Origin of the sequence: Plantibacter sp. Leaf1 (assembly GCF_001421315.1) — a bacterium.
Classification (GTDB): Bacteria; Actinomycetota; Actinomycetes; order Actinomycetales; family Microbacteriaceae; genus Plantibacter.
Genome location: NZ_LMJX01000003.1, coordinates 214832 through 272502, shown reverse-complemented (window position 1 = coordinate 272502; position 57671 = coordinate 214832). Strand labels below are relative to the sequence as shown.

The 57671-nt window shown below is 70.6% G+C and carries 47 protein-coding genes (2 of these 47 running past the window's edge); 19 read left to right on the top strand and 28 right to left on the bottom strand.

The window, feature by feature from the left end; translation table 11 throughout:
* Together ASE44_RS15140 and purE are read right to left on the bottom strand one after the other, a co-directional pair.
* Positions 1-316, bottom strand: the 5' portion of a protein-coding gene (locus ASE44_RS15140) for an LCP family protein (protein ID WP_056781639.1). Its footprint begins 1058 nt before the window's first position; the window shows 316 of its 1374 coding nt (coding positions 1-316); its start codon is at positions 314-316; the stop codon falls past the left edge of the window.
* A complete protein-coding gene (gene purE / locus ASE44_RS15135; protein WP_056012830.1) occupies positions 313-834 on the bottom strand; it encodes a 5-(carboxyamino)imidazole ribonucleotide mutase in 522 nt (173 codons plus the stop codon). The genes ASE44_RS15140 and purE overlap by 4 nt, the downstream gene beginning before the upstream one ends.
* A 149-nt stretch (positions 835-983) precedes the next feature.
* Here purE and ASE44_RS15130 point away from each other — a divergent pair, with 149 nt between their 5' ends.
* Both ASE44_RS15130 and ASE44_RS15125 read left to right on the top strand, forming a co-directional pair.
* On the top strand, positions 984-2087 hold the full coding sequence (locus tag ASE44_RS15130; protein WP_056781637.1) for a VIT1/CCC1 family protein: 1104 nt from the start codon (positions 984-986) through the stop codon (positions 2085-2087).
* Between the two features lie 178 nt (positions 2088-2265).
* Complete coding sequence (locus ASE44_RS15125) at positions 2266-4362, top strand: acyltransferase family protein (RefSeq protein ID WP_056781635.1); 2097 nt, start codon at positions 2266-2268, stop codon at positions 4360-4362.
* A gap of 44 nt (positions 4363-4406) precedes the next feature.
* On the opposite strand, the gene ASE44_RS15120 is transcribed toward ASE44_RS15125, so the two are convergent.
* The 5 genes from ASE44_RS15120 to mvk are packed head-to-tail and all read right to left on the bottom strand — an operon-like array spanning position 4407 to position 9903.
* On the bottom strand, positions 4407-5597 hold the full coding sequence (locus tag ASE44_RS15120; RefSeq protein ID WP_056781634.1) for a hydroxymethylglutaryl-CoA synthase: 1191 nt from the start codon (positions 5595-5597) through the stop codon (positions 4407-4409).
* A gap of 58 nt (positions 5598-5655) precedes the next feature.
* The gene (locus ASE44_RS15115; protein ID WP_056781632.1) at positions 5656-6723 is read right to left on the bottom strand and encodes a hydroxymethylglutaryl-CoA reductase; all 1068 of its coding nucleotides are present in this window, start codon (positions 6721-6723) and stop codon (positions 5656-5658) included.
* Positions 6720-7937 carry a phosphomevalonate kinase gene (locus tag ASE44_RS15110; protein ID WP_082456127.1) on the bottom strand — a complete coding sequence of 406 codons (1218 nt, stop codon included), beginning with the start codon at positions 7935-7937 and terminating at the stop codon, positions 6720-6722. The genes ASE44_RS15115 and ASE44_RS15110 overlap by 4 nt, the downstream gene beginning before the upstream one ends.
* A complete protein-coding gene (mvaD, locus tag ASE44_RS15105; protein WP_056012843.1) occupies positions 7934-8968 on the bottom strand; it encodes a diphosphomevalonate decarboxylase in 1035 nt (344 codons plus the stop codon). The genes ASE44_RS15110 and mvaD overlap by 4 nt, the downstream gene beginning before the upstream one ends.
* Positions 8965-9903: a mevalonate kinase gene (mvk, locus tag ASE44_RS15100; RefSeq protein WP_056781630.1), complete on the bottom strand. Its 939-nt coding sequence runs from the start codon at positions 9901-9903 to the stop codon at positions 8965-8967. Before mvk ends, mvaD begins: the two co-directional genes overlap by 4 nt.
* A 390-nt stretch (positions 9904-10293) precedes the next feature.
* On the opposite strand from mvk, the gene ASE44_RS15095 reads away from it, so the two are divergent.
* Entirely contained in the window at positions 10294-15870 is a 5577-nt protein-coding gene (locus tag ASE44_RS15095) for a glutamate synthase-related protein (RefSeq protein ID WP_235522661.1), read from the top strand.
* Positions 15871-15893: 23 nt separating this feature from the next.
* Entirely contained in the window at positions 15894-17729 is a 1836-nt protein-coding gene (locus ASE44_RS15090; RefSeq protein WP_082456125.1) for a sulfite reductase subunit alpha, read from the top strand.
* 40 nt (positions 17730-17769) lie between these two features.
* Here ASE44_RS15090 and ASE44_RS15085 read toward each other — a convergent pair whose 3' ends face one another.
* Together ASE44_RS15085 and ASE44_RS15080 are read right to left on the bottom strand one after the other, a co-directional pair.
* On the bottom strand, positions 17770-18915 hold the full coding sequence (locus ASE44_RS15085; RefSeq protein ID WP_056012849.1) for a 5-(carboxyamino)imidazole ribonucleotide synthase: 1146 nt from the start codon (positions 18913-18915) through the stop codon (positions 17770-17772).
* Positions 18916-19043: 128 nt separating this feature from the next.
* Positions 19044-19610: a PH domain-containing protein gene (locus ASE44_RS15080; RefSeq protein ID WP_162235762.1), complete on the bottom strand. Its 567-nt coding sequence runs from the start codon at positions 19608-19610 to the stop codon at positions 19044-19046.
* Positions 19611-19709: 99 nt separating this feature from the next.
* Here ASE44_RS15080 and ASE44_RS15075 point away from each other — a divergent pair, with 99 nt between their 5' ends.
* Positions 19710-20522, top strand: coding sequence for an EI24 domain-containing protein (locus ASE44_RS15075; RefSeq protein ID WP_056012853.1), 813 nt, complete (start codon positions 19710-19712; stop codon positions 20520-20522).
* Here the strand turns inward: ASE44_RS15075 and ASE44_RS15070 are convergent.
* Complete coding sequence (locus ASE44_RS15070) at positions 20506-21294, bottom strand: biotin--[acetyl-CoA-carboxylase] ligase (RefSeq protein ID WP_056781628.1); 789 nt, start codon at positions 21292-21294, stop codon at positions 20506-20508. The genes ASE44_RS15075 and ASE44_RS15070 overlap by 17 nt on opposite strands.
* Positions 21295-21434: 140 nt before the next feature.
* Here ASE44_RS15070 and ASE44_RS15065 point away from each other — a divergent pair, with 140 nt between their 5' ends.
* On the top strand, positions 21435-23036 hold the full coding sequence (locus tag ASE44_RS15065) for an acyl-CoA carboxylase subunit beta (RefSeq protein ID WP_056012855.1): 1602 nt from the start codon (positions 21435-21437) through the stop codon (positions 23034-23036).
* On the top strand, positions 23033-23284 hold the full coding sequence (locus ASE44_RS15060; protein WP_056781627.1) for an acyl-CoA carboxylase subunit epsilon: 252 nt from the start codon (positions 23033-23035) through the stop codon (positions 23282-23284). The genes ASE44_RS15065 and ASE44_RS15060 overlap by 4 nt, the downstream gene beginning before the upstream one ends.
* 345 nt (positions 23285-23629) lie before the next feature.
* On the opposite strand, the gene ASE44_RS15055 is transcribed toward ASE44_RS15060, so the two are convergent.
* The 4 genes from ASE44_RS15055 to ASE44_RS15040 all read right to left on the bottom strand — a co-directional run bounded on the left by ASE44_RS15055 (position 23630) and on the right by ASE44_RS15040 (position 27966).
* Complete coding sequence (locus tag ASE44_RS15055) at positions 23630-24691, bottom strand: hypothetical protein (protein ID WP_056012859.1); 1062 nt, start codon at positions 24689-24691, stop codon at positions 23630-23632.
* Entirely contained in the window at positions 24688-25938 is a 1251-nt protein-coding gene (locus ASE44_RS15050; protein ID WP_157580016.1) for a sensor histidine kinase, read from the bottom strand. The genes ASE44_RS15055 and ASE44_RS15050 overlap by 4 nt, the downstream gene beginning before the upstream one ends.
* Positions 25928-26584 carry a response regulator transcription factor gene (locus tag ASE44_RS15045; RefSeq protein ID WP_056012862.1) on the bottom strand — a complete coding sequence of 219 codons (657 nt, stop codon included), beginning with the start codon at positions 26582-26584 and terminating at the stop codon, positions 25928-25930. The genes ASE44_RS15050 and ASE44_RS15045 overlap by 11 nt, the downstream gene beginning before the upstream one ends.
* Positions 26585-26661: 77 nt before the next feature.
* Entirely contained in the window at positions 26662-27966 is a 1305-nt protein-coding gene (locus ASE44_RS15040) for a class I SAM-dependent RNA methyltransferase (protein WP_056781626.1), read from the bottom strand.
* 61 nt (positions 27967-28027) lie between these two features.
* Here ASE44_RS15040 and ASE44_RS15035 point away from each other — a divergent pair, with 61 nt between their 5' ends.
* From ASE44_RS15035 to ASE44_RS19005, 3 genes are all read left to right on the top strand, one after another.
* The gene (locus ASE44_RS15035) at positions 28028-28678 is read left to right on the top strand and encodes a nucleoside triphosphate pyrophosphatase (protein WP_056781624.1); all 651 of its coding nucleotides are present in this window, start codon (positions 28028-28030) and stop codon (positions 28676-28678) included.
* Between the two features lie 96 nt (positions 28679-28774).
* Complete coding sequence (locus ASE44_RS15030; RefSeq protein WP_056012871.1) at positions 28775-30535, top strand: biotin carboxylase N-terminal domain-containing protein; 1761 nt, start codon at positions 28775-28777, stop codon at positions 30533-30535.
* Positions 30536-30589: 54 nt separating this feature from the next.
* Positions 30590-32227, top strand: coding sequence for a LuxR C-terminal-related transcriptional regulator (locus ASE44_RS19005; protein ID WP_056781623.1), 1638 nt, complete (start codon positions 30590-30592; stop codon positions 32225-32227).
* Between the two features lie 23 nt (positions 32228-32250).
* Here ASE44_RS19005 and ASE44_RS15020 read toward each other — a convergent pair whose 3' ends face one another.
* Positions 32251-33687 (bottom strand): NAD(P)H-quinone dehydrogenase, encoded by a 1437-nt coding sequence (locus ASE44_RS15020; RefSeq protein ID WP_056781622.1) that lies wholly within the window; start codon positions 33685-33687, stop codon positions 32251-32253.
* Positions 33688-33815: 128 nt separating this feature from the next.
* Here ASE44_RS15020 and ASE44_RS15015 point away from each other — a divergent pair, with 128 nt between their 5' ends.
* Both ASE44_RS15015 and ASE44_RS15010 read left to right on the top strand, forming a co-directional pair.
* Positions 33816-34649, top strand: coding sequence for a purine-nucleoside phosphorylase (locus ASE44_RS15015; RefSeq protein ID WP_056781620.1), 834 nt, complete (start codon positions 33816-33818; stop codon positions 34647-34649).
* Entirely contained in the window at positions 34646-36346 is a 1701-nt protein-coding gene (locus ASE44_RS15010) for a phospho-sugar mutase (RefSeq protein ID WP_056012883.1), read from the top strand. Before ASE44_RS15015 ends, ASE44_RS15010 begins: the two co-directional genes overlap by 4 nt.
* A 74-nt stretch (positions 36347-36420) precedes the next feature.
* Here the strand turns inward: ASE44_RS15010 and ASE44_RS15005 are convergent, their stop codons facing one another.
* From ASE44_RS15005 to ASE44_RS14960, 10 genes are all read right to left on the bottom strand, one after another.
* Positions 36421-36693: a PTS sugar transporter subunit IIB gene (locus ASE44_RS15005; RefSeq protein ID WP_056012886.1), complete on the bottom strand. Its 273-nt coding sequence runs from the start codon at positions 36691-36693 to the stop codon at positions 36421-36423.
* Positions 36690-37157 (bottom strand): PTS sugar transporter subunit IIA, encoded by a 468-nt coding sequence (locus ASE44_RS15000; protein WP_056781619.1) that lies wholly within the window; start codon positions 37155-37157, stop codon positions 36690-36692. The genes ASE44_RS15005 and ASE44_RS15000 overlap by 4 nt, the downstream gene beginning before the upstream one ends.
* Positions 37158-37277: 120 nt before the next feature.
* A complete protein-coding gene (locus ASE44_RS14995) occupies positions 37278-38408 on the bottom strand; it encodes an adenosine deaminase (protein WP_056782009.1) in 1131 nt (376 codons plus the stop codon).
* A 112-nt stretch (positions 38409-38520) separates the two neighbouring features.
* Positions 38521-39813, bottom strand: coding sequence for a thymidine phosphorylase (locus tag ASE44_RS14990; RefSeq protein ID WP_056012892.1), 1293 nt, complete (start codon positions 39811-39813; stop codon positions 38521-38523).
* Positions 39810-40229 (bottom strand): cytidine deaminase, encoded by a 420-nt coding sequence (locus ASE44_RS14985; RefSeq protein WP_056012895.1) that lies wholly within the window; start codon positions 40227-40229, stop codon positions 39810-39812. Before ASE44_RS14985 ends, ASE44_RS14990 begins: the two co-directional genes overlap by 4 nt.
* 2 nt (positions 40230-40231) lie before the next feature.
* On the bottom strand, positions 40232-41533 hold the full coding sequence (locus tag ASE44_RS14980) for an ABC transporter permease (protein ID WP_056012898.1): 1302 nt from the start codon (positions 41531-41533) through the stop codon (positions 40232-40234).
* A complete protein-coding gene (locus ASE44_RS14975) occupies positions 41530-42816 on the bottom strand; it encodes an ABC transporter permease (RefSeq protein ID WP_082456121.1) in 1287 nt (428 codons plus the stop codon). The genes ASE44_RS14980 and ASE44_RS14975 overlap by 4 nt, the downstream gene beginning before the upstream one ends.
* Complete coding sequence (locus tag ASE44_RS14970; RefSeq protein WP_056012902.1) at positions 42813-44327, bottom strand: ABC transporter ATP-binding protein; 1515 nt, start codon at positions 44325-44327, stop codon at positions 42813-42815. The genes ASE44_RS14975 and ASE44_RS14970 overlap by 4 nt, the downstream gene beginning before the upstream one ends.
* A 138-nt stretch (positions 44328-44465) precedes the next feature.
* Positions 44466-45572 (bottom strand): BMP family protein, encoded by a 1107-nt coding sequence (locus ASE44_RS14965; protein WP_056012905.1) that lies wholly within the window; start codon positions 45570-45572, stop codon positions 44466-44468.
* Positions 45573-45868: 296 nt separating this feature from the next.
* Complete coding sequence (locus tag ASE44_RS14960; protein ID WP_082456120.1) at positions 45869-47572, bottom strand: ABC-F family ATP-binding cassette domain-containing protein; 1704 nt, start codon at positions 47570-47572, stop codon at positions 45869-45871.
* A gap of 263 nt (positions 47573-47835) precedes the next feature.
* Between ASE44_RS14960 and ASE44_RS14955 the strand changes: the two genes are divergently transcribed.
* Positions 47836-48825: a hypothetical protein gene (locus ASE44_RS14955; RefSeq protein WP_157580015.1), complete on the top strand. Its 990-nt coding sequence runs from the start codon at positions 47836-47838 to the stop codon at positions 48823-48825.
* 4 nt (positions 48826-48829) lie between these two features.
* Here the strand turns inward: ASE44_RS14955 and ASE44_RS14950 are convergent, their stop codons facing one another.
* The gene (locus ASE44_RS14950) at positions 48830-49318 is read right to left on the bottom strand and encodes a hypothetical protein (protein ID WP_056781616.1); all 489 of its coding nucleotides are present in this window, start codon (positions 49316-49318) and stop codon (positions 48830-48832) included.
* 13 nt (positions 49319-49331) lie between these two features.
* Positions 49332-50447 (bottom strand): mannose-1-phosphate guanylyltransferase, encoded by a 1116-nt coding sequence (locus tag ASE44_RS14945; RefSeq protein ID WP_056012915.1) that lies wholly within the window; start codon positions 50445-50447, stop codon positions 49332-49334.
* Between the two features lie 107 nt (positions 50448-50554).
* Between ASE44_RS14945 and corA the strand changes: the two genes are divergently transcribed.
* From corA to ASE44_RS14920, 5 genes are all read left to right on the top strand, one after another.
* Positions 50555-51679, top strand: a complete 1125-nt coding sequence (corA, locus tag ASE44_RS14940; protein WP_056012918.1) for a magnesium/cobalt transporter CorA — start codon at positions 50555-50557, stop codon at positions 51677-51679.
* A 195-nt stretch (positions 51680-51874) separates the two neighbouring features.
* On the top strand, positions 51875-52303 hold the full coding sequence (gene sdhC, locus ASE44_RS14935) for a succinate dehydrogenase, cytochrome b556 subunit (protein ID WP_255353633.1): 429 nt from the start codon (positions 51875-51877) through the stop codon (positions 52301-52303).
* Positions 52303-52749 (top strand): succinate dehydrogenase hydrophobic membrane anchor subunit, encoded by a 447-nt coding sequence (locus ASE44_RS14930; RefSeq protein WP_056012923.1) that lies wholly within the window; start codon positions 52303-52305, stop codon positions 52747-52749. The genes sdhC and ASE44_RS14930 overlap by 1 nt, the downstream gene beginning before the upstream one ends.
* Positions 52750-52775: 26 nt before the next feature.
* Positions 52776-54578 carry a succinate dehydrogenase flavoprotein subunit gene (sdhA, locus tag ASE44_RS14925; RefSeq protein WP_056012926.1) on the top strand — a complete coding sequence of 601 codons (1803 nt, stop codon included), beginning with the start codon at positions 52776-52778 and terminating at the stop codon, positions 54576-54578.
* A gap of 2 nt (positions 54579-54580) precedes the next feature.
* Positions 54581-55348, top strand: coding sequence for a succinate dehydrogenase iron-sulfur subunit (locus ASE44_RS14920; RefSeq protein WP_056012929.1), 768 nt, complete (start codon positions 54581-54583; stop codon positions 55346-55348).
* 82 nt (positions 55349-55430) lie between these two features.
* Here the strand turns inward: ASE44_RS14920 and ptsP are convergent, their stop codons facing one another.
* A complete protein-coding gene (gene ptsP / locus ASE44_RS14915) occupies positions 55431-57089 on the bottom strand; it encodes a phosphoenolpyruvate--protein phosphotransferase (RefSeq protein ID WP_056781614.1) in 1659 nt (552 codons plus the stop codon).
* Between the two features lie 111 nt (positions 57090-57200).
* On the opposite strand from ptsP, the gene ASE44_RS14910 reads away from it, so the two are divergent.
* Positions 57201-57671 carry the beginning of a YihY/virulence factor BrkB family protein gene (locus tag ASE44_RS14910; protein ID WP_056781612.1) on the top strand. 813 nt of this gene lie beyond the right edge of the window, so only the first 471 of its 1284 coding nucleotides appear in the window; it begins with the start codon at positions 57201-57203; the stop codon falls past the right edge of the window.

Genomic DNA, 57671 nt, shown 5'->3' with positions numbered 1-57671 from the left:
TGAGCACCACCCAGAGGATCGCGTAGGCGACGAGCAGGACTTGCGCGACGGTGAGGGCGATCGGATTCGTCGCGAGGGTGAAGAGCACCTCGCGGGCGAGGAACATGAGGGCCAATCCGACGACGGCGAGGACCCAGAGGAACAGGGTGAAGCCGAGGCCGAAGCGGCCGAGCTTCCGGTTGCCGGCGAGGACCTGCGCGGACCCCGGGATGAGCAGGTTGAGGAGGACGAGCCACCAGGCGCGCTTCGTCATCACCTCGCGCGAACGGGTGTCGGGATACCGCATCGGTTTCGCGGCGGTGGCTGCACTCGTCATAGCTGGGCTTTGAGGTTCCGGTTCTTCTCCTCGACGGAGTCGGCGAGGGATGCCGCATAGGCGACGAGCGCCTCGTGCAACGTGTCGTCGGCCGTGGCGAGGATCTTGACGGCGATGAGCGCCGCGTTCTTGGCGCCACCGATGGAGACGGTCGCGACGGGGACGCCGGCCGGCATCTGCACGATCGAGAGGAGCGAGTCGAGTCCGTCGAGGCGCGACAGCGGGACGGGGACACCCACGACCGGCAGGGTGGTGACGGAGGCGAGCATGCCCGGCAGGTGGGCGGCGCCGCCGGCACCGGCGATGACGACCTTGAGGCCACGGCCGTGAGCCGCCTTGCCGTAGGCGATCATCTTCTCCGGGGTGCGGTGCGCCGAGAGCACCTCGACCTCGAAGGGCACGCCGAACTCGCGCAGCAGCTGGGCCGCGTCGCTCATGACGTTCCAGTCGGAGTCCGAGCCCATGACCACTCCGACGAGCGGAGGGGCGTCAGGGGACGGGGTGGAGTTCTCGGGCATGAGCACCATCGTAGATCGCAGTGCCTGGACATCGCCTCAGGACGCACCGCAGGCGTCGGACAAGCTGCGGCCGTCCCGACCCCAGTGTGGGGAGGGTCCCCCTCGCTCGACACGGACACGGCCGGGCCGGCGTCTGGGAGAATCGGCGGATGAGCGAGTCGACCACCGACGGATCACCAGCACGCCAGGATCCGCCCAGCCCCCGGGAGCGCCGTCGTTGGCGCGGCTACCTCGCCGACGAACGCGCGGAGGCCGCCGTCTACCGGGACCTCGCCAGTCGGCGGAGCGGTGAGGAACGCGACATCCTGCTCGCCCTCGCCGACGCCGAGAAACGGCACGAGTCGCACTGGATCGGCTTGCTCGGTGACGACGTCGGCAAGCCGCAACGCGGCGACCTGCGGACGCGGACCCTCGGATGGCTGGCGAGGCGCTTCGGCTCGGTCTTCGTCCTCGCCCTCGTCCAGCGCGCCGAGGCCCGCTCCCCGTACGCGACGGAACGCGCGGCCACCGAACGCATGGCCGCCGACGAGCAGATCCACGAAGAGGTCGTCCGGGGCCTCGCCGCCCGCGGACGGAACCGGCTCTCGGGCACCTTCCGGGCAGCCGTGTTCGGCGCGAACGACGGGCTCGTCTCGAACCTGGCACTCGTCATCGGGATGAGCGCGACCGGCGTCGGCAACGGGGTCGTCCTCGCGGCGGGGCTCGCCGGGCTCCTGGCGGGCGCACTGTCGATGGGCGCCGGCGAGTACGTCTCGGTGCGGTCGCAGCGGGAACTCCTCGAGGCGTCGAGCCCCAATCCCGCCGCCGACGACGCCCTCCCCCACCTCGACGTCGACGCGAACGAGCTCGCCCTCGTCTACCGTGCACGCGGGATGGAGGTCCGGGAGGCCGAGGCCCACGCCGCCGACGTGCTCAGCAGGGTCGGCGCCGGCACCTACCAGCGCGAGGCGCAGACCGTGCTCGACCACGAGGCCATCGGCACCGGTCTCGGTGCGGCACTCTCGAGTTTCTGCTTCTTCGCATCGGGTGCGGTCATCCCGGTCCTGCCCTACCTGTTCGGGCTGCAGGGGCTCGCCGCACTCCTGGTCGCGGCGGTCCTCGTCGGTGTCGCCCTCCTCGGGACGGGAGCCGTCGTGGGACTGCTGTCCGGAGGGCCGCCGCTCCGCCGAGCGCTGCGACAGCTCGCGATCGGCTACGGGGCCGCGGCCGCGACGTACCTCCTCGGTCTGCTGTTCGGCGCCAACGTCAGCTGATCCGGAGGGCGTCCGTGCGGCGCAAAGCCGGGCGGGTGCATCCGAGACCGAACCGGTCACCTCCCGTCCACAGGCACGTCACCCGGGCTGACTAGCCTGGGCGCGTCGTCCGCCGCACCGGCGCACGAGGCCCGCTCCGGCGGAGCGCCGACGCCGACCAGGACGGGTGGGACCGCGGGTGACGCGACTGCAGGACCACCTCGGCACGCCTCCCCTGCTCGGCACGGTGCCGCGGGCCCAGCCCGACATCCAACTCCTCCGCGCGATCGCGGTGGTCTCGGTCGTGGTCTTCCATCTCGGAGCCTCCCTGCTCCCCGGCGGCTACGTCGGGGTCGACGTGTTCTTCGTCGTCAGCGGGTACCTGATCACCGGCCACCTCGTCCGGCAGGCGTCGGAGACCGGACGGATCGACCTGCCGGCGTTCTGGGCCCGGCGTCTCCGTCGACTCCTCCCGGCCGCCCTCCTGGTGCTCGCGGTGACGAGCGTCCTCATCTGGCGGTCGGCTCCCCCGAGCGCCTGGACGCAGTTCTTCACCGAGGTGGTGGCGAGTGCGACGTCCTGGGAGAACTGGTTCCTCGCGGGGAGCGCCGTCGACTACCTCGCGCAGGGGAACGCCGCGTCGCCGGTCCAGCACTACTGGTCGCTCGCCGTCGAGGAGCAGTTCTACCTCCTCTGGCCGCTCGTGGTCGTGCTGTGTCTCGTCCTCGTGCGTCGGGTGTCCCGCTGGGAACTCCGCCGTACCCTCGGCACGGCCCTCGGCGTCATCGGCGCGGCGTCGCTGACCTGCTCGATCCTGCTGACCGCCCACGACCCGGCACCGGCGTACTTCGTCACCCCGACCAGGGCCTGGGAGTTCGCCGCCGGCGGTCTGCTCGCGCTCCTCGGGCCGGCGGTGGTCGTGCACCGGAGCCGATGGCGGACCCTCGCGGGGGTCGTCGGCATCGGGCTCCTGGCGACGAGCCTGCTCACCTTCACGGAGCAGACCCCGTTCCCCGGGATCGCCGCAGCCCTCCCCGTGGCCGGCACCCTCCTGGTGATCGTCGGCGGGTCGTCGCTGCATCGGTGGTCGGTGACGACGGTGGCCCGGACGCGGGTGTCGTCGTTCCTCGGCGACGTCTCGTACGCGACGTACCTCTGGCACTGGCCGCTCATCGTCTTCGCCCCGATGGTGCTCGGGGTGTCCGTCGACCTCGGCACGCCGCTCGGGTGGGCGGTGGCGGCGTCGCTCCTGGCGCTGACCGTGGTGCTCGCGGTGCTCACGAAGCGGTTCGTCGAAGACCCGGTCCGACGCGCGAGCCCCCTCGTCGACGCCCGCCCGCGTCGAACCGCCGTCCTGGCCGCCGTGGCGACCGCCGTCGTCCTGTGCATCCCGATCAGCGGGCTGCAGACCGTCGCCGCACAGGAGCGCGCGCTCGCGAGCACGGTCGACGCCTACGTCTCCGGTGGTGAACCGTGTTTCGGTGCCGACGCGGCCGTCTCGGGCTGCAGCAATCCGGTGCTCGCGGACGAACTCCTCCCGCCGCTGTCGGTCCGCACGGAGGACACCGGCGACACCTTCCGGTGTTCGGCAGCCGCCGACGCCCCGGACTTCCCCGGCTGCACCTTCGGTTCAGACCGACCCGACGCCACCCGCGTCGCGCTCACCGGGAACTCGCACGCGACGATGCTCATCCCCGGGCTGGTCGACCAGCTCGAGGCACGGAACTGGCGGCTCGACGTCTACGTCGGCAAGGGATGCGAGTGGCGGACGCCGGGGCCCGACGACTCGGAGGCCTGCGCGTCCAGACGCACGCTCATGCAGCGGGCGTTCACGGGCGCGCGGCCGTACGACATCATCCTCGTCACCTCGAAGAGTCCCGACGAGACCTCCGTCGCCCAGCAGGCCTCGATCCGCAGCGCGACCCTCGCCGCCTGGACGCCGGTACTCGACCTCGGCACGTCGATCGTGGTGCTGCGGGACAACCCGCGCGTTCCGACGGCGGCCGCTGCGTGCGTCGACCGCTCGAGCGCCGCCGACCTCGTCGCCGGCGCGTGTGCGTTCCCCGTGACCGACGCCTACCCGACCTTCGACCTGAACACCGCCACGGCTGCGATGACCGACGGCGCCGTCCCCGTCGTGGACCTCGGCGAGCTGTACTGCTCGGACGGGACCTGTCCGCTCGCCGTGGGGAACGTCCTCGTCTACCGGGATCAGCACCACATCACGGCCACCTGGTCGCGGACCCTCGGCCCGTTCCTCGTCGACCGGATGCTGGACGTCACCGCCCACGGTTGACGGCGCCGGGTCGACGTGATCCGCCGACCCGGAACCCGGCGGGATCAGACGGCGGTGGCCTCGTACTGCCGACGGTCGGCGACGACACCGGCGAAACGGAACGGGCCCGAGGTCTCGCGCGGGCGCTCCGAGTCGTGGACGTCGGCGGACGCCGCGTCGCCGAGCAGCTGCAGGTACCGGGCGTCGTCGACGACCGTACGAGCGTCGAGGCTCGCCCGGTTCGCGTCGCTGCGGAGCGCCGAGCGGTAGCCGGGACGGACGATGCCGCTGAAGCACTCGGCGACCGCACCCGAGCCGTAGCTCAGGAAGCCGATGCGCTGACCGGTGAGGTCGAGGTCGCCGTCGAGCAGGGCGAGCAGCGCCAGGTACACCGAGGCGGTGTAGCTGTTGCCGATGCGACGGTTGTACCCCGTCGTCGGCTCGATCTGCGCGTCGAGCTCCTCCTGGCTGCGCTCGGCCCCGACCGCCTTCGCGAGGTGACGGTGCGCCTTGATCGCCATCTTCGTGAAGGGCTGGTGGTAGCAGAAGTGGTCGACCTCGCTGAAGTCCGCTCCCCCGCGCGAGCGGTAGTCGGCCCAGGCGCCCTCGATCGCGTCCTGGTACGCGGAGATCGACAGCTTGCCGTCGACGATCGCCGTCGCGCTGTGGTTCGGCCGCCAGAAGTCCATGACGTCCTGCGTGTACACGCCGGTCGCGGTCTCGAGCTCGAGGATCGCGGGGTCGGCGGCGACGAGCATGGCGACCGCGCCGGCGCCCTGCGTCGGTTCGGCGTTGGAGTGCAGTTCGTAGCGCGCGACGTCGCTCGCGATCACGAGCACGGTCTCCTCGGGGTTCCGCGCGACGAGCGCTGCAGCGAACTGGAGGGCTGCGGTCGCCGAGTAGCAGGCCTGCTTGAGTTCGACGACGCGGACCGCCTGCGGCAGTCCGAGGAGGCGGTGCACGTAGACACCGGCGGCCTTCGACTGGTCGATCCCCGACTCGGTGGCGAAGAGGACCGTACGCAGACGGTCGCTCCCGTGCCGCTCGATGATCTGCGCGGCCGCGGCGGCGGCCATGGTGACGATGTCCTCGTCGGCCGCCGGCACACTCATCTCGCTCTGGCCGAGGCCGACGTAGTACTTCGCCGGCTCGACGCCGAAGCGTCCGGCGAGCTCGGCCAGGTCGATGCGGTTCGCACCGGTGGCGAAGGCGATGTCGTCGATGCCGACGACGGGGGTGGTGGTCTGGGTGTTCACGTGCGGGGTGCTCCGTTCGAGCGTCGACGATGCACCGGTGCCCCGGTGCGGTGGAGGGTCAGGCAGGCGTTCCGGCGGCGGTCTGCGCGCTGCGTTCGAGTTTGAGGTGGGCGGCCATGAGCTCGCCCGGGTTGGTCTGCGCTGCGAGCAGGGACAGCTCACCGCACCACACGGCGGCGGCGCACAGGACGGCGAGGCGCCGTGCGTTGGCGCCCGGCTCGCGGTCCTCGCGGCAGCCGAGGCGGGCGAGGTTCTCCTCGACGAACCCGAGGCCCTTGCCGTTGCCGACGGTTCCGACGATGAGGTTCGGGAGCGTGCAGGAGAAGTAGAGGTCACCGTCGTGGACCTCGGCGTGCGTGACGCCCTGCGAGCCCTCGACGATGTTCGCCGCGTCCTGACCGGTGGCCAGGTAGAACGCCAGCAGCATGTTCGCGTAGTGGGCGTTCGCGCTGCGGAGCCCGCCGGCCAGGATCGTCCCGACGAGGTTCTTCCGCACGTTGAGCTGGACGATCTGTTCCGGCGTGGTGTGCAGGAACCGCTCGACGATCGCGCGAGGGATGGTCATCTCGGTGACCACGTTCTTGCCGCGGCCCAGGATGCCGTTGACCGCCGTCGCCTTCTTGTCCGAGCAGAAGTTGCCGGAGATCGACCCGTACCGCAGCTGCGGCCACCGCTCCATGATGTACGGCATGAGCTTGTCGGCCGCGAGGGTCACCATGTTGTGCCCGGATGCGTCGCCCGTGCGGAACTCGAGGCGGAGGAAGAGGAGGTTGCCGGCGATCTGCGAGTTGACCTCGATGAGCTCGGCGAAGTGGCTCGACTGCGCGACCACGGCCTGGAGCTCGGGCAGACTGCGCTCGATCTCGCGCAACGCCTGCAGAGCGTCTCCGGCGGAGTCGACCTCGAAGAGGACGGAACGGCTCATGCGCTCGTCGATGAGGGTGGCCCGGATCCCGCCGGGGACCATGGAGGAGATGCGCGCGCCGCGACGGACCGAGGGCCAGAGCGGGCTCTCGTACGTGGCGAGCGGCACCTCCTGCTCACCCTCCATGACGTTGCCGCTGAGGTGGAGCGGGCCGACCCACTTGAGGGGGACGGGTGCGACGCCGTCGGGTTCGTTGCTCATGCGTGGTGTTCCGTTCCGCCCCGCGGGACGTCGTGCTGCTCGGCGAAGGCGCGAGCGTAGGTGGATCTGATGGATTCGACCGCGCGGTCGTCGGTGCGGCTGATCTCCGACGGCCCCCAGGGACTGTGGGCGGCGTCGATCAGGCCGGTCGGCGGATGCACGGTGAGCGGGAGCCGTTCGATGCCGTGGGCCGACCAGTCGTCCTCGAGGGCGGTCGTGCACACGGACTGACCGATGAACGCGATGCCGCAGTCGCCGCCGCCCGCGCCGGACGACTTCGCCGCCCCGCCGAGTCGTTCGGCGGCGTCGCAGAGCTCGGCGAGCGCGGCCGTCTCGATGTCGACCCCGGCGTCGCGGCCGAGACCGGCGAGCGTCGCGCGTGCCGAGCGGACGGCGCCGAGCACGAGCGCCGGGTCCTCGTCGTTCAAGCCGATGGTCAACGCGTCGACGGCGGCTCGACTGGCCGAGAGGAACGCGGTGTAGTGGGCGCTCTCCGCCCACTTGCGCGACTGCAGTTCGTCGACGAGCCGCGTGGTGGAGGCGGGCTCGCCCGTCCAGCCGACGAGCAGACGGAGGGAGGTGGGCGGTGAGAGGCGTTCGAGCCCGAGCTCAGCCCACGGGTCGCGCAGCGCGGCGAGCACCCCGGACCGGTGGCGCAGTTCGCGCAGGCGCGCGCGGTCGGGAGAGGTGTACCGGAGCCAGCCACCGAACATGCTGGCCGCGAGGTCGCCCCCGGACGCCGCAGGAGCCACGTCGATCGTCGCGAGGATCGCGAGCTTGAGCATCTGCGTGCGGGTGAGGTCGAGCTGGTAGAACTCGTCGAGCGCACGGATCGTCGCGGTCGTGACGGCGGCGCTCGAGCCGAGACCGAACTTCCGGCCGCTCGCGTCGTCGAGTTCGCTCGTGATGGACAGTGCGGAGAACCGCTGCGCGACACCGAGTTCGGCGACCAGGGTCTCCATGGTGCTGACGGCGGAGAGGACGTGGTCGAGCGGGCGCTCCTCGTGCTCCACGACGACACCGTTGCGGTTCCGTCGCCAGATGATCGGTGCGCGACCGTACTGGTCGGAGAAGATGCGTCCCTCGTGCTCGCTCGCCTCGAGGCGCACGGTGACACACCGGTCGACGGCGACGAGGATGGAGGGGTGTCCCGGCTCCACGACGGCGTACTCACCGGCGACGAACAACTTGCCGGGCGCCTTGATCTCGATCATCGCGCTCCTTCCGTGGTCTGCTCGCCCGCCGATCCGTCGGGCTCCGAGGTGATGAGCCTCGCGCCCCGTCCGGCTCTGGCGGGGATGACGCCGATGTCCGGCTGCGCCTCGAGGATCCGAGACGCGAGCGCGTCGACCGTGTCGGCCCGGCAGAGGATCTTCACGTTCGGGCCGGCGTCCATCGTCGCATAGCATTCGAGGCCGTCGCCTCTGAGGTTTGCGACGAGGTCGAGCAGTTCCACGCTCGCCGGGCCCCAGTACCGCACCGGCGGCTCGGCACCGAGCATCGTGGCGTGCATCCGCATGGCGTTCCGCTCGGCGATCGTGCCGACGGCGGTGAAGTCGGCGCGGGCGATCGCGGCCAGCATCTCCTCGAGTTCGATCGGCGTCCGTTCGACCCATGCCGGGTAGTACGGCGAGGTGTCGACCGTGCGCCGCATGCCGTCGCGGCTCGACACCGACTTCGCCCGGGCGTCGAGGACGGTGAGGACCATGCCCAGTTCGAGCCCAGGAGGAGCCGGGACCGCCTCGGCGAAGGAACTCTCGTCGTCGTGCCCGGCGTGCCAGACGGCGAGCCCGTCGAAGATCGACCGGGAGGCGGAGCCCGAACCGCGACGGGCCAGGCGCGAGAGGCTGCGGCGGTCGAGCTCGAGTCCGAACGCGGCCGACGCGGCGAGCGCCAGGGCGGCGAACCCGGAGGCGGAGGAGGCGAGCCCGGCACCGGTGGGGATCTCGTTGTGGGAGTCCACGACGACCCGGTCGTCGCGACCGGCGATCGTCCGGACGAGGTCGATGAAGCGGGTGACGCGCGCGCGAGCGGTGCCGTCGAGCGGCTGACCACCGAGGGACACGACGTCGTCGGGTCCGTCGCTCAGCCGCACCGTCGTCGTGGTGGGCGCTGCGTCCAGCGTGAGGGACAGGCTGCCGGTCCACGGGAGGATGAGGGCTTCGTCGCGCTTGCCCCAGTACTTGACGAGCGCGATGTTGGGGTTGGCGAGCGCCGTCGCCTGGTGCTGTGGGGTCGTGGTCACGCGTAGTCCTCCGCGTCGATCGTCCAGGTGCCGAGTGCTCCGGCCTCCAGGAGGGCTTGCGAGATGTGCTCCGCCGACGCGGCGTCGCGGGCGAGGGCGATGATGCAGCCGCCCTGGCCACCGCCCGTGAGCTTGGCTCCCAGGGCACCAGCCGCTCGGGCGACCTCGATGAGGGCGGTGATGGCGGGGTGGCCCGCACCGAGCTCGTCGAGGACGAGCTGCGCGGCGGTCATGCGCGTACCGAGGTCGTCACGGCGGTCGGCCGCGAGGTCCGCGACGCCGGCCAGGGTCCCGTGCTCGAGCTCCGCGAGCAGCGTCCGTCCACGCTCCGGGTTCCGCTCGATGAAGGCCCGCACGTCGGCGACCGCCTTGCGGGTCGATCCGCGTGCACCGGTGTCGGCGACGACGAACCCACCACCGAAGCGGATGGGTGGGTGGTCGACGCGACCCGCCGTGAAGAGGATGGGCGCGGAGGCGCTCGTGGCCCGAGCATCGAGACCGCTCGGGGTGCCGTGGGCGACGCGCTCGCCGCGCTGCACGAGCTCGAACCGGTCGGCGTCGTCGAGGGCCACACCGTACAGATCGGCGACGGCGTCGACGATCGCGTTCGCGGCCGCAGCGCTCGAGCCGAGTCCTCGTCCGATCGGCAACGTCCCCCGGACGACGACCTCGACGCCGTCGGCCTCGGCACCGACGTGGCGGAGGGTCTCGAGGACGGTGGTCCCGAGCGGATCCGCGGGGTCCAGCGGGCCGAGCGAGATCTCCGTGTCGAGGACCGACGCGCCGGCGACGTGCCGGGCGGACGCTTCGACGCGGAGCGACGGGACCGGGAGGGCGACGGCGGGCGATCCGTAGACGACGGCGTGCTCGCCCAGCAGGATCGCCTTGGCGTGCGCGAAGCCGCGACCGGTCGCAGCCGTGTGCTCTGTCGTCATCTCACCATTCTGGTCCGAAAAACATGCAGCTGGCTGCACATCGGTGGTCCGGTCGCGATCCGGGCCAAGACGGGCCTCGGCCCGTCGCCGTCCGGCGGCGCATCCGGGCGCTCCACGATCCTCGGGCGGCGGGAGCCACCGGAGCCCTCACGGCTCGTCCCATCCGCACTGGAAGCACCCAGCCTACGCCGATCGACCGGGTTCGGCCGATTACGGTTGAGTGGGCGTGACGGCACGGTTACTATCGGTACACCTCCATTCATGCAGACGACGGCCGCCGCACCCAGCGCCCGCGTCGACACGGACCCACCCTCCAGCGACGTAGACCCGGTCCCGTCATCTCACCGTCTCCGGGCCGTCCAGCGCCCGCATTCCGAGGGGTACCCCGTCGTGATCTCTTCCTCCGTCCCACCGCGCCCGCGCGCGTCCGCAGCAGCACCCCGTCCCGACCTCGTCGATCGCGAGACCGACAAGAGCGATTGCGGCGTCGGGTTCATCACCCGGAAGGACGGCGTGCAGAGCCACGACGTCATCGCCCTGGGCGACACGGCCCTCTGCGCCATCCCGCACCGCGGCGGCATGTCCTCCGAGGGCGTCGGTGACGGCGCCGGGGTCCAGGTCGACCTCTCGGTCGACTTCTTCAGCGCGCTCGTCGGCGAGCAGCTCGTCGCCGGCCGGTTCGGCGTGGCGAACGTCTTCCTGCCGGTCGACCACGGCCGCACCGCGGACGCCGAGGCCCTCATCGAGCGGGCTCTCGGCGAGGCGGGCTTCACCGTGCTGCTGGCCCGCGCCGTCCCGACGGTCGACGCCGTCCTCCGCCCGAAGGCCGTGCCGTACCAGCTCCCGATCCGCCAGTGGGTCTTCGCGTCCACCGACGACGCGACCGTCGAGGAGCTCGACCGACGCGCCCATTCGGCCCTGCTCGCGATCGAGGCGGTCGCGTACACCGACCTCACCCTCGACGGCCTGTACCCGCTGTCGCTCAGCACGCGCACCCAGGTGCTGAAGGGACGACTGAACGCCGGCGAGGTCATCCCCTACTTCGCCGACCTCGCCGACCCGCTGCACCGCGTCCGCACCCTGGCCTTCCACACGCGCTTCTCCACCAACACCGCACCGCACCCGTCCATGGCACAGCCGTTCCGTCTCATGGCGCACAACGGCGAACTCAACACCGATCGGAAGAACCGACTGTCCGAGACGGCGCTCGCGGCGTCGCGCGGGCGGAGGATCATCCGGGCCAGGGGGCAGTCGGACAGCTCACGGCTCGACCAGACGCTCCACAGCCGGGTCGTCGAGGACGGACTGGAACTCCTCGAGGCGGTCGTGTCCGTCATGCCGCCGGCGTGGGAGAACGACCGCACGCTGAGCCGCGAGGTGCGGGCGATGCTCGAGTACTTCTCCCTCGTGGAGGAGAAGAACGACGGCCCGGCGGCGCTCATCTTCAACGACGGGACGACCGTCGGCGCCCGCCTCGACCGCCTCGGACTGCGCCCCCTGCGCAGCGTCGAGACGGAGGAGTACCTCTGCGTCACCTCGGAGGCCGGACAGCTCCCGTTCCCGGACGACGAGGTCGTCCACCGCGGACGCATCGAAGCCGGCGGGATGCTCGCCTACGACCACCGCACCGGCACGCGCTTCCGCACGGGCGAGGCGCTCGAGCTACTCGCCGCACGCAAGGACTACCCGGCGATGCTCGCCGCGGCCGCCGTCGAGCTCGACGCGCTCGAGGACCACGGCCAGACCAGCGCCGCAGCAGCGGTGGACGAGGCGTTCCCGTACCGCGGCGGATTCGGCCAGGTGCAGCGCTACGTCGCCTACTCGCTCAATCAGGAGAGCTTCAAGTTCATGACGGACCCGATGCTGGCGTCCGGCAAGGAGCGGATCTCCGCCATGGGGTACGGCAACGCCATCAACGCGCTGTCCGACCAGGAGGGCGGTCTGGCGAAGTACTTCTCGCAGCGGTTCGCCCAGGTGACCAACCCGCCGCTCGACAGCATCCGTGAGGCCGACGGCATGACCCTCCGGGTGGCGCTCGGTGCGAAGCCCGGGAGCGGGACCGTCGGCACGAAGCAGCTCATCCTCCGCTCGCCCATCATCAGCGAGGACGAGCTCCGACGGCTCGGGACGCAGCAGGAGTCCCCCGTCGCCTGGTTCGACATCCTCTACCGCCCCGAGGCCGACGCGCAGGCGAACGCCGACGCGCTCGAGGACGCCGTCGAGCGGGTGGCCACCGAGGTCGCCGCCTTCGCGGCGGTCAACGGCGGCATCGCCGTCCTCAGCGACCGCGGCGTCGACACCGAGGCGGCCGCCCTTCCGCTGATCCTCGTCGTCGCGGCCGTCAACCAACGCCTGATCGACGACGGGCTCCGGCTCCGGGTCTCCCTCGTCGTGGACAGCGGCCAGCTGCCGTCATCGCACCACGTCGCGTCGGCACTCGGCTTCGGCGCGTCCGCGGTGCACCCGCTCGCGGTCCGGCTGCGAGCCGAGCAGAAGCACCCCGACGAGGCCGACGCCGCGTTCCACCGCTTCGCCGCCGCGGCCGAGAAGTCGCTGTTGAAGACGATGGGCCGAGTGGGCCTGTGCACCGTCGAGAGCTACATCGGCGGAGAGTTCTTCGAGCCGAACTACCTCGACACGAGTGACCCGGTGCTCGCCCGCGCCTTCCCGCACCTGCGCGCCCCGGTCGGTGGCGTCGGCTTCGCCGGCATCGCCCGGACGGCGAGCGCCTGGCACCGGCGCGCCCTGACCACCACGGCCGAGGCCGACGTGCCGCTCCTCGGTCTGTTCAAGGAGCGCGCGGAAGGGGCCGGTCACTCCTACGGGACGACGGCCGTCCGCGGCTTCGTCGACCTCACCGAGGAGGCGGTGCAGCTCCCCCGCGTCGACACCGCGGCCGTCGACCGGGAGGGCGGCACGCTCGGGGACGACCCGCTGCGCCTCCACACCATCGGCGACCTCGAGGACGCCTTCGGGATCGACGACGACGCCTACCAGCACACCTCCTTCGACGCGCTGGACGACGACGAGATCGACGCGTTCACCATCACCCCCGGGTACCGCGCCTTCGTCCAGTCGATGACGACCGAGCGGCGGCGTCGCCCGGCGGCGCTCCGCGACGTGCTCGTCCTCCCGGAGGACATCACCCGCCTCACCACCCCGGAGGAGTTCGCTCGCGAGCTCGACCGGCTCGGCCCGGTGGGCAACTCCTCGATCGTCGTGCGCGGTCTGCGGGCGACGCGGACCGACCAGGGACGGCACCGCCTGCAGCTCACCGGCCCGCTGGCGGGCGACCTCGCCCGCGTCTCGGCGCTCGGCGAGTACTACGTCCGCCGGTTCGGCTCCGAAGTCACGGGCCACTGGATCTCGGGCGGCGACCTCATCGTCGAAGCGGTCGGCTCGGCCGACGACTACTTCTCCATGCTCGTCGAGGGCGAGGAGAGCATCTCCACGGACCTCGTGCAGCCCGCCAGCGAGATCACCCGCGCGCTCGCCTCCGGGGCGATGAGTCACGGTGCCCTCGTGGCGACCGCCCACGAAGCCGTCGCGCACGGCACCAACATGGTCGGCGGGATGTCGAACAGCGGCGAGGGCGGCGAGCACCTCTCGCGCTACGGCACGATCCGCGGCTCGCGCATCAAGCAGTTCGCCTCCGGCCGGTTCGGGGTCTGGGCCGGCTACCTCGCCGACCCGATGCTGCAGGAGTTGGAGATCAAGATCGGACAGGGCGCGAAGCCCGGCGAGGGCGGCCAGCTCCCGGCCCCGAAGGTGACGGTCGACATCGCCGCCGCCCGCGGTGGCACCCCGGGCATCGAGCTCGTCTCCCCGCCGCCGCACCACGACACCTACTCGATCGAGGACCTCGCCCAGCTCATCCACGACTGCAAGGCGGCCAGGGTCCGCGTCGTCGTCAAGCTCGTCTCCTCCGAAGGGATCGGCACGATCGCCGTCGGCGTCGCCAAGGCCGGTGCGGACGTCATCAACGTCGCCGGCAACACCGGCGGCACGGGTGCGGCAGCGGTCACGAGCCTGAAGTACGCCGGCCGCAGCGCCGAGATCGGCATCGCCGAGGTGCACCAGGCCCTCAGCGCGAACGGCCTGCGCTCGAAGGTCACCCTGCGCTGCTCCGGGGCGCACCAGACCGGTCGCGACGTCGTCATCTCGGCGCTCCTCGGCGGCGACAGCTTCGAGTTCGGGACCACCGCGCTCATGATGCTGAAGTGCGTCATGGCGAAGAACTGCAACGTGAAGTGCCCGGCCGGTCTCACGACGAACCCGGAGACCTTCGACGGCGACCCCCGCGCGCTCGCGCAGTACCTCCTGAACATCGCGCACGACGTCCGTGAGCGGCTCGCGATCCTCGGGCTCCGCTCGCTGCGCGAGGCGCGCGGCCGCACCGACCTCCTCCACCTCGTCGACCACCCGGCCGCCGTCGCCGACCTCGACCTGCGCGCCATGCTCGCGGTCGTCCCCGAGGTCGTCGTCACCGACCCGGTGTACCTCGAGAAGGACTTCACCCTCGACGACGCGCTCATCGAGCGGGTGCGGGCCGGGCTCTTCGACGAACGTCGGACCACGATCGACCTCGGCGCGACCGACGGCGACGGCGGGATCCGGCTCGGCAACCGCTGGCGCTCCGTCGGCGGGCAGCTCGCGATCGACCTCGAACGTCTGCTGAACCACGAGCTCGACGACGCGCAGGCGGCGGCGACCCCCTCGGTCGTCACCGACGATCGCGGCCACCGGTCGCTGGGCGCCGACACCGTCACGATCCGGACCGAGCACTCGGCCGGGCAGTCCTACGCGGCGTTCTGCGTCGACGGCCTGCACTGGCGGCACACCGGCACCTGCAACGACGGCGTCGGCAAGAGCGCCTCGGGCGGCACCATCGCGATCCTCTCCCCCGGCGGCGGCAGCACGGAGCCCGGCGGCAACGTCCTCATCGGCAACTTCGCGCTCTTCGGGGCCACCGGTGGGCGCACCTTCGTCCAGGGCGAGGCAGGCGACCGGTTCGCCGTCCGCAACTCCGGGGCGACCGCGGTCGTCGAGGGCGTCGGTGACTACGCCTGCGAGTACATGACCAACGGCGCCGTGCTGAACCTCGGCGGTTTCGGCATCGGCTTCGGCAACGGCATGAGTGGCGGTTTCGTCTACCAGTACGACCCGCGCGGCGAACTGCCCAGCAAGGTCAGCGCCGACTCGCTCCTCCTCGGATCGATCACCGAGGGCGAGCAGGCGGCCTTCCACGAGGCGGCCGTGCTCCTCCTGCTCGACTGGCACGTCGAGGCGACCGGCTCACCGCTGGCGTCCCGGCTGCTCGCCGACTGGGCGACGGCCAGGCACCACTTCGTGTTCGGCATGCCCCGCGCGCTGCTCCTGTACCAGGACAGCGACGCCATCCTCGCGGCGAAGAGCCGGAAGGAGCTCCTCGACGAGCTCGGTGCCGCGCTCGCGGCGCAACAGCTCCGCACCTTCAAGCTCGACTACCGCGACCGCCGACCGGTCCGCGGCGGTCGCGCACCGGGTCTGGGCGAGCCCGCGGCGGACCCGCAGGACGTGTACGCGCTCCTCACCAGCTACACCGTGCTCAAGCTCGCGCAGGAGGTCGCCCTCACCCGGACCCCCGGCGTCGACGACCCCGCCCACCCGACCGTGCAGGCGGCCGTCCGCACGCTCATCCTGACCGAGGACTTCTTCGTCATGCAGCGCGTGCAGCGGGCGGCCCGCGAGCTGCTCGAACGCTACGACGACGCAGCCCTCGCCGCGATGATCGCCGCGAAACGCCTGCACGACTACACGGAGGCGCTGCGCCTGCGGAACGTCCGGTCGATCGACCACCCGGGGACCACCGGGTGGATCATGCACCAGCACGCGAAGAACCGGGCCCGATCCGGTGCGACCGGTGGCACCGAAGCACTCCTTGCATCGGCCGCTCTGGCCGAGCTGACACTGGCGGGCCGCCGATGAGCGCGCCCGGTCTGGAAGGGACCATGAGCGAGACGCAGACCCCGTCCGCCGTCGGGCCCCGCCCGGTGCTCTTCGAGGCGCTCGCGGCGCTCGGCAGCAGCACCGACGATCCCTTCATCCCCGAGGACGCACCGTTCAGCCCGGAGCAGCGGGTGTGGCTCGCCGGGTTCCTGGCCGGTGTCCGAGCGAGCACCGTCGACGGTTCCGAAGCCGCCGCACGCACACCGCAGCTGGCCCTGCACGTCCTCGTCGGTACCCAGACGGGCACCGCGGAGGCGATCGCGGAGGACCTCGGTCGTGCGGCGTCCGGCTACGGGGTGGCGACGACGACCACCGGTCTCGACGACGTCGAGGTCGACCGGCTCCCGTCGATGGGTCACCTCGTCGTCATCACCTCGACGTACGGCGAGGGCGAGATGCCGGACAACGCCGAACTGTTCTGGGAGGCGCTCCAGGCGAGCACCGCTCCCCGACTCGACGGCCTGAAGTTCTCGGTCCTCGCCCTCGGCGACTCCGGGTACGACGGCTTCTGCCAGGCCGGGAAGCTCATCGACACGCGCCTCGAGCAGCTCGGTGCGGAGCGTGTCCTCGCCCGCGTGGACTGCGACGTCGACTACGAGGAGCCCGCCGCGGCGTGGACGACCCAGGCCCTGTCGCTCTTCGGCGCCCTCGCGCCGACGACCGCCGACGGTACCCCGGCTCCGGCCGTGCCAGCCGCCGTCCCCGCGAAGAAGCCCGGTCGCACGCGGTCGCCCTGGACCCGGAAGACGCCCTTCGGCGCGACGCTCGCGGTCAACCGTGTGCTCTCCGGCGCGGCCTCCTCCAAGGAGATCCGGCACTACGAGTTCGACCTCGCCGACAGCGGTATCGAATACGCCGCCGGTGACGCCCTCGGCGTCATGCCGAGCAACGACCCGGCCCTCGTCGACGCGATCATCGCCGAACTCGATGCGGATCCCGACGACGCCGTGGACGGCTCGACGCTCGCGGAACGACTCACCAACGGCTTCGAGATCCGCACCCCGTCGAAGGACCTCGTCGCGGAGCTCGCCGAGCGCTCGCCGGACTCCGAGCTCGCCGGGATCCTGGCGCTCGCCCAGGCCGAGACGCTCGATTCGTGGTTGCGCGACCGCGACATCCTCGACCTCCTGCGGTCGACCTCCGTCCGGTTCGACGCCGCCACCCTCGTCGACGTCCTGCGCCCGCTGCAGCACCGTGCGTACTCGATCTCGTCCAGCCCGCTCGCGGCCGACGGACGCGTGCACCTCACGGTCGCGAGCGTCCGCTACGCGGTGGGCGACCGCGTGCACGGCGGTGTGGCCTCGACGCACCTCGCCGACCGTGTCGCCGAGGGCGGGACGAGTGGCATCTTCGTCTCGGCGAACGCGGCCTTCCGCGTCCCGTCCGACGACGACGCCCCGCTCATCATGGTCGGTCCCGGCACGGGCATCGCCCCGTTCCGCTCGTTCCTGCAGGAGCGCCGTGAACGCGGCGCGACCGGTCGGAACTGGTTGTTCTTCGGCGACCAGCACCGGGCGCACGACTTCATCTACGAGGACGAGCTCGGTGAGCTGCTGACCGGAGGGGTCCTCGACCGCCTCGACCTCGCCTTCTCCCGCGATCAGCGCGAGAAGGTGTACGTCCAGACGCGGATGCGTGAGAACGGCAAGGAGCTGTACGCCTGGCTCGAGGAGGGCGGCCACTTCGCGGTCTGCGGTGACGCCTCACGGATGGCGAAGGACGTCGACCAGGCGCTGCACGACCTCATCGCCGAGCACGGCGGCCGGTCCACGGAGGCCGCCGCGGAGTACGTGCACACGCTGAAGCGCGAGAAGCGGTACATCCGCGACGTCTACTAGGAGCCGCGCTCCGGTCCCTGAGCTCGTCGGAGGACGCCGATCAGGCGTTCTCGGCGCCGAGCAGGGCGGCCGCGGCGCGTGCCTCGTACACGACGTCGTCGAGTTCGTCGCCTGCGACGTTCACGTGGCCGACCTTCCGGCCGGGCCGCGGATCCTTGCCGTAGGTGTGGACCTTCGCGACCGGGTGCGCGCCGAGGACCTGCGGGTACCGGTCGTCGAGGGTGCCCTCGGTCGGTCCACCGAGCACGTTCACCATGACGGTCCAGTCGCGGTGGCACCCCGTCGATCCGAGCGGCAGGTCGAGGACGGCGCGGAGGTGCTGCTCGAACTGGCTCGTGACGCTGCCGTCCTGCGTCCAGTGCCCGCTGTTGTGCGGACGCATGGCGAGCTCGTTGATGAGCAGGCGGTCGTCGTCGGTCTCGAACAACTCGACGGCGAGGACGCCAGTGACCCCGAGCGCGGTCGCCACGGTGACGGCGATCTCCTCGGCGGTGTCCGCGAGGCGTCCGGCGGATCCCGGCGCCGGAGCGATGACCTCGCTGCACACGCCGCCGAGCTGCACCGTCTCGACCACGCGCCAGGGCACCACCTCGCCCGAGGGCCGGCGGGCGACGAGCTGGGCGAGTTCGCGTCGGAAGGACACCAGCTCCTCGACGAGGAGTGCGCCGCCGTTGGCGTCCTCCGACAGCGCCGTGAACCAGTCGTCGACCTCGTTCGGGCCGTGGACGACCCGGACACCCTTGCCGTCGTAGCCGCCGCGCGGGGTCTTCACGACGCCCTTGCCGCCGTGCTCGGCGAGGAAGGCGGCGAGCTCCTCCTGGTCGTGGACCCGCGCCCAGTCCGGGACCGGGAGCCCGAGCTCGGTGAGCCGCTCGCGCATGAGCAGCTTGTCCTGGGCGACGGCGAGCGCGTCCGGCCCGGGGTGCACCTGGACCCCGGCATCGACGAGGGCGCGGAGGACGTGCTGCGGGACGTGCTCGTGGTCGAAGGTGATCACGTCGACCGTCTCGGCGAAGGCGAGGACGGTGTCGGCGTCGCGGTAGTCGCCCACCTGCACCGTCGCCAACCGGGCGGACATGCCCTCCTGCTCGGCGAGCACGCGGATGTCGAGTCCGAGGTTGATCGCCGCCGGCACCATCATCCTGGCCAGCTGACCGCCACCGATCACTCCGACGCGAATGCTCATGGGTTCACTCCAGCTCTCCGGCGACCGGCCGGCGGGTCTCGTAACGGCAGGCGGGACGGGCGGATCCGGAGGCGGATCGGCTGAGCCCCGACTCCAACATCGTACCGGCCGGGTCGGACCCGGGCAGGTCAGCGGCGGACGGGCGGCTGGGTCGGCGATTGTCCGGACGATTGGGCGGCCGGATAGGGGGCGGCGATGCTCTGGTTCTCCGCGACGAGCTCGTGGAGGGCGTTCTGGACGAGGACGGCACCCGGAACGTCCCGCAGGACGACCGGCAGCTCGCCACCGGAGGTGACGCGCACGTTGCCGCTGCCGAACGCACTCTGCACCCAGCTCTTGTGCACCGTGATCCCGTACCCACGTGCGTGGTAGAGCTCCTGGCGGGACCGGACGAAGAACCCCCGGCGGACGATGAGCCGCCGGGTGGTGATGACGTAGCGGACGGACAGCCAGGCGACGAACGGCAGCACGCAGGCGAACAGCACGATCACCCCGCCGCCGATGAGCACAGCCCAGTTCTGCCACTCGAGGTCGAACGAGCCGAAGACGTACGCTCCGACACCGCTCACCGCGATGAGGAGGAGGGCGGGGAGCAGGAGCCGCCGGGCATGCGGACGCAGTCGTGCGACCACACGTTCGGTCGCCGCCGCGGGAGGGGCCGGCCGGCCCGGCCCCGTCATACCGGGATCAGCCATGCTCCCATTCTTAGCAGTCGTCGGAACCCGCCGCCTGCTCCCACCCCGCCCGTCGGCAATCCCGATCGGCGGGTGTCGGCCTCCGACTAGCATGAAGGCGTGAAACCGGCCGACAGCACCGCACCCACGGGCCGGCCTCCCGGCGTCTTCGCATCGTTCTTCGAGGGGGTCGGCGTCCTCCTCGGCGGCTTCCGACTGTGGGGCACCTCGCCGAAACGGATGCTGCTCGGCATGGTCCCAGCGGCGATCGTGGGCGTCGTCTTCGTCGCGCTACTCGTCGTCCTCGGCCTCAACGCGGCGGCGATCGTCGACTGGGCGACACCGTTCGCGGACACGTGGGACGAGCCGTACCGCTCGTCCGTCCGGGTCGCCGCCGCGGTCGCGTTGATCGCCGTCGCCGTCGTGGTCATGCTGTACGCCTACGCCGCCGTGACCCTGCTCGTCGGCGACCCGTTCTACGAGCGGATCTGGGCCGACGTCGAACGCTCACTCGGCGACGCTCCAGCGGAGTCCGGCGAGTCGGCCTGGCGCGGGCTCCTGACCGGCATCGGGCGCTCCCTCGGCCTGTTGCTGCTCACCATCCCGACGGCGGCCGTCCTCTTCCTGCTGGGGTTCATCCCGATCATCGGTCAGACGGTGGTCCCGGTGGCGGGTGTCGTCGTGAGCGGCTGGTTCCTCACCCTCGAGCTGACCGGCTACGCCTTCGACGCGAGAGGGTTGTCGGTGCGCGAGCGGCGGCGCGCGCTCGCCAAGCGACGGTCCCGCACCCTGGGGTTCGGGACCGCCGTCGCAGTGCTCTTCCTCGTCCCCGTCCTGTCCGTCCTGGTGATGCCGGCGGCCGTGTCGGGTGCAACGGTGCTCGCCCGTCGAGCGCTCGCCGAGGCGGACGGCCCGCTCAGCGCACGTGCGTGACGTCGCCGGCGGCCACGGCCACCGGGGCGCCACCGTCGCTCGGGCGGACGACGAGCCGCCCATCGGGGTCGATGCGCTCGGCGGTACCGGTCAACGTCCCGCCGCCCGGCAACTCGACGCGGACCGAACTGTCGAGTGTCACGCAGTGTTCCGTGACCGTCGTGCGGAGACCGCTGGCCTCGGCGTCGCCTGACGCCTCGAGGTACGCGTCGTACAGCCGCCCGAACGCGCGGAGGTACCCGGCGAGGACCGTGTCGGGATCCGGGTCGGCGAGCCCCTCGAGCAGGAGCGAGGTGGACCGGTCCGTCGGCAGTTCGCCCGCTCGCTGCCGCAGGTTGATCCCGGTGCCGACGATGGCACCGTCGCCGGTCGGCAGCAGTTCGGAGAGGATACCGGACACCTTCCGACCACCGACGAGGACGTCGTTCGGCCATTTCACCCCGGCGGGCACCCCGAGATCCTGGAGCGACGACGCCAGGGCGGCTCCGGCGAGCAGCGGCAGCCATCCGTAGGCCTCGAGCCCGAGGGGTCGGCCGGACGGCGTGACCGGCCGGAGCAGGATGGACACGGCGAGCGAGGCTCCAGGAGGCGTCGTCCACACCCGACCGAGGCGGCCCCGCCCGTTGCGCTGGTCGTCGGTGACGACGACCGAACGGTCCGGCCAGCCGCCGCCGTCCTCGCGGGCCCTGATCGCGAGTTCGTCGTTGGTCGAGCCCGCGTGCTCGAGGATCTCGAGGCGCGGGACGAGGGCGGCGGTGCTGGGCAGTTCCATGCCGACCACCCTACTGAGGAGCGCCGTCCGAGCCCCCGACGCACGCACCTTCGCTTGGCCGATGTCGACAACGGATCTCGATGGTGCTTGTACGCGATCGTCAACGGGTTCGCCGGGGGGCCACCGGGTAAGGTGAAAGCGTGACCGACGAAACCGCCTCCGGCCCTGACCTGTACACGACGGCCGGGAAGCTCGCCGACCTCAAGAACCGCTATCACGAAGCCGTGACGGCGAGCGGCGAAGCCGCCATCGAGAAGCAGCACAAGAAGGGCAAGCTCACCGCGCGGGAGCGCATCGAGCAGCTCCTCGACCACGGCAGCTTCGTCGAACTCGACGAGTTCGTGCGGCACCGCACCACGGCCTTCGGCATGGACCGCTCGCGGCCGTACGGCGACGCCGTCGTCACGGGCACCGGCACCATCCACGGTCGACAGGTCGCCGTGTACTCGCAGGACTTCACCATCTTCGGCGGTTCGCTCGGCGAGGTCGCCGGCGACAAGATCATCAAGATCATGGACCTCGCCCTGAAGACCGGCGTCCCGATCATCGGCATGCTCGACTCGGGCGGCGCCCGCATCCAGGAGGGTGTCGTCGCCCTCGGCAAGTACGGCGAGATCTTCCGCCGCAACACGCAGGCGTCCGGGGTCATCCCGCAGATCTCCATCATCATGGGTCCGGCCGCCGGTGGCGCCGTCTACTCCCCCGCCCTCACCGACTTCGTCATCATGGTCGACAAGACCAGCCAGATGTTCGTGACCGGCCCCGACGTCATCAAGACGGTCACGGGCGAGGACGTCGGCATGGAGGAGCTGGGCGGCGGGTACACCCACAACACCCGCTCCGGTGTCGCGCACTATCTCGCGAGCGACGAGCCGGACGCCCTGGACTACGCCAGGACCCTCGTCGGGTTCCTGCCCGACAACAACCTCGCCGAAGCCACCGTCTTCGACGTCGAGGTGGAGCTCGAGACCACCGACGAGGACCGCCGACTCAACACCCTCATCCCCGACTCCCCGAACCAGCCGTACGACGTCAAGACGGTCATCGAGCACGTGGTCGACGACGGCGACTTCCTGGAGGTCCAGCCGCTCTTCGCCCCGAACATCGTGATCGGCTTCGCCCGCGTCGAGGGCCGCTCCGTCGGCGTCATCGCGAACCAGCCGTCCCAGATGGCCGGCACCCTGAACATCGAGGCCGGCGAGAAGGCCAGCCGCTTCGTCCGCTTCTGCGACGCGTTCAGCATCCCGATCCTGACCCTCGTCGACGTCCCCGGCTACCTGCCCGGCACCGATCAGGAGTGGACGGGTGTCATCCGGCGCGGCGCGAAGCTGCTGTACGCCTACGCCGAGGCCACCGTGCCGCTCGTGACCGTCATCCTGCGGAAGGCCTACGGCGGCGCCTACATCGTCATGGGCTCCAAGCAGCTCGGTGCCGACATCAACCTCGCCTGGCCCACCGCCGAGATCGCTGTCATGGGTGGTCAGGGCGCCGTCAACATCCTCTACCGCGGCGAGATCAAGCGGGCAGAAGAGGCCGGCGAAGACGTCGCCGCGGTGCGCACCCGCCTGGCGAACGAGTACACCTACAACGTCGCGAGCCCGTTCCTCGCCGCCGAGCGCGGCGAGCTGGACGGCGTGATCGAGCCCGCGGCCACCCGCGTCTCGGTCATCAAGGCGTTGCGAGCGCTCCGGACGAAGCGCGCGAGCCTGCCCGCCAAGAAGCACGGGAACATCCCGCTGTGAGCGACACCGCTCGGCCGGACACGACGGAACCCTCGGCGATCGACCTCCGGATCGTGCGGGGCGCCCCGAACGACGAGGAGATCGCGGCCCTGACCGCCGTCTTGAGCGTCGCGATCGCCGAGCAGGCGATGCGCGACGCCGACACCGCGCCGCCGCCGCGCATCCCGTCGACCTGGGAACGGACGCGGCGCCAGCTGCGCACCGGGATCACCCCGGGTCCCGGTCACTGGCGCGCGTTCACGGGCTGAGCGCCCGCGACGACCTCCACGGAGCGCTCGTCCTCCCGGTCCACCGTGGAGGACGGGTATGTCCTCCATAGTGCCGACTGTCGGGGGTACCCCTGATGGGGGAAGATCATTCTCGAGAGTTGAGTCTCATCGAGACCACTTCACCAGCTTCTGCTCCATCTAGGGTAAGCGGGCAGAAGTTCGGGGGCGGGTCAGAGCGGTATTCGGGTTACCGCTCTGACCCACGAACTCCAAGGAGGGCCAGCATCGGGTGCTGGCCCTCCTTCTCGTTCACGTGCGTGTGCTGAACGGACGCCCATACCGATCGACTGCAGCTCGCGATGGTCCGAGCTTCGCGCTCGAGGATCACTCCGCTTCGGCGGCCGCCTGGCGTCCGAGGTCGGCGCGCGATCCGTCCCGCGGGATCTCGAGCCAGACGTCGAGGTCCTCGTCATCGTCGTCGGGGCCCGGCGCGACGCCGGGAACCGGGGGCACGGCACGCAGCCCGACGACCGTCACCGCGACGCGATCGTCGTCCGGCACGCTCCGCACGATGAGGCGCGTCGCGGCCGAAGCCGCGAGCGTCTCGGCGATCTGCGCATGGATCGCGTCGAGGACCTCGGCGTCCAGCTCCTCGAGACCGCCCTCGTCGAGCATGTTCACGACCGCGCCCCGACGACGAGCGGCGAGGACCTCGGCGCGCACCGCGTCGCTCAGGAGGTGGCGGCCCCGGATCTCGTCGCGGAGGCTCGCCTCCAGCGTCCGGCACTCGGTCCGGTCTGCGACCGAGAGTCTGCCACCGTTCGCGATGATCGTGCGCAGCATCGGTGTGGCGAGCCGACCCGTCTGGCTGAGGCGTCGCCGTCGCTCGTGGACGTGGGCGTACTGCGCGGCCTGCCAGTCCGAAGTCGCGTGCTCCGCCTGGGTGAGTCGCTCGGCGTCGTGCTGGGCGCCGGCGATCGACCGGGTGAGCACGCTCGCGAGGACGACCCAGATGAGGCTCCCCGTCACGCCCATGCCGAGCGCCAGGCCGGGGCCGGCCCAGACCAGGGACTGCACGGTGAGGAAGATGATCCCGAGGTAGGCGATCAACTCGCGTTGCCGGACCACCGTGATCGTCATCAGGGTCCCGATCGAGGCCACATGCCAGGTGGCGTAGCCGTTGTTCCGGGTGGGGTCCAGCTGGCTCGTCACGAGGAGGGGGACGATGATGGCGGTCGCGAGGTTGAGGCTGGCGAGCCACGAGGGCATCCGGGTCGATCCCATCGGCCAGAGGCTCAGGACGCTCGCGACGGCGTAGACGAGCATCGCGATGAGCACCGGCACGGCTTCACGCGGCGTCTCGAGGGTCAAGGCGGCACGGAGCAGGTGGTAGGCCGAGAACAGGGCGGCGAGGATGACGAGCGCGTACCGCGGGGCCGGGGTCATGAGGCGTCCTCCGGAGACCATTCGATCCGGATGACGGCTCCCTCACCGGGCCGGGAGAGCACGGTCGAGCGGCCTCCGACACCGGCCATGCGCTCGACGATCGACACCTTGAGGCCGAGCCGTTCCTCGGCGACCGCGTCGGGGCAGAATCCGACCCCGTCGTCGCTGACGGTCACGCAGACCCCGCCCGACACCGTCCCCTCGATCGCCAGGCTCCGCGCGACGCCCTGGCCGGCATGCTCGACGCTGTTGACCATCGCCTGCACCGTCGCCCAGTACACGGCGTTCGCGACCGTCACGGGGAGCACCCGGCCGGACGCCCCCTCGGTCGTGACCGTGAACGGTTCGCCGAGCATCGACGCCGCACCGCGCAGGCGCTCGACGAGTTCCGCGAGGCCCGTGACCTCGTCCTCGTTGGTCATCGGCGCGCCGACCCCCTCGAGTTGCTCGATGGCGACCCTGGCCATCATCACCGCGAGCGCCTCGGACTTGGGGGTCATCGCGCGGTCGGCCGCGAGCAGCGACGCGAGGACGCTGTCGTGCACGATCGAATCGACCTCGACCCGCTCCACCTCCGTGGCGTGCTGTTTGACGGCGGCGTCGTACGTCGACAGCGCGGCGGCCCTGGCCACGTCGACCCGGCCCGCCAACACCCGGAAGAGGCCCACCAGGACGACGATGAGCCCGCCGATGATCGTGGCGTACGAGGCGTCGAGCGTCCCGATCTCCCAGGACGCCGGCGCGAAGTCGGCATCGATGATGCGGTTCACGCCGTACATGAACGAGGTGACCAGGAGGTACACGATCGCTCCGCGCAGTTTGAGCGGGACGCAGGCGAAGGCCACCGCGATCGTGCAGAGGTACCAGATCCACGGTTCCTGGTTGATGTCGGCCGGCGCCGGTGCGTTCACCGCGGGCCAGATGAGCAGCGCGACGAAGAACACCGCCGCGAAGACGCCGGATGCGAGCCGATGGTGCCACAGGAAGAAGCAGCAGCCGATGGCCACCCCCATGGACCCGAAGACGGCCACGACGTAGAGGACGCCGATCCAGCCGTCGATCTGGACACCCTGGCCGAGGGTGGTGAACGCGGTCTGCAGGCCGAAGACGAGCCCGATGATCGCGACCGATCGGCCGAGGAGGCGCTCGAAGTTGGCGGTGTTCAGCATCCGGCGCTGAGCCTGGGCATCCTTGGTGTCCGCGGGGATCGCGGGATGCCTGGTCGGTGCCCGGAAGCTAGGAGACATCCGTCCCGCCTTGATCGAGGCCGGGGAGGATCCCGTCCTCGACCGCGCGGCGGAGCAGGTCGACCTTCGTCGGTGCCGGACGGCCCACCTCGACGTACTTCACGCGGATGCGGTCGATGTGCTCACGGGCCGTCGAGTAGGCGATCCCGAGCTGCATGGCGACGGTCTTCAGCGGCAGGCCGGAGGCGTAGAGGTGCAGCACGTCGCGCTCGCGCCGACCGAGTTGTGCGCGGGCGAAGTCGCTGTCGGCGTCGATCGCACTGGCCCACTCGATGTTGTTGAGCGCCTCGCCGCGGGCGACGGTGGCGATGGCGGCGATGACGGTGTCCGTCGGTGACGACTTCGGGATCACCCCGGACGCCCCGGCGGCCAGCGCCTCGCGGACGAGCGCCACCCGGTCGGCGATGGAGTGGATGAGCACGTGTGCGCCCACCGCCTGCACCGCCTGGATGTTCGTCGTCGGGGTGCTGCCGTCGGAGAGGGAGAGGTCGAGCACGACGACGTCGGGGACCACTCCGTTCAGCGCGGCGATGCACTCGACGGCGGTCGGGGCACTCGCCACGACCTGATACCCGGCGTGCGCACACACCGCTTCGATCCCGAGCCGGACGGACTCGTGATCATCAATGATTGCGACGGTCACCACGGCACCATCGTAGCGAGTGCCGGACCCGTCGGGCGGGACGGCTGTGGAGCGAGTCGGTCCGCCCGGGTGCTCGCCGTTCAAGCCGTGCGGGTGAAGCCGGCGACGGCCTCGAGGTGGTGGGTGTTCGGGAAGAGGTCGTAGGCGGCCAGGTGGCCCAGTTCGTACCCCTGCTCGGCCAGCAGGGCCACATCGCGTGAGAGCGCGATGGGGTCGCAGGCGACGTAGACGATCGACGCAGGGCGCAGTTCGCCGAGCATCGCGACGATCTCCGCGCCGGCGCCCGACCGCGGCGGGTCCAGGACGACCGTCGCGGTGGCGTAGCGGGAACGCTCGATGCGGCTGCCCGAGGCGATCTCCGACCGCAGGAAGGCGTCGACCTTGGCGGTGACCGCCTGCGCGCCGACCCACTCGGACAGGTTCTCCCCCGCGTACTCGGTGGCGCGCTCGTCGCTCTCGACGGTCGTGATGCGCGTCGTGGAGCCGAAGCGGTCGGCCACGCCGGCGGCCAACAGCCCGACGCCGCCGTAGAGGTCGAGGTTCGCGGCGCGGGCGTCGAAACGCGCGTCGTCGATCGCGTCGGAGACCGCCTGCTGCAGGGTCGTCGCGGCCTGGCGGTGGACCTGCCAGAACCCGTTCGCGTCGACGATGAACTCGCGGTCGCCGACGAGCTCACGGATCGGATCGGCCGCCGGACGGACCGGCTTCGGGCCGCCGCGTCGACCACGGCCGCCGCCGCGTCGCCGGTCGCCGCCTCCGGCCTCGTCGGCGCGGGTGAGGACGCGGACGGCTCCGGTCGAGGAGGCGACGATGTCGATCGACGTGGTGCCGTGCGGCAGTTCCTCGAGCCGCGCCGCGTCCGCGACGGCCTCGATCGCGAGGGGCAGGTCGTCGACGGGGACGACCTGGTGGGACCGCGCGGCGTAGGGACCGATGTTGCCGTGCTGGTCGACGTGCAGCGAGACCCTCGTGCGCCACCGCGTCCCGTCGGGCGTCTCGCCGTCCACCGCGGACACGGTGAACTCCGGTGCGACCCCGGCGAAGCGCTCGAGCCCTTCGGCCAGGACCTGGTGCTTCAGAGCACGCTGGTGGGCCAGATCGATGTGGCCGAACTCGGCACCGCCGGCCCGTTCGCCCGGATCGCGGTCGACGGAGGCCTCGGCCCACACGTGGGGGCGGCGGTGCTCGGACGGCGTGAGGACCTCCAGGGTCTCCGCGCGCCAGAAGCGCTTCTCGTTCTCATCGACGATCCGGGCCCTGACCCGTTCACCGGGCAGGGTGTCGGGGACGAAGACCACGCGGCCCTCGTGCCGAGCGACGAACACACCCCCGTGGGCTACGTTGGTGATGTCCAGTTCCACGGTGCGTCCAGTCGTCGTGCTCATGCGTCGAGCATGTCACACGGGTGACCGGCGGGGGTCCACCGTCCTCCCGGAAGGAACCGCCGTGCGTCTCACGCTCGCCTCAACGTCCCCGGCCCGGCTCGCGCTGCTGCGGTCGAGCGGCATCGAACCGGTCGTCGTCCCGTCGTCGGTCGACGAGGACCAGGCGGTCGCGGACGCCACGCACGCCGCCGGAGCGCCGCTGAGCCCGGAATCGGTCGTGGCACTCCTCGCCCGGGCGAAAGCCGAGGCCTCGCTGCGGGTGGTCGTCGATCGCGGCGACGAGGTCGGCCTCCTCCTCGGGGGCGATTCGGTCTTCGTCCTCGACGGCGTCGTCCACGGGAAGCCGCACACGGCCGAGCGGGCACGCGAGCGGTGGCGGGCACAGCGCGGGCGCACCGGGACGCTGTACTCCGGCCACTGGCTCATCGACGGCACGCGCCCCTCGCCGGTCGGGGTCGGTGCGGTCGCCTCGGCCGAGGTGTCCTTCGCCGACGACCTCGACGATGCCGAGATCGACGCGTACATCGCCTCCGGTGAGCCGCTCGAGGTCGCCGGCGCGTTCACCATCGACAGCCTCGGTGCAGCCTTCATCACCCGGATCGACGGCGATCCGTCCACCGTCGTCGGCCTGTCCCTGCCGACGCTCCGGCGTCTCGTCCGCACCCTCGGGCACGACTGGCATGCGCTCCGCAACCGCGCCGGAGCCCTGTGACGCTCATGCTCTTGTAGGAGTCGCACGTCGTTCCACCAGCTTTTCTGTGCGTGTGGTCCAAAAGCCGACCCGGCCCGCCCGGTAGGCTCGTGGACTGTGCCACGTATAACCAAGGTCCTCATCGCCAACCGTGGCGAGATCGCCGTCCGCGTCATCCGAGCCGCGAAGGACAGCGGGATCGCCTCCGTCGCCGTCTACGCCGACCAGGATCGCGACGCCATGCATGCCCGCCTCGCCGACGAGGCCTACGCCCTCGACGGGACGACGAGCGCCGAGACCTACCTGGTCATCGACAAGCTCCTCTCCATCGCCCGACGGTCCGGCGCCGACGCCGTGCACCCCGGCTACGGGTTCCTCGCCGAGAACGCCGACTTCGCGCGCGCCGTCACGGCCGCCGGCCTCATCTGGATCGGGCCGTCGCCGGAGGCCATCGAACGTCTCGGCGACAAGGTCTCCGCCCGCCACGTGGCCGAGAAGGTCGGTGCCCCGCTCGCACCCGGCACCCTCAACCCGGTCTCGGGCGCCGAGGAGGTCCTCGACTTCGTCGACATCCACGGCCTGCCGGTCGCCATCAAGGCGGCCTTCGGTGGCGGCGGACGCGGCCTCAAGGTCGCCCGCGAACGCGAGGAGGTCGCCGAGCTCTTCGAGTCCGCGACCCGTGAGGCCATCGCCGCGTTCGGACGCGGTGAGTGCTTCGTGGAGAAGTACCTCGACCAGCCGCGGCACGTCGAGACCCAGTGCCTCGCCGACGCGCACGGCAACGTCGTCGTCGTCTCCACCCGCGACTGCTCGCTGCAGCGCCGCCACCAGAAGCTCGTCGAGGAGGCACCGGCCCCCTTCCTCACCGAGGAGCAGAACACCGAGCTCTACCGGGCATCGAAGGCGATCCTCAAGGAGGTCGGCTACCTCGGTGCGGGCACCTGCGAATTCCTCATCGGCAAGGACGGCACCGTCTCCTTCCTCGAGGTCAACACCCGACTCCAGGTCGAGCACCCGGTCTCCGAAGAGGTCACCGGCATCGACCTCGTCCGCGAGCAGTTCCGTCTCGCCGAGGGCGGCGTGCTCGACTACGACGACCCGAAGCCGACCGGCCACTCCTTCGAGTTCCGCATCAACGGTGAAGACCCGGGACGCGGCTTCCTCCCGCAGCCCGGACCCATCCACGTCTTCAAGACCTTCGGTGGCCCCGGCGTCCGCCTCGACTCCGGCGTCACCGCCGGCGACACGATCTCCGGCGCCTTCGACTCCCTGCTCGGCAAGATCATCGTCACCGGTCGTACCCGCGAGGAGGCGCTCGAGCGCAGCCGCCGCGCCCTCGACGAGTTCGAGGTCGCCGGACTCCCGACGGTGATCCCCTTCCACCGGAAGATCGTCCGCGACCCGGCGTTCACCGCGGAGGACGGCACCTTCGGCGTGTACACGCGCTGGATCGAGACCGAGTTCGTCAACGACATCGAACCGTGGGACGGCTCCATCGACGCCCAGCAGGTGCCGGCGACGCGATCCACCGTGGTGGTCGAGGTCGGTGGCAAGCGGCTCGAGGTCAGTCTCCCGGGTGGCCAGCTGGGGCTGAACGTCGGCGCACCCGTCGCCGCCCCGGCCCCGCACCGTCGCGGCGGTTCCACGGTCGTCTCCGCGGCGACCGGCGACGCGGTCTCCGCCCCGATGCAGGCGACGATCGTGAAGCTCGCGGTCGCCGAGGGCGACGTCGTGGTGAAGGGCGACCTCGTCGTCGTCCTCGAGGCGATGAAGATGGAGCAGCCCATCACCGCGCACAAGGACGGTACGGTCGGCGCGATCGACGCGACGGTCGGCACGACCGTCTCCTCAGGGCACCAACTGCTCACCATCAGCTGACCCGCCGTTCAGTCGACGGCGCCGCCCGGCTCACGGCGGCGATACGCTGAGCAGGTGTCAGCAGCCGACCTCCTCGAAGACGCGTTGGATCGTGTGGCGAACTTCGACGCCTCCGGAGCGATCGCCCTGCTCGAGTCGGTGCCGGGTGGTGGTGCCGACCCTCGACTCCTCGCGCTCCGCTCCTACGCGCGCTTCACGGCCGCGGACTTCCTCGGCTGCCAGCACGACGCGGCGGCGGCCGTCGCCGCGTCCTCGGGTACCGACCGGACGACCAGACTCCTCGCGCTCGGCGCGGCCGGGCTCGCGCTCGGGTCCGACCGGTCACCGGACTCGATCCTCGAGGGGTGCTTCGAGGAGGCCATGTCCCTCGTCGAGGCCGGTGGCGACCTGGAGCCGTCCATCGCCTGGCTCGTCGGCTACCTGCTCGTCGAAGGCGCCGTCGTCAACGTGCTGATCCACGTGGCGCGCCGGTTCGCCGACGCGTTCAGCGAGGAGATCGCCGCAACGCCCACCCGACTCTTCCGCACGCTCGTCGACGGCGTCGTCGCTCGGCTGCTCCTCAACGAGGGCCGCGTCGCCGAGGCCGAGGCGGCGGCACTCGTCATGTTCGAACGGGCCTCCAGCGAGCCGACGACGCTCTACGCGGAGGCCGTCCAGTGTCTCGTCGCGGGGAACCGGGCCGAGCAGGGTGCGGCCCGGACCCTCGCTCGGCGCGTCCGCCAGGCCATCCCCGAGCCGACGGGCGCCTTCCAGACGACCTGCTACCTCCTCGTCGGGTACGGGCTGGCCGCCCTCGCCGACGACCACGGTGCCGCCGCCCTGGCTCGGAGCGCGTCCGGGAACGACTTCAGCGGGCTGTCCGTCCAGGACCGGGCCCTCGCGATCGAACTGCTCGTCGCCAGCGCGTTCGTCGACGGTGACGTCGTCGAGCTGGAACGTCTCATCGGCTTCATCGCCGACGACGTCGACCGACGGGTGCCCGGCCCGGCGATCCTGCGCATGCAGTGCAAGCTGGAACTGCTGCGAGGCGATCCGGGCAGTGCCCTCGCCCTCGCCCGGACGGCGGCTACGCGGGCGCTCGCGGACGGTCGCATGCTCGAGGCGGGGATCGGGGAGATCCTCGCCACCCGCGCGCTCATCGCGATGTCCGACCGCACCCAGGCGGTGCGCGAGCTGTCCGCCCTCGCCGAGCAGGCCGACCGTGGCGGACACACCGCGGCCACCCGATCGGCCGCCCGCGAGTTGAAGGCCATCGGAAGACGTCTCGCGCCGATCGCGGGATCCGGCTGGGACGGCCTGTCACCCCGCGAGCGCGAGGTCGCCCTGCTCTCCGCCGAGGGCAACTCGACGGCGCAGATCGCGTCGGTCCTGCAGCTCTCCTCCCGGACCGTCGACGCCCACGTGACGCGGGTGCTCGCGGCGTTCGGGATCGTGTCCCGGCGCCAGCTCCCGTCGAGACTGCCGGCGACCCTTCCGCTGAGCGCCGTCCCCGTCCCGACGGTGCCACTGACGCCGCGGCAACGGGACCTCACGGAGCTCGTCGCAGACGGACTGTCGAACGACGAGATCGCCGCGACCCTCGGGATCTCCCGCAAGACCGTGGAGAAGCACCTCAGCGCGGTGTTCACCGCGTGGTCGGTGCGCTCGCGCGTCGCCGTGGCCAGGATCGTGCTCGCCAACCGCCCGGCCTGAGCCGGAGAGCGCGACCGGCCTGGCTACTCCACGATGTGCATGGCCCGCGCGGCGTCGGTGATCGACCCGGTGAGCGAGGGGTACACCGTGAACGCCCGCGCGACCTGGTCGACGTTCAACCGCTGCTCGACGGCCAACGCCAGCGGGAAGATGAGCTCACTGGCCTTCGGCGCGACGATGACCCCACCGATCACCGTGCCGCTCCCGGTGCGGGCGAACAGCTTGACGAAGCCGTCCTTGATGCCCATCATCTTCGCGCGCGGGTTCTGCGCCAGCGGCAGCTTGTAGATCTCGCCCTGCGCGATGCCGTCCTCGATCTGCTTCTGGGTCCACCCGACGGTCGCGATCTCCGGCTGCGTGAAGATGTTCGCGGCCACGTTGCGGATCTCGGTCGGGTTCACGGCGTCACCCATCGCGTGCAGCATCGAGGTGCGTCCCTGCATGGACGCGACGGAGGCGAGCGGCAGGAACGTCGTGCAGTCACCCGCGGCGTAGATGTTGGGGACGCTCGTCCGTGCCACCCGGTTGACGCGGATGTGGCCGGAGTCGGTCAGCTGGACACCGGCCTCCTCGAGCCCGATGCCGGCGGTGTTCGGGACCGAACCGACCGCCATGAGGCAGTGCGAGCCCTCGACGGTCCGGCCGTCGGAGAGGGTCGCGACGACGCCGTGCTCGGTCCGGGTGACCGAGTCGGCCCTGGACTTCGACAGCACCGTCATGCCGTTGCGCTTGAAGACGTTCTCGATGACCGCTGCGGCGTCCGCGTCCTCGCCCGGAAGGACCTGGTCGCGGCTGGAGATGAGCGTGACCTTCGAACCGAGTGCGGTGTACGCCGAGGCGAACTCGGCCCCCGTGACCCCGGAGCCGACGACGATGAGGTGCTCGGGGACCGAGGTGAGGTTGTACAGCTGCGTCCAGGTGAGGATGCGCTCGCCGTCGGGCAACGCCGACGGTAGTTGCCGCGGACTCGCACCCACGGAGATGACGACGGTGTCGGCCTCGATGCGGTCGAAGTCGGTGCCGGTGGAGCGGTCGGTCGAGACGATGACCTCGTTCGGCCCGTCGAGGCGTCCCTGGCCGTTCACGATCCGGACGCCCGCCCGGATGAGCCCGGCCCGCATGTCCTCGGACTGTTGGCGCGCGAGCCCGAGCAGACGCTTGTTGACCGCGGCGAGGTTGACGGCGACCTCGGGACGACTGGGCTTGCCGGTGGTCTCCGAGCGGACGAAGAACTGCACGCCGAGATCCGCCGCCTCGCCGATGGCACCGACCGCGTCGGCCGTGGCGATGAGGCTCTTGGACGGGACGACGTCGGTGATGACCGCCGCGCCGCCGACGCCCGTCCGTTCCACCAGGGTGACGTCGGCGCCGAGCTGAGCACCCGCGAGCGCCGCCTCGTACCCGCCGGGTCCGCCTCCGATGATCGCCACTCGCTGCTTGCGTTCGAACTCGTAGGCCATGCGACCATTCTCGCGCGTGACCAGGGGCGGGACCAAACCCGTTCCGCGCTCCGGCGACGACCGCGTTGCACGGATGAGCGGGGTCCGCACGGTTGGGGTCCGGCCCCGCCCCTGTCTAGAGTGAGAGGATGTCCGAAACTGCTGCGAACCCGCTCGATCTGTCCGATGTCGATCCCTTCGAGATCGCCCGAGAAGCCGCGGGTCAGATCGCCGAGAAGACCGGCGTGGAGCGCCACGACATCGCGCTCACGCTCGGCAGCGGTTGGGGCAAGGCCGCCGACCTCATCGGTGAGACGACGGCGACGATCCCGGCCTCCGAGATCGTCGGCTTCTCGAAGCCCGCGCTCGAGGGCCACGTCGGCACCCTGCGCTCGGTCCTGCTGCCGAGCGGCAAGCGCGCCCTCGTGATCGGCGCCCGGACCCACTACTACGAGAACCACGGCGTGCGCCGCGTGGTGCACAGCGTCCGGACGGCAGCGGCCGCGGGTGCCGGCATCATGATCCTCACCAACGGCGCCGGCGGCATCAAGGACCACTGGACCCCCGGGACGCCGGTCCTCATCAGCGACCACATCAACCTCACCGCGGACTCGCCGCTCGAGGGCGCGACCTTCATCGACCTCACCGACCTGTACGCGAAGCGCCTGCGCGACCTCGCACACTCGGTCGCACCGGAGCTCGACGAGGGCGTCTACACGCAGTTCCGTGGGCCGCACTACGAGACCCCCGCCGAGGTGCAGATGGCGAAGGCGATCGGCGGCCACATCGTCGGCATGTCGACGGCGCTGGAAGCCATCGCCGCCCGTCAGGCCGGGATGGAGGTGCTCGGCATGTCCCTCATCACCAACCTGGCCGCCGGCATCCAGAAGACGCCGCTCAGCCACGCCGAGGTCATCGAGGCCGGCCAGACGGCCGAGCCGGTGATCAGCAGGCTCCTCGCGCAGATCGTCGCCGCCCTGTGAGCGCCTCGACGCTGCTCGCGACCGCGGAGGCCTGGCTCGCACAGGACCCCGACGACGAGACGAGGGCCGAACTGGCCGGACTCGTCGAGCGCGCCAGGGTCGCCGACGAGGTCGCGGTGGCAGAACTGCACGACCGCTTCGACAGCCGCCTGCAGTTCGGCACGGCCGGGCTGCGCGGCCGCATCGAAGCCGGTTCCAACCGCATGAACCGCGTGCTCGTCTCCCAGGCGGCGGCGGGCCTCGCCGCCTACCTCCTCGAGCAGGCCGGTGACGGGGTCACCCCGAGCATCGTCATCGGGTACGACGGCCGGAAGAACTCCGCGGTCTTCGCTCAGGACACCGCCGAGCTCATGACGGGCGCCGGCGTCCGCGCCATCCTGCTCCCCCGGCTGCTGCCGACCCCGGTCCTCGCCTTCGCCGTCCGGTTCTTCGACGCCTCGGCCGGGGTCATGGTCACGGCGAGCCACAACCCGCCGGCCGACAACGGCTACAAGGTGTACCTCGGCGGCGAGCACCAGGGCTCGCAGATCGTCTCCCCCGCCGACGCGGCCATCGCCGCACACATCGAGCACATCGCCACCACGGCGTCCGTCCAGGACTTGCCACGCGGCGACGCGTTCGAGGTCGCGGGCGAGGACGTCGTCGACGCCTACGTCGCGGCGACAGCCGGTGTGGCCCCGGCTCCGGCCGGCGACCAGCTCCGTGTCGTCTACACGGCGATGCACGGCGTCGGCTGGGAGACCACCGGTCGCGTCCTCGAGACCGCAGGGTATCCGGCACCGGAACTCGTCACCGAGCAGATCGAGCCGGACCCGACGTTCCGCACCGTGAGCTTCCCGAACCCTGAGGAGCCCGGCGCCCTCGACCTGTCGTTCGCGACGGCGCGAGCGACCGGTGCCGACCTCATCATCGCCAACGACCCCGATGCCGACCGCCTGGCGATCGCCATCCCGGACGCCACGGAGGCCTCCGGCTACCGACGACTCACCGGCAACGAGGTCGGCCTGCTCCTCGGGTGGCGCGCGGCGCAGCTCGCGAGTGCGGAACTCGACGGCGATGCGGCACCGGAGGGGACCCTCGCCTGCTCGATCGTCTCCTCCCCCGCGTTGCGGACGGTCGCCGAGGCCCACGGTCTCGCGTTCCGCGAGACGCTCACCGGGTTCAAGTGGATCTCCCGCACCCCCGGCATGCGCTTCGGATTCGAGGAGGCGCTCGGATACCTCGTGAACCCCGAGACGGTGCGCGACAAGGACGGCATCTCCGCCGCAGTGGCGTTCCTCGGACTCGCGACGTCGGCTGCGCAGGCGGGCGAGAGCGTCGCCGGTCTGCTCGACCGGTTCGCGGCGACCTTCGGCTCCTTCGGCAGCGATCAGATCTCCATCCGCTACGCGGAGCTCAGCCGCATCGGCGAGGTCATGGCGGCGCTCCGAGAGCTTCCGCCCACCCGGATCGCCGGGGCGGCGGTGACGCGGATCGACGATCTCGTCGACGGCTTCGAAGGCCTCCCGCCGAGCGACGTCCTCCGGCTGTGGCTCGACGACGGGACCCGGGTGATGATCCGCCCGAGCGGGACGGAACCGAAGCTCAAGGTGTACGTCGACGTGCAGTCGAGCGAGGGCGATGCGGGCGAACGGGCGGCGACGGTCGCGGCACGCCTGGTCGCGCTGCGCAGCGAACTGACCGAGCTCGTCGCCTAGCCCGTCGGCCGGATCAGAGGACCGGACGCGGTCCGCCGACGAACGGTCCGGCCGCCGAGCCGTTCGGCGTGCCCTCAGCCGAGGGCGCGCTCGAGCTTCTCGGTGAGTTCGGCGAGGTCGAAGTAGTTGTCGATCACGACGATGTCGGCGAAGGTCTTGCCGATGCGCTCGACGAGTTCGGGGGACGTCAGGATGACCTGGGCGTCGGCAGCCGTCGTCGACAGGCTCTCGATGTCGCCGGCGATCACGTCGGCCTCGAGGTCGAGTCGCTCCAGGGCACGTTCGGCGTTGAGTTTGAGGATCGCGGACGACCCCACTCCGGAACCACAGATCGCGACGATCTTCACGCGGGACCTCCGTGGCCGAGCAGCTCGGCACGGAACACGGCCCGCACCTCGTCCGCGTCGGCGGCGGCCGCCAGCCGTGGGATCGCCGTCGGGTCGTTGAAGACGTTGGCGATCTCCGCCACCCAGCCGACGTGCGACTCCGCCGTGGTGACCGCGAGGCCGAGGACCACCGAGACCGGGTCGTTGTGCGGGTGCCCGAACCGGACCGGCTCCGCGAGCGTCGCGACGACGAGGGAGTCCTGGTGGACGTCGGCCCCGGGGCGCGCGTGGGCGAGTGCGAGGCCGGGGGCGATGACGACGTAGGCGCCGAACTCCTCCACCACGTCGATCATGCGCTGCGTGTACGCCGCGTCCGTCGCGCCGGTCTGCGTGAGCAGTGCACCGGCCGCGCGGATCGCCTCTCGCCAGTCCGCCGCATCGACGCGGAGGGCGATTGTTGCTTCGGAGAGATCTGGGAGTGGCATCGCTTCAATCAGAGGATCGGTCGACCCGTGCGGGTCGGGACAAGCGTATCGCTCCGAGGCTGGAAGCCCGCCGCGCGTGTGCCGCTCGAGTGGTCGTCCGAGTGGCACACGCGCCGAGGATCAGTCCTCGTCGTCGTCGAGGAATTCGTCGAACGCCTCCGAGATGCGGTCCGCCAGGGCCTCGCGGACCTCCAACGGCTGGAACGAGGCGGCGGCCGCGTTCAGCTGGAAGGTCTCGAGGTCCGTGAGGTCGTAGTCGAACACCTCCGTGAGCAGCGTGAGCTCCTTGGTGAGGCTCGTGTCGCTCATCGTCCGGTTGTCGACGTTCACCGTGACGGCGAAGTCGAGCTGGTAGAGCAGGTCGAACGGGTGGTCCTCGAGGTCGTCGCCCCAGGCCGCGATCGCGCCGGTCTGGAGGTTCGACTGCGGGCTCAGCTCGAGCGGGATCCGGCGGTCGCGGACCCACTCCGCGACCGGGCCGAGCGTGGCGTACAAGGACTCGGCGTCGTCGCGCTCGATGAAGATGTCCTCCGCGATGCGGACGCCGTGACCGAGGCGGAGCGCACGGCCGTCGAGCAGGGCGCTGCGGATCGACTCGACGCCGTCCGCCTCGCCGGCGTGCACGGTGACCGGGAACAGCTCACGGGCGAGGTAGTCGAAGGCCAGCCGGTGCTTGCTGGCCGGGAACCCGGCCTCGGCGCCGGCGATGTCGAAGCCCGCCACCCCGCGTTCGCGATGCCGGACGGCGAGTTCCGCGATCTCGAGGGCGCGGTCGGCGTGGCGCATGGCCGTGATGAGCTGCCCGATCTGGATGTCCGCACCCGTGTGGGCGGCGTCCTTGATGCCGAGCTCGATGCCCTCCTGGACGGCCTCCACGACCGCGTCGAGGCTCAGCCCGCGGGTGAGGTGCTGCTCGGGGGCCCACCGCACCTCGCCGTAGATGACGCCGTCGGCCGCGAGGTCCTGGACGAACTCGCGCGCGACGCGGACGAGCCCCTCCTCGGTCTGCATGACCGCGGTGGTGAGGTCGAAGGTCTTCAGGTACTCGACGAGCGAGCCGGCGTTGCACTGGGTGTAGAACCAGTCGGCGAGGCCGTCCGCGTCGGACACGGGGACGTCGACGCCCACCGCCTCCGCGAGTTCGATGATGGTCGCGGGGCGCACGCCGCCGTCGAGGTGGTCGTGGAGCGAGATCTTGGGCAGCGCGCTGACGTCGACGCCGGAGAGGGGGGATTCATCTGCAGAGGTCACGGGGTTCACTGTACCGCGCACGCGCGTCCGGCGACATGGCGTCCGCCGGCCCGCTCCGACCCGCCACCCGCGAGGAGCGGGAACGGGCTGACGGAGCGGACCGGAGGACGGGTCAGGCCTCGATGCGCGCCCGGACGATGGGCCCGCGCGGTGCCGCCGAGTCGGCGATCGAATACGCGCCCTCGAGCGCCTCGAGCGCCCGCGGGAACCGGGCGCCGTCGTCCGCGCTCAGGGTGAACAGCGGCTGTCCGGCTCGGACCTCGTCACCTGGCTTGGCGTGCAGGTCGATGCCCGCAGCGTGGACGACCGGATCCTGCTGGCGTGCCCGACCGGCGCCGAGACGCCAGGCGGCGATGCCGAAGGGCAGGGCCTCCTGCGTCGCCAGGACGCCGTCGCGGGAGGCGGTGACGACGTGGGTCTCCTTGGCGACCGGCAGTGGTGCATCCGGGTCGCCGTCCTGCGCGCGGATCATCCGCTTCCACACGTCCATCGCCCGGCCGTCCGCCAGCGCACCCTCGACGTCGGCGTCCGGCTGTCCGGCGAGGGTCAGCATCTCCCGCGCGAGTGCGACGGTCAGTTCCACGACGTCGGCCGGGCCCCCACCGGCGAGCACCTCGACGGACTCCCGGACCTCGTTGGCGTTGCCGATCGCGAGACCGAGCGGGACGTTCATGTCCGTCAGGAGCGCGGTCGTCGCGACGCCCGCGTCCGTGCCGAGCGCCACCATCGTGCGCGCCAGTTCCTCAGCACGCTCGTACTCCTGCATGAACGCACCCGAGCCGAACTTCACGTCGAGGACGAGGGCCCCCGTGCCTTCGGCGATCTTCTTGGACATGATGCTCGAGGCGATGAGCGGGATGGCCTCGACGGTGCCGGTGGTGTCGCGGAGCGCGTACAGGCGCTTGTCGGCCGGTGCGAGCCCGGAGCCGGCGGCGCAGATGACCGCGCCGACCTCGGTCAGCTGCCGCATCATCTCGTCGTTGGTGAGGGCCGCGCGCCAGCCGGGGATGCTCTCGAGCTTATCGAGCGTTCCGCCGGTGTGCCCGAGGCCGCGACCGGACAACTGTGGCACCGCGACGCCGAACACGGCGACCAGCGGCGCGAGCGGCAGGGTGATCTTGTCGCCGACGCCGCCCGTCGAGTGCTTGTCCGAGGTCGGCTTGTCGAGCTCGGCGAAGCTCATGCGCTCGCCGCTCGCGATCATCGCCATCGTGAGGTCGCGGATCTCGCGGCGTTCCATCCCGTTCAGGAGGATCGCCATCGCGAGCGCCGACATCTGCTCGTCGGCGACGTAGCCGCGGGTGAACGCGTCGATCAACCAGTCGATCTGCGGCGTCGTCAGCTCACCCCGGTCGCGCTTCGTGCGGATGAGGTCGACGACGTCGAAGGCTTCTACGGGACTCATGCGTGGTACTCCTCGAGTTGGCGAGGTCCGAAGGCGTCCGGGAGGACCTCGTCGATGGTACGGATGCCGGAGACGGTGTCGAGCAGCATGCCCGCCGTCGAGTGCTCGTACAGCAACTGGCGGCAGCGTCCGCACGGCATGAGGCGCTCGCCCTTGCCGTCGACGCAGGCGAAGGCGACGAGGCGTCCGCCGCCCGTCATGTGCAGTGCGGACACGAGGGCGCACTCGGCGCACAGCGTCAGCCCGTAGCTGGCGTTCTCGACGTTGCAGCCGGAGATGATCCGGCCGTCGTCGACGAGTGCCGCCGCGCCCACCGGGAAGCGACTGTAGGGCACGTAGGCGTGGCCCATCGCCTCGCGGGCGGCGCCGTGGAGGGCCTCCCAGTCGATCTCGGGACCGGTCGATGTGTCGCTCACGGTCATCCCTTCACGTAGGGTTTGCCGGCCGCGGCCGGACCCCGGGAGACGCCGACGAGGCCCGCCACCGCGAAGATCGTCACGACGTACGGCAGCATCAGCATGAACGCGCTCGGCACCGGCGAACCGATGGCGCTCAACGCGAACTGCAGGTTCTGCGTGAAGCCGAACAGCAGCGCCGCGAGCGTCGCCTTCAGCGGGTCCCATCGCCCGAAGATGACCGCCGCGAGCGCGATGTAGCCCGCACCGGCCGTCATCTCCTTGTTGAACGCACCGACCGAGCCGAGCGTGAAGTACGCGCCGCCGAGACCGACGATCGCGCCGGCGAGGGCCACGTTCCAGAAGCGTGTCCGGTTCACGTTGATGCCGACGGTGTCGGCCGCCTGCGGGTGCTCACCGACCGCGCGGAGGCGGAGACCCCAGCGGGTGGAGAAGAGGCAGTAGAAGACCACGGCGACGGCGATGTACATCAGGTAGATGATGATCGTCTGCCGGAACAGCACCGGCCCGATGAGCGGGATCTCGCTGAGGATCGGGATGTTGATGCGCGGGAACTTCGGCGGGCTGTTGAAGAGCGCCTCGTTCTTCGTGAGCACCTGTGCGTACAGGAAGCTCGTGAGCCCCACGACGAGGACGTTCAGGACGACACCCACGATGACCTGGTCGACGAGGTACTTGATCGAGAACGCCGCGAGCAGGAAGCTCACGAGCATGCCGGCGATCATCGCCGCGACCAGACCGAGCACCGCGTTGCCCGTCACCGACGCCACGAAGGCGGACGAGAACGCTCCGGCGAGGAGCTGCCCTTCGATCGCGATGTTGACGACGCCGACGCGCTCGGAGATGACGCCGCCGAGCGCTCCGAAGATGAGCGGGACGCTCAGCGCGACCGTGCCGAGCAGCAGCCCCGTGATCGGGATGGCCTTGCCCGCGGCGGCCCAGGACAGGAACCCGACCATGAAGAGCACCCCGAACACGGTGATGAGCCAGAGCGGGATGCGCTTGCCGGTCGTGACGAGGTAGGCGCTCAGCGCCGTGATCGCCGCGAGGAGGATCGTGACGACGATGCCCGTGACGGTGGACGGCAGCACCACCGTCGGCAGCTGGATGACGTCACCCTCGCTGGAGAGGCGGAAGGTGCTGTTGCCGTCCCGGTGCCAGATGACGAAGAGCAGGAACGCGATGACGGTGAAGATCCCGAAGGCGATCGGAGCCTTCCAGCTCCGGACCACGACCGTCTCGAGGACGATCGGGGCGTCGGGAGCGGGCTGGGGCTGCTGCTTGTCGAGCGTGAACGCACTCATGCGGACACCTCCTTCTTGGTGGCGCGACGCGTGCGGCGCGCCGATCCGTCCGGCTTCGGCAGGAAGAAGATCGCGCGGACGAGCGGCGGGGCCGCGATGAACAGCACGATGAGGGCCTGGAGGACCAGGACGATGTCGATCGGCACGTTGACGCCCTGCGTCGCCTGCATGGAGTACCCGCCGGCCTTCAGTGCGCCGAACAGGATGCCGGCGATGAGGATGCCGCCCGGCCGACTCCGACCGAGGAGGGCGACCGTGATCGCGTCGAAGCCGATGCCCGCGTCGATCCCGTTGTCGAAGCCGGAGGTCACCGTCCCGAGCACCTGCGAGACCCCGGCGAGGCCGATGAGCCCACCGGAGAGGAGCATGGCGTACACGTAGGTGTTCTTGACGTCGATCCCGGCGACGCGCGCGGCGTTCGGGTTCTCCCCCACCGCCCGGAAGCGGAACCCGATGGAGGACCGGCTGAAGAGCCACCACACGAACACGACCGCGATGATCGCGATGAGGAATCCGGCGTGGAGGTTGTAGCGGTCGCCCAGGAGCTTCGGCAGGACGGCGTTCTCCGCCATCCCCGCGCTCTTCGGCACGTTCGATCCGGGAGCCTGCAGGAGCCCCTGGGTGGAGAGCATGAACGTGATCAGGTAGAACGCGACGTAGTTGAGCATGATCGTGATGATCACCTCGTGCGCGCCCGTCCTGGCCTTCAGGACACCGACGATGCCACCCCAGAACGCACCGCCGACGATGCCGGCTGCGACGGCGACGAGCAGGTGCACGACCGGCGGGAGGTCGAGGGTGAACCCGACCCAGCCGGCGCAGGCGGCGGCGATGAGCATCTGTCCGCGGCCGCCGATGTTGAACATCCCGACGCGGAACGCGAGCCCGACACCGAGACCCGCGAGGATCAGCGGCGTCGCGAAGGTGAGGGTCTCGGTCAGCGGACGGATGCCGTTCAGGAAGTCGGGCCGGCGGAAGTTGTAGATGGACCCCTGGAAGAGGGCTCCGTAGGCGCCGGTCGCCGACTGCCAGACCGCGGCGATCGTGTCGCCCGGACGGGCGAGGAAGTACCCGGCGGCCGCGTGGACCTTCGGGTCGGTCAGGGCGATGAGGACGGCACCGGCGACCATCGCCAGCACCACCGCGAGGATGGAGATGACGATGCTCGAGTTGAGGATCTCGGCCAGCACCTTGTTCGAGCGCGGCTGCGTCGTGTCGGGCTTCGCCTCGCCGGGAGCCACCGGCTGGACCGTTCCGGGCGGGGTGTGGGACGTGTCGCTCATGCTGCTGCTCCTGCCGGGAGTTCGCCGGCCATCATGAGGCCGAGGACCTCTCTGGGGGTCGAGGCCGGGACGATCCCGACGATGCCGCCGCGGTACATGACGGCGATGCGGTCGGCGAGCGCGACGACCTCGTCGAGCTCGGTCGACACGACGATGACGGGGATGCCCGCGTCGCGCGTCGCGACGATGCGCTTGTGCACGAACTCGATCGACCCGACGTCGATGCCGCGGGTGGGCTGGGCGGCGACGAAGAGCCGCAGGTCACGGCTGAGTTCGCGCGCCAGCACGACCTTCTGCTGGTTGCCGCCCGACAGCGAGCCGGCGGGCGACTCGATGCCCTGGGAGCGGACGTCGAACTCCTGCGACTTCTCGCGGGCGAAGTCGTCGCGGAAGCCGCGCTGCACGGTGCCGGCCTTCACGAAGGGCGCACCCGTCGAGCGGTCGAGCATGAGGTTCTCGGCGATCGTGAACTGCTTGACGAGCCCGTCCTCCGAGCGGTCCTCCGGCACGAACCCGACGCCGGCGTCGAGCACCTTCCGCGGGGTGGAACCGACGAGTTCGACGCCGTCGAGCTTGATGCTGCCCTTCGTGTGGGGCTGCAGACCGAGGATCGCCTCGGTGAGCTCGGTCTGACCGTTGCCCTGCACGCCGGCGATGGCGAGCACCTCACCCTCGTGCACGTCGAAACTGACGGCGTTCACGACGAGCTGACCCAGGTGGTCGACGACCGAGAGGTCTTGCACGCGGAACGTGGCCTCGCCGAGCTTCGGCGCCTCCTTGTGGACGGTGAGCTCGACCGGACGGCCGACCATGAGCGAAGCGAGCTCGGCGTTCGTCGCCGTGGGCGAGGCCTCACCGACGACCTTCCCGAGACGGATGACGGTGATGCGGTCGGCGACCTCGCGGACCTCGCGCAGCTTGTGGGTGATGAAGACGATCGACGTCCCCTCGCTCTTCAGCTGCTTCATGATCGCCATGAGCTCGTCGGTCTCCTGCGGCGTGAGCACCGCGGTGGGCTCGTCGAAGACGAGGACGTTGGCGTTGCGGGAGAGCGCCTTGACGATCTCCACCCGCTGCTGCACGCCGACGGGGAGGTCGCCGACGAGGGCGTCCGGGTCGAGGCTGAAGCCGAACCGCTCGGAGATGTCGGTCACGAGCTTGCGGGCCGCTGCGACGTCGAGGCGACCACCGCCCTTGGTCTGCTCGTGGCCGAGCATCACGTTCTCGGCGACGGTGAAGACGGGGATGAGCATGAAGTGCTGGTGGACCATGCCGATGCCTGCGGCCATGGCGTCGCCCGGGCCTTGGAAGTGCTGGACGACGTCGTCCAGGAGGATCTCGCCCTCGTCGGCCTGGTAGAGGCCGTACAGGACGTTCATGAGGGTGGACTTGCCTGCGCCGTTCTCACCGAGGAGGCAGTGGATCTCCCCCGGTTCGACGGTGAGGTCGATGTGGTCGTTGGCGGTGAGGGCGCCGAACCGTTTGGTGATGCCGCGGAGCTGGAGCTTCATGGGTCCCAATCTAGTCACGTGTCGGGTGTCGGCACAGACGGTCGGGATCGCCGTCGACCATGCCGCGAACAGACCGGGGGGAGGCCGCGATTCGCGACCTCCCCCCGGAGTTCCGGGCGTCTGCCCGGGGAAGAGGGACTACTTGACGGGCGAGGAGACCGAGGTCGCCTTGATGGAACCGTCGATGATGCCGGCCTTGATCGTGTCGAGCTCGTCGGCCAGGGTCGGGGAGACCTTGGACTCGAAGTCGTGGAACGGCGCGATGCCGACGCCCTCGTTCTCGAGGGTGCCGATGTAGGCTGCCGCGTCGAACTTGCCGCCGCCGGCCTCGGTCACGGTGTCGGCGACGCCGGCCTTCATGCCCTTGAGGATGGAGGTGAGGAAGAGGCCCTTGTTCTCGGCGTTCGTCTCGTAGAGGTCGGCGTCGACACCGACCATCGCGATGTCCTTGCCGGTCTCCTGGATCTCGGCGATGGCGCTGAGGAAGATCGGGCCACCGACGGGCAGGAGCACGTCAGCGTTCTGGTCGATCAGCGTGCGGGCGAGCTGCTTGGCGGTGTCGTTGGCCTCGAAGCCACCGGTGAACGAGCCGGTCTGAGCGGCGACGTCCCATCCGACGACCTGGACGCTCTTGCCCTTCTGCTCGTTGTAGTACGCGACGCCCTCGGCGAAGCCGTCCATGAAGATCTGGACGGACGGGAAGGGCTGTCCACCGAAGGTGCCGACGACGCCGGTCTTCGAGTAGTCGGCCGCCGCGTAGCCGGCGAGGAACGCCGCCTGCACGGTGTCGAAGAGGATCGGCTTGATGTTCGGAGCGTCGACCTTACCGTCGAAGTCGTTGTCGGCCGCGTCGTCGATGATCGCGTAGTCGACGTCGGGGTTGGCGAGCGCCGCCTCGACCGTGTCGGCGGAGAGGGCGAAGCCGACGCTGACGATGAGCGAGCAGCCCTGGTCCGCGAGGCTCTGGAGGTTCGGCTTGTAGTCGTCGGCCTTGTCGGACTGGACGGTGATGGGCTCGACGCCGAGCTCCTTCGCCGCCTCGGTCAGACCCTCGTAGCCGAGCTGGTTGAACGACTTGTCGGTGAAGCCACCGGCGTCGGAGACCATGCAGGGAAGGAAGTCGGATGCGGCACCCGTCGCGTCGCCGCCACCGGTGCTGGGAGCCGATGCGCAGCCGGCGAGCAGTGCCATGAGACCGACGCCGGCGATTGCGCCCGCAGCGGCCTTCCGAGTTGTGATTGCCAAGGTAGCCTCCAAGATGCAGCCCCGCGGGTCACGGGGCGTATGGGGTTACGTTACCCAATGTGACGACGCCCGGATGGACGATCCCGGCTTCGCGACCGAAGCGTTACAGAACGGTGGTGTCGGCGTCATCCGCCGGAAACACGGGGCTGCGCAGACGCGCACCGTGGCCGGTCTCCGCTGCGCAGGTGAGCAGGCCGAACCACCTGTCAGCTCGGCTTGCGCTGCGGGTGCTCGCGGTTCCGAGCCGGGCACCGAGGGCGTTTCGGTGCGCGGCTCGGAACCGACCGCATTCGCGCTCACCGGCGGTGGAGCGCGAGCGTCTCGCCGTCCCACCTCCGACGCAACCACCGGTCGTGGCTCGCGATGACGACCGCGCCGGGGTACGTCCCGAGCGCCTCCTCGAGGTCGGTCGCCAGCGTGAGCGACAGGTGGTTCGTCGGCTCGTCCAGGAGGAAGAGGTGCGGCGGTCTGGCGATGATGAGCGCCAGCGCGAGTCGGCGTTGCTGCCCGACCGAGAGCACCCCGACCGGACGGTCGAGGTCGCGCGGCGAGAGCAGGCCGAGACCCGCGAGCGGGGTGCGCGCGGCTCGCGACTCCCCGAGGGTGCGCTCGTAGACCTCCCGAGGGGATCGTCCTGCTGCAGCGAACACGACGTCCTGCTCGAGCAGCCCCACCCGCAACCCCCTCCGCCGGAGGAGCGTCCCCGAGTCGAGGCGGAGCGAGCCGGCGAGCGCCGACAGGAGCGTCGACTTCCCTGAACCGTTCGCCCCCGTGACGAGCAACCGCGTCCGGGGCGCGATCCGCAGACGGTCGAGGTGCAGCCGGCCGTCGATGCGGGCGTCGGCGAGGTCGAGTAGCTGCTCACCCTCGTCGAGCACCGTCGAACCGCTCGGGATCCCCGCGAACGAGAGCGGGCGAGGCGGACGTCGTACCTGTTCGCGCTCCAGGGTCTCGAGCCGGAGCTGCGCGTTCCGCACCCGCCGACTGATCTGTTGTTCGACCCGGTCGCCGCGCATACCGAACGCCATCCGGTTGTTGTCCCGGATGCCTCGGTCGTGGTTGATCCGCGGCGCCGTGTCGTGCACGGCAGACGCGAGTCGACCGAGCTCCGCCTGTTCCTCCGTATAGCGCGCCGCCCACCGTTCGAGTTCCGCCGCCTTCCACCCCAGGTACTCGCTGAAGGGACCGCCGAACACCACGACGGGCGAGGCCTCGCCGACCGGGACCGGCCGGGACGGATCGATGTCGACGAGCCCCGTCGCCACCTCGTCGAGGAAGGCACGGTCGTGGCTGGCGAACAGCACGGGACCGGGCCAGGTCGACAGTTGGCCGCGGAGGAAGGCGACCGCCTCGTCGTCCAGGTGGTTGGTCGGCTCGTCGAGCAGCAGGGCGGTCGGTCTCGCGACCAGGAGCGCGGCGAGGGCGAAGCGGGAACGCTGCCCGCCGCTCACCTCGCCGAGGCGCCGCGACCGCTCGATTCCAGCGAGTCCGAGGCCGGCGACGACCGCGTCCAACCGGGCGTCCGCCGACCACACGTCGGCTCGTTCCGCCGCGTCGAGCGCGGCGGCGTACCGGCGATCGGCAGCGTCGGCGGACGCCCCGGTCCCGCCGAGCGCCGCTGCAGAGGTCTCGAGCTCCTCCTCGACCGCCCTGACGTCGCGCAGCGCCAGCTCGAGCAGCTCGCCGACGGAGGTCTCCTCCGACAGTTCCAACTCCTGCATGAGGATGCCGGTGCGCACCGGTCGGACGGCCTCGCCGTCGTCCGGCTCGTCGAGCCCGGCGAGGATCCGCAACAGGGTCGACTTGCCTGCGCCGTTCTCGCCGATGAGGCCGAGGCGCTCGCCTGCCGGGACGACGAGGTCGACGTCGCGCAGGACGACACGGTCACCGTAGGCGCGGGTGACACCGTCCGCGCGCAGCTGCTGGATGTCGATGGAACGACCGAACGTCTGGGCCGAACCGGAGACGACGGATGATGCGTGGGTGATGGGTGCTCGCATGGAGGCCCCTTTCGAGATGGGGCACACCTCGCGCGATCGTCGTCCGAAGCGTCGGCAGCGAGCGCAGGGCTCGAACAGACGGCGGGACGTGAAGCGACTGGCGTACCTCGATGGATTCCCGCCGGACACATCACGGACGTGATGCTCGGGCCGCAGGCGCGGGACGTCGATTCGCTCAGTTCTTCACAGTGCGACCAGGCTATCCGGCGTGTGTCGACGCTCGCAAGCCCTCCGCGTCACCCGCCCCGATTAGGCTGGTGATCATGCGTGCTCCGTCGATCCCTTCGCTCGTGCGGCGTCGATCGGCGCGTCGATCGATCGTGACGGCGTTGGTCGCGGCGGTAGGCGTCTCCGCGCTCCTGTTCGGCGGAGTCCCCGGCTCGAGCGCCGCAGCGGCCACGCGCGATCAGGCGGCGGCCACGGCGACGCCCACCCCGACGCCGAAGCCGACCGGCAGCACCCCGGCGACGCCCAAGCCGACGGCCAAGCCTTCGACCCCGGCCCCTGCAGCGCCGGCACCGCCCACGGTCCGCGGCACGGATTTCGATCCCGGCGAGATCATCAGCGACGAGAACTTCTACGACGCCAACGCGATGAGCGAGGCGGACGTCCAGGCGTTCTTCGCCTCCCAGCCCTGCACGCCGAAGGACGGCGTACCGTGCCTGGCGGACTTCCGCGACAGCACGGAGTCGGTCCCGGCCGCCGAACCCGGCCACTGCGAGGCCTACCGGGGCGCTGTCAACGAATCGGCCGCCCGGATCGTCACCAAGGTCGCGCACGCGTGCGGGATCAACCCGAAGGTGCTGCTCGTCCTCATGCAGAAGGAGCAGTCGCTCATCACCGGACCGAGCGAGTACGGCTACGCCCGGGCGATGGGCTGGGGCTGCCCCGACACCGGGCCGAACTTCAGCGCCAGTTGCGACGCCGACTACTTCGGCTTCCAGAACCAGGTCTACCGGTCCGCGTGGCAGTTCCGGCAGTACACGCTCTACCCGCTGAACGTGCCGGGCGAGTCATACCAGCGCGCGTACCACCTCGGGTCGGTGTACATCCAGTACAGCCCTGACGCCGCGTGCGGGGGCACCCAGGTGGACATCCGCAACCAGGCCACGGCGAACCTGTACCTCTACACCCCGTACCAGCCGAACGCCGCGGCGCTCGCCAACGTGTCCGGCACGGGCGACGCCTGCAGCGCCTACGGCAACCGCAACTTCTGGCGGCTCTACACCGAGTGGTTCGGCCCGGCCGTCTGACGCCTCACTCCCCGATGAGGAGCGAGACCCGGTCGTCGAGGTAGGCGTCGAGCGGCGTGAGACCGAGGTCGTGACCGGCCCAGCGGAGCATGACCGTGTCGTCGACGATGGAGAGCGGGCCGGAGCCCGCCCGGAGCGACGCCTCGTCCAGCGCCAGTTCGACGACCTCGAAGTTCACGACATCCCCCTCGGCGAACGGGCCACGGTGCGCCGCCTGCTGGGCGATCCGCCGGTGCTCGACCTCGGAGGATCGGTGGTTGAACCACTTCGGCTCGACGGCGCGCGTGGACTCCGCAGCGGTGAAGAGACGGCCGTCGACGGACACGAGCACCACGCCGAGGCGCCACGCCCGGCCGATGGGCCGGAGCGCGGGCGCCCGCTTGACCAGTGGGATCCCGCGCGGCGTGTAGACCTCCGCGAGCGCCTCGTCGTGAACCCCTGACGCCTGCAGACGCGCCGCCGCCTGCACCAGCAGCTCGTGCAGCGCGGTCACCGTCGGCGGCCGATCAGAGGACGTCGTCGCGGCCGGACAGCTTGAGGGCGTCGACGACGCTCTTCACCCGCTGCGCGTTCGCGCTCGTGGTGACGAGCAGGGCGTCCGGGGTGTCGACGACGACGATGTCCTGCACGCCGATGAGGCTGATGACCCGGCCGGTCTGACTGACCACGATGCCGCTGGAGGCGTCGGACAGCACCCGTGCGTTCTCGCCGAGGATGGCGAGGTCGGACTTGCGTCCACCCGAGTTGAGCTTCGCGAGCGAGGCGAAGTCCCCCACGTCGTCCCAGTCGAAGTGCGCCGGCACGACGGCCATGCGACCGGCGGCCGCAGCGGGCTCGGCCACCGAGTAGTCGATCGCGATCTTCTCGAGGGCCGGCCAGACGCGGTCGACGACCGGACCGCGCGCTGCGGCGTCGTCCCAGACCTCGGCGAGTTCGAGGAGTCCCGCGAGGAGCTCCGGCTTCTGCCGACCGATCTCCTCGAGCAGGACGTCGGCGCGCGAGATGAACATGCCGGCGTTCCAGAGGTGTTCGCCGCTCGAGACGTAGCGCTTCGCCGTGGCGAGGTCGGGCTTCTCGACGAAGGAGTCGACGAGCATGACGCCCTCCGCCCCGCGGATGCCCAGATCGTGAGCGCTCTTGATGTAGCCGAAGCCGATCGCCGGCTCGGTCGGCTGGATGCCGATCGTGACGATGTACCGCTCCTCGGCGGCGGTGACCGCCTGGGCCACCGCGGCCCGGAACAGCCGATCGCCGCGGATGACGTGGTCGGCGGCGAAGGAACCGACGATGACGTCGGGCTCGCGGCGCACGAGGATCGCCGCGGCGAGGCCGATCGCCGCCGTGGAGTCACGCGGTTCGCTCTCGAGGACGACGTTCGCGTCGGCGAGGTCGGGCAGCTGCTGTTCGACGGCCGCCCGGTGCGCGCGTCCCGTGACGACCATGATGCGCTGGTCGCCGGCGATGGGGGCGAGGCGGTCCCAGGTGGCGCGGAGCAGCGTGCTGCCGGACCCGGTGAGGTCGTGGAGGAACTTGGGTGCGTCGGCGCGAGAGAGCGGCCAGAGCCGGCTGCCGATGCCGCCGGCCGGGATCACCGCGTAGAAGCGTTCGAGGGGCGTGGTCATCGCCCCAGCGTACCGGCAGGGTCCCGCCGTGCGACGACGGCACGAAACCGTCATCTGACGGGTTTACGATGAGCGCCAGTTCGAGCACGAGAAAGATCGGTACGCGCATGGCTGGACGCAACGTCCTCGGGATCCCGATCCCGTCCTTCGGCAGCAAGCAGACTCCCCCACCGCCCGTCGGCCCGCCCGACCCCGCCGACCTCGACGGCCGGAACAGCATCGTCAACGCCTGCATCTACCGTCACGGCTCCCGCAGCTCCACCCTCACGTCCTTGGAGGACACCTTCCGGGCACTCCACGAGACGCCGGAGGGTGTCGCGTGGATCGGGCTCTACCGACCCGACGCAGGCGAGCTCGGCATCCTGGCGGCGGAGTTCGGGCTCCACCCGCTCGCCGTCGAGGACGCGATCACGGCCCATCAGCGGCCGAAGATCGAGCGGTACGACGACGTCCTCTTCGTCGTCCTCCGAGCCGCCAACTACATCGACGAGACCGAGTCCGTCGAGTTCGGCGAGTTGCACGTCTTCGTCGGGCCGAACTTCGTGATCACCCTCCGGCACGCGGAGTCCCCCGACCTCTCACACGTGCGCGCCCGCATGGAGCAGGAGCATGAGCTCCTCGCCTACGGACCGCAGGCGATCCTCTACGCCATCATCGACGCCGTCGTGGACGGGTACGGCCCGGTCGTGGCCGGACTCTCCAACGACATCGACGAGATCGAGGAGCAGGTGTTCGTCGGCGAGTCGCAGGTGTCGCGACGCATCTACCAACTCTCCCGGGAGGTCATCGCCTTCGAACGCGCCACCCACCCGCTGAGCGACGTCATGCAGTCGCTCGAGCAGGGCAGTGCGAAGTACGGCGTCGCCGACGAGCTGCAGCGCGGTCTCCGCGACGTCGCCGACCACCTGACGAGCGTGAACCAGCGCATCGACGCCTACCGAGAGCTCCTCCGCGACATCCTGACCGTCAACAGCACGCTCGTCGGACAGCGCCAGAACGAGGAGATGGCCAAGATGACGGAGGCGAGCCTCAAGCAGGGGGACGAGGTGAAGAAGATCTCCTCCTGGGCGGCCATCCTCTTCGGCCCGAGCCTCATCGCGGGCATCTACGGCATGAACTTCACCCACATGCCCGAGCTGTCGTGGTGGTTCGGATACCCGATGGCGCTCGCGCTCATGGCCACGACCAGCGTGATCCTCTACAAGGTCTTCAAACGACGGAACTGGTTGTGAACGGCAGCCGTCCATCGGGTGTCGAGCGGGTGACGCGACTCTCTCGTCATCGAGACAGTTAGGCCAGCCTTAGCGGCGGAACGACGCGTCTCGCGCCTACACTTGGGGTCAGCGCGCCGATTCGACGCACGGCAGGCAACAACCCCCGCACGGCAGAACGATCTGCCGCAGATAGCGAATATCAGGGAGGACCTCGTGACCGCGAGTCTCACGCGAACGTCACCGTTGGAATCCACGACATCCAAACGCCCGGCCGGCACCCTGTATCGGGGCCGTGAAGGCATGTGGTCGTGGGTGCTCCACCGGATCACCGGCGTCGCCATCTTCTTCTTCCTCCTCGTGCACGTCCTCGACACCGCGCTGGTGCGGGTCTCGCCTGAGGCGTACAACGCCGTCATCGGCACGTACAAGAACCCGATCATGGGCCTCGGCGAAGTCGCCCTGGTCGCTGCGATCACGTACCACGCGTACAACGGCATCCGGATCATCCTCATCGACTTCTGGTCGAAGGGCACGAGATTCCAGCGCCCGATGTTCTGGATCGTCATCGGCCTCTGGGTCGTCACGATGCTGGGCTTCACGCCGCGCCACCTGATCAACGTGTTCAGCGAGATGGGCCACTGATGACGACGATCGCCGCTCCCCGCACCCCCGCACGTCCCGCGCGCCGCAAGGGCGTCAACTGGGAGAAGTGGGGCTGGATCTACATGCGCGTCTCCGGCGTGATCCTCCTGGTCCTCATCTTCGGACACCTGTTCGTCAACCTCATGGTCGGCGACGGCATCAAGGCCATCGACTTCGCGTTCGTCGGCGGCAAGCTGTCGAACCCGTTCTGGCAGTGGTGGGACGTCGCCATGCTGTGGCTGGCGCTCATCCACGGCGGCAACGGCATGCGCACGATCGTGAACGACTACGCGACGGGCCGCACGATCCGCGGCGTGCTCAAGGTCGCGATCCTCGCCGCCGTCAGCATCCTCATCATCCTCGGGACCCTGGTCGTCTTCACCTTCGACCCGTGCCCCGCCGGCGCACCGGCAGACCTGCTCGCGTCGTTCTGCCCCGCCAACTGAGCAACCGAGACCGAGCAACGGAAACCGTGACTACAGAAACCACCGAGTCCACCGTCATCGACGGCATCCACTACCACCAGTTCGACATCGTGATCGTGGGTGCCGGCGGTGCTGGCATGCGCGCAGCGATCGAGGCCGGTCCAGGGGCGAAGACCGCGGTCATCTCCAAGCTGTACCCGACGCGTTCCCACACGGGTGCCGCGCAGGGCGGCATGGCGGCGGCGTTGGCCAACGTCGAGGAGGACAGCTGGGAGTGGCACACCTTCGACACGATCAAGGGTGGCGACTACCTCGTCGACCAGGACGCCGCTGAGATCCTCGCGAAGGAGGCCATCGACGCGGTCATCGACCTCGAGAACATGGGCCTGCCCTTCAACCGCACGCCGGAGGGCAAGATCGACCAGCGCCGCTTCGGCGGGCACACGCGCGACCACGGCAAGGCTCCGGTCCGCCGTGCCTGTTACGCGGCCGACCGCACCGGCCACATGATCCTGCAGACGCTGTTCCAGAACTGCGTCAAGCTCGGCATCAACTTCTTCAACGAGTACTACGCGCTCGACCTCATCATGACCAACGTCGACGGCGTCGACAAGCCGTCCGGCATCGTCGCGTACGAGCTCTCCACCGGCGAGATCCACGTCTTCCAGGCGAAGGCGATCATCTTCGCGACCGGCGGCTTCGGCAAGATCTACAAGACGACCTCGAACGCGCACACCCTCACGGGCGACGGCGTCGGGATCATCTGGCGCAAGGGCCTCCCGCTCGAGGACATGGAGTTCTTCCAGTTCCACCCCACCGGCCTGGCCGGTCTCGGCATCCTCCTCACCGAGGGTGCCCGAGGCGAGGGTGCGATCCTCCGCAACGCGAGCGGCGAACGCTTCATGGAGCGCTACGCCCCCACCATCAAGGACCTCGCACCCCGCGACATCGTCGCGCGATGCATGGTCCAGGAGGTCGCGGAGGGCCGCGGCGCCGGGCCCAACAAGGACTACGTCTACCTCGACTGCACGCACCTCGGTGCCGAGGTCCTCGAGACCAAGCTCCCCGACATCACCGAGTTCGCCCGCACCTACCTCGGTGTCGACCCGGTGACCGAGCCGGTGCCGGTCATGCCGACCGCGCACTACGCGATGGGCGGCATCCCGACGAACGTCAAGGCCGAGGTGCTGAGCGACAACAACACCGTCGTCCCCGGCCTGTACGCCGCCGGCGAGTGCGCCTGCGTGTCCGTCCACGGCTCCAACCGCCTCGGCACGAACTCGCTGCTCGACATCAACGTGTTCGGGAAGCGCGCCGGCAACAACGCGGTCGAGTACGTCCAGAACATCGACTTCACCCCGCTGCCCGAGAACCCGGCCGGCTTCGTCGCCGGTCTCGTCGAGCAGATGCGGAACTCCAACGGCACCGAGCGGATCTCGACGATCCGCAAGGAGCTCCAGGAGGAGATGGACCGCAACGCGCAGGTGTTCCGCACCGACGAGTCGCTCGCCGGGGTCACCGCGACCATCCACAACCTGCGCGAGCGGTACCAGAACATCGCCGTCCAGGACAAGGGCAAGCGGTTCAACACCGACCTCCTCGAGGCGATCGAGCTCGGCTTCCTGCTCGACCTCGCCGAGGTCGTCGTGTACTCCGCGCGGAACCGCAAGGAGAGTCGCGGCGGCCACATGCGCGACGACTTCCCGAAGCGCGACGACGAGAACTACATGCAGCACACGATGGCGTACCTGTCGGGCGACCCGCACTCGTCCGACGCCGCCGACCACATCCGGCTCGACTGGAAGCCCGTGGTCATCACGCGGTACCAGCCGATGGAGAGGAAGTACTAGCGATGAGCACTGCAACGCTCGAGAACCCGCCGGCCGCGGCCCCCGAGGAGATCCAGTCCTTCACGGTCACCCTGATCATCCGTCGGTTCGACCCGGACGTGGACGCCGAGCCGCGCTGGGAGGACTTCGACGTCGAGATGTTCCCGACGGACCGGATCCTGGACGCGCTGCACAAGATCAAGTGGGAGCAGGACGGCACGCTCACCTTTCGGCGTTCGTGCGCCCACGGCATCTGCGGCTCCGACGCCATGCGGATCAACGGCCGCAACCGACTCGCCTGCAAGACGCTGATCAAGGACCTCGACATCTCGAAGCCGATCTACGTCGAGGCGATCAAGGGACTGCCGCTCGAGAAGGACCTCGTCGTCGACATGGACCCCTTCTTCGCGTCGTTCCGCGAGGTGCAGCCGTTCCTCATCCCGGGCAAGCCCGCGGAGAAGAACAAGGAGCGGGTGCAGTCGGTCGCCGAGCGTGCCCGGTTCGACGACACCACCAAGTGCATCCTCTGCGCCGCCTGCACCTCGTCGTGCCCGGTGTTCTGGACCGACGGCCAGTACTTCGGCCCGGCGGCGATCGTCAACGCGCACCGCTTCATCTTCGACTCGCGCGACGACGCCTCGCAGGTGCGCCTCGACATCCTCAACGACCAGGAGGGGGTGTGGCGTTGCCGCACCACCTTCAACTGCACCGAGGCCTGCCCTCGTGGCATCCAGGTGACCCAGGCGATCGCCGAGGTCAAGCAGGCCATGATCTCGGGCAAGGTCTCCTAGCCCGCACCCCGTTCGTCCGTCCGGCCCAGCGCATCGCGCTGGGCCGGACGTGTTCGTGCATGGCGACGTGTCGTCGAGCGAGTCAGGCCAGCGCAGCGGCTCTGGCTTCGGCCGGTGACGCGGCGCTCAACGCGTCCACGGCCATGGCGCGTGCGGCCTCGAGCGTGTAGCGCCGCAGCTCGGTGCGCACCTCGCCGAGCGCTGCAGGCGCGACCGACAGGCTCGTCGCCCCCAGCCCGACGAGCACGACCGCGAGCAGGGGGTCCGCAGCGGCCTCGCCGCACACCCCGATGGAGCGCCCCGAGGCGAGTCCGGCGTCGCCGACGAGTTTGACGAGACGCAGCACCGCCGGATGCCACGGGTCCTGGTACGAGCCGAGTGGTGCGGACAGGCGGTCGGCCGCGAGCGTGTACTGCGTGAGGTCGTTGGTCCCGATGCTCACGAAGTCGGCGACGCCGAGGATCTGCGCCGCCAGCAGCGCGCTCGACGGGACCTCGATCATCACCCCGACCGTCCGCAGCCCGAGACGCTTCGCGAGCGTGACGAACGCGGCCGCCTCGGGAAGGTCGGCCACCATCGGCGCCATCACCCAGAGCTCCGCATCCGAGGCGTCCTGCGCGAGGGCGAGCGCCGTCAACTGATCGCGGAGCACCCCCTCGCGGGCGCGCAGGGCCCGCAGCCCTCGGACGCCGAGCGCCGGGTTCGGTTCGACGCCGTCCGGGCCGAGGAAGGCGAGCGGTTTGTCGGCACCGGCGTCGAAGACCCGCACGATCACGCGCCTGCCGGGGAACGCGGCGAGCAGTTCGCCGTACCGCTGCGCCTGCTCGGCGACGCCCGGCGCCTCGGAACGGTCGAGGAAGAGGAGTTCGGTGCGGAACAGCCCGACCCCTTCGGCGCCGAGGGCCAGCGCACCGGCCGCCGCGTCGACCGAGCCGAGGTTCGCGAGCAGCGGCACCGGTGTCCCGTCGGCGAGTTCCCCAGGTGACCGCGGCGAGACGCGCACCCGCGCCGCCGCGGTGGACCTGGCCGACCGCACCTCACGCGTGGTCGGCGAGCCGGTGACGACGCCCGCTCCGGCGTCGACGAGGACGATCTCACCATCCTCGAACTGTTCCGCCCCGGCGACGCCCACCACGGCGATGAGGGACTGCTCCCGCGCCAGGATGGCCGTGTGCGAGGTGGCCGATCCACCACTGGTGACGAGCGCGAGGACCAGGTCGAGGTCGAGGAGCGCGGCATCGGCCGGCGCGAGGTCCGCCGCGACGAGGACGAACGGCTCGTCCGAGTCCGGCGGGCCGGGGACGGGGCGACCGAGCAGCCGCGCGATGACGCGCTGCGACACGTCTCCGACATCGGTCGCCCGTGCGGCCATCGGCTCACCGAGGTTGAAGAGGACCTGCTGCACGGTCGCCAAGGCCTCGAAGACCGCACGTTCGGCCGTCCGCCCGGCGGCGATCCGGGCCGCCACCTCCTCGGCGAGCGCCGGGTCGTCGGCCATGACCGCCTGCGCCTCGAGCACGTCCTGGGCGTGGCCCCCGGCTCGACGGGCTCTCGCCTCGAGGTCGGCCCGCGTGTCGATCAGCGCTCGTGCCGCCCTGGCCTGTTCCTGCGCGACATCGCCGCGGAAGGGATCGGCGGACGGCTCGGCGAGTGGCTCCGGCATACGGAGCACCGGTCCGGCGACGACGCCGCGTCCGACTCCGGTCCCGGTGAAGGTGCGTCGCCCCTCCGCCTCGCGCATGGTTCGACCCTAGTGCACCGCCCGACGGCGACCAGGAGGCCGTCGGTGCCTGCCGACGGGACGGCGTGCGGGCAGCCGACGAGGCGGTGCGGCCGCTTGTAGGCTGGCAGGGTGACCAGTCCGCGCGCCTCCACGAAGGACGCCACCGACGCTGACGGTCACGACGACGACGAGCGGACGCCACTCCCCCGCCGCACGCTCCAACAGACCCCGCCGCCGCTCGTGTTCCAGTGGATCCAGCGGAGCGAGAACCCCCTCGTCCGCCGGCTGGCCCCGCCGGCGGCGCGCGCGGAACGCGCCACGACCTGGGTGATGCGGCTGAAACCGTACCGGGTCGTCCAGCGCTACCTCGACATGGACGGGAACCTGCTCGCCGCGGGCATCAGCTTCCAGGCCGTGTTCGCCGTGTTCGCCGCCGTGTACGTCGGCTTCGCGATCACCGGCATCTGGCTCGGGAACAACGCCGAGGTCTTCCAAGCCCTCGTGGAGATCATCAACCGCGCGGTCCCCGGACTCATCGGCAGGGACGGCGAGGGGATCATCGCCGAGGAACAGCTCTCGAGCGCCTCCCTCCTCGGCTGG

Coding starts and splice junctions, on each gene's coding strand:
- mvk (WP_056781630.1), bottom strand. CDS start 9,903: ATGACGACAGAGCACACGGCTGCGACCGGTCGCGGCTTCGCGCACGCC.
- ASE44_RS15110 (WP_082456127.1), bottom strand. CDS start 7,937: ATGATCGAGATCAAGGCGCCCGGCAAGTTGTTCGTCGCCGGTGAGTAC.
- ASE44_RS15015 (WP_056781620.1), top strand. CDS start 33,816: ATGTCCGAAACTGCTGCGAACCCGCTCGATCTGTCCGATGTCGATCCC.
- ASE44_RS14970 (WP_056012902.1), bottom strand. CDS start 44,327: ATGAAGCTCCAGCTCCGCGGCATCACCAAACGGTTCGGCGCCCTCACC.
- ASE44_RS15000 (WP_056781619.1), bottom strand. CDS start 37,157: ATGCCACTCCCAGATCTCTCCGAAGCAACAATCGCCCTCCGCGTCGAT.
- purE (WP_056012830.1), bottom strand. CDS start 834: ATGCCCGAGAACTCCACCCCGTCCCCTGACGCCCCTCCGCTCGTCGGA.
- corA (WP_056012918.1), top strand. CDS start 50,555: ATGGCTGGACGCAACGTCCTCGGGATCCCGATCCCGTCCTTCGGCAGC.
- ASE44_RS15050 (WP_157580016.1), bottom strand. CDS start 25,938: ATGTCTCCTAGCTTCCGGGCACCGACCAGGCATCCCGCGATCCCCGCG.
- ASE44_RS15090 (WP_082456125.1), top strand. CDS start 15,894: ATGAGCGAGACGCAGACCCCGTCCGCCGTCGGGCCCCGCCCGGTGCTC.
- ASE44_RS14930 (WP_056012923.1), top strand. CDS start 52,303: ATGACGACGATCGCCGCTCCCCGCACCCCCGCACGTCCCGCGCGCCGC.
- ASE44_RS15080 (WP_162235762.1), bottom strand. CDS start 19,610: ATGGCTGATCCCGGTATGACGGGGCCGGGCCGGCCGGCCCCTCCCGCG.
- ASE44_RS14975 (WP_082456121.1), bottom strand. CDS start 42,816: ATGAGCGACACGTCCCACACCCCGCCCGGAACGGTCCAGCCGGTGGCT.
- ASE44_RS15070 (WP_056781628.1), bottom strand. CDS start 21,294: ATGGAACTGCCCAGCACCGCCGCCCTCGTCCCGCGCCTCGAGATCCTC.
- ASE44_RS14960 (WP_082456120.1), bottom strand. CDS start 47,572: ATGCGAGCACCCATCACCCACGCATCATCCGTCGTCTCCGGTTCGGCC.
- ASE44_RS15115 (WP_056781632.1), bottom strand. CDS start 6,723: ATGAGCAACGAACCCGACGGCGTCGCACCCGTCCCCCTCAAGTGGGTC.
- ASE44_RS14955 (WP_157580015.1), top strand. CDS start 47,836: ATGCGTGCTCCGTCGATCCCTTCGCTCGTGCGGCGTCGATCGGCGCGT.
- ASE44_RS14945 (WP_056012915.1), bottom strand. CDS start 50,447: ATGACCACGCCCCTCGAACGCTTCTACGCGGTGATCCCGGCCGGCGGC.
- ASE44_RS14920 (WP_056012929.1), top strand. CDS start 54,581: ATGAGCACTGCAACGCTCGAGAACCCGCCGGCCGCGGCCCCCGAGGAG.
- ASE44_RS15085 (WP_056012849.1), bottom strand. CDS start 18,915: ATGAGCATTCGCGTCGGAGTGATCGGTGGCGGTCAGCTGGCCAGGATG.
- ASE44_RS15130 (WP_056781637.1), top strand. CDS start 984: ATGAGCGAGTCGACCACCGACGGATCACCAGCACGCCAGGATCCGCCC.
- ptsP (WP_056781614.1), bottom strand. CDS start 57,089: ATGCGCGAGGCGGAGGGGCGACGCACCTTCACCGGGACCGGAGTCGGA.
- ASE44_RS15020 (WP_056781622.1), bottom strand. CDS start 33,687: ATGGCCTACGAGTTCGAACGCAAGCAGCGAGTGGCGATCATCGGAGGC.
- ASE44_RS15055 (WP_056012859.1), bottom strand. CDS start 24,691: ATGACCCCGGCCCCGCGGTACGCGCTCGTCATCCTCGCCGCCCTGTTC.
- ASE44_RS14980 (WP_056012898.1), bottom strand. CDS start 41,533: ATGAGTGCGTTCACGCTCGACAAGCAGCAGCCCCAGCCCGCTCCCGAC.
- ASE44_RS15040 (WP_056781626.1), bottom strand. CDS start 27,966: ATGAGCACGACGACTGGACGCACCGTGGAACTGGACATCACCAACGTA.
- ASE44_RS14990 (WP_056012892.1), bottom strand. CDS start 39,813: ATGAGTCCCGTAGAAGCCTTCGACGTCGTCGACCTCATCCGCACGAAG.